A 57,671-nucleotide genomic window follows, 5' to 3' on the forward strand; every position below is an offset into this window, starting at 1 on the left:
ACCAGGTGTAATCGTCGTCGGGTTTATTCCAATTGACGGCTTTCATCGCTTTCTCTCCTTTGGATGGGGCGCGCTGCAAATGCGGCATCAGTCGCTGCCGTTCATAACCATAGGCAGCTTTATACGGGGCTGACAAGTTCCGGCCCTGCATAAAGCTGCTTATAGGGATAGCGCCATACGGATAATTTGCGGCCTGCGCGGAGCGTTTTTAAGCTCCAGTCGCGCAGCCGGCTTTTTTTAAAAAAAGAATCTATTCTTAACCCGGCCCTCTCTTAAACGGAGCAGCTCAGGCATTCTTCCATGGTCAACCGCTTTGTGCGGGTATAGTAGAGCGATTTCAGGCCTTTTTTGGCGGCGTACAGGTAGTTGCGGGCCAGCTCGCGGGTCGAGATGTCGCTGTTTACGTGCAGTACGGTTGAAATCCCCTGATCCACATGCTCCTGGATTTCCGCGATAAGATCAATGATCTTGAACGGGTCCATCCGGTAAGCCGACTTGTAGAAGAACATGTTCTCCTTGGACAGGTAAGGCATCGGATAGTAGGTAGTCGAGTTCGCATACGTGCGCGTCTCGATCTGATCGACGATCGGCATAACGCTGGAAGTCGCGTTTTGCACATACGAGATGCTCTGCGTCGGCGCGATGGCCAGGCGGTAGGCATGGTACAGGCCGTGCTTCATGACTTGCTCTTTCAGGGCTTTCCAGTCTTCCGGAGACGGAAGATCCATACCTTCGAAAAGAGCAGCGATTTTATCGGATTCCGGACGGTAATCCTTCTCTTCGTACTTGGCGAAATAGGTGCCTTTCGCGTATTCGGAGCGTTCGAAATCGGCGAAAGTGACAGCGCGGTCGCGTGCGATTTCCATGCTCTTCTCCAGCGAGTAGAAGTTGATGGCCATGAAGAAGGCGCGCGCAAACTCTTTCGCTTCCGGGCTTTCGTAGGCGATCCGGTTTTTGGACAGATAGCCGTGCAGGTTCATCGCGCCGAGCCCGACGGAATGAAGCTCCTTGTTCGCCTTCACAACGCCCGGCGCGTTCGCGACCGTCGTGTTGTCGCTGACGGAAGTCAGCGCTTCGATACCGCTGTGGACGGAATCGCGGATGCTTTTCGTTTCCATCACGTTCACGATGTTAAGCGAAGCGAGGTTGCAGGAAATGTCCCGGCGGATAATATCGCCTTGGCCGTAATCGCCGATTTCCGTCGTCTCCTGGAGCTGGAAAATTTCCGTGCACAGGTTGGACATTTTCACTTTGCCGATGTCTTTCAGGGCATGTCCGCGGTTCGCGTTGGAACGGTTCATGATGTATGGATAGCCGGATTCCAGCTGGATAACGGCAATTTTGGTCAGCATGTCGCGGGCGCTCATGACGACTTTCTTCTTCACGTTCGGGTTGGCGAGCAGTTCTTCGTACATGTCGTCGATATTCATATCGTCGAGGTGACGGCCGTACTCCTTGTAGACGGAGAACGGGGCGAACACGTGCAGCGGCTTGTTCTGCTCGGCCAGCTCGTAAAACTTCTGCGGCACGATCAGGCCGATGGAAAGCGTCTGGATGCGGGATTTCTCGTCCGCGTTGATCTTTTTGCAGTCGAGGAACTCGATGATGTCCCAGCCGAACACGGAGTAGTAGACCGCTCCGGAGCCCCGGCGCTGACCCATCTGGTCCGCATAGGAGAACGCATCCTCCAGAAGCTTCATGACGGGCATGATGCCTTTGGCGGCGCCTTCGACGCCTTTGATCGGCTCGCCGCGTCCGCGCAGCTTGGACATGTTCACGGCTACGCCGCCGCCGATTTTGGACAGCTGCATGCAGGTGCCGATGACGTACTGAATGGAGTTCAGGGAGTCGTCCATCTCCAGCAGGAAGCAGGAGACCATTTCGCCCCGGCGGCTGCGTCCGGCGTTCAGGAACGTCGGCGTTGCCGGCTGGACGCGCTGCTCGATGATCGCCTTGGCGATCCGCTGGGCTTTGCCGAAATCGCCTTCACCCAGGTGAAGGGCGACGATGGCGGCACGGTCCTCGTACGATTCGAGGACTTGCTTTTTATCGTTGGTACGCAGGGCGTAATCTTTATAAAATTTCGAAGCGGCCATATAGGACTGGAACTTAAAGCCGCTTTCGCGGATGGTTTCGTGGATGGCTTCGATCTGCTCCAGCGTGTAGTGTTCGTACACGTTCTCGTAGAAATCTTCGCCGATCAGATAATCGTAGCGTTCTTTGATGCTGCCGAAAGGAACGGTCTGCCCCTGCACTTCCTCAAGGAAAGCGTCCAGCGCTTCGCGGTCTTTCTCCAGACGGTAAAACCCGTCTTCCCCCGGTATCATGAGTTCGTTGTTCAGTTCAATATGCTTCAAGATGGCGCACCCCTTTATGGAATCGTTCCACGTCGCTAGACGTGCCGGAAAGTTCGAATTTGGCAAGCACCGGAACACCGTATGCCGATGAAATGCGGTCGGCGCTCAGGGCAAAGGATTGTCCCCAGTTCTGGTTGCCGCTTGCGGCTACACCGCGCAGAAGGGAAGAGTGATGTTTCAGAAAATCCAGCACTTTGCCGGGAATTTGACCGAATCCGGTCGTATAGGTAACAAGGACGAACGGCTCCTGGATCGTCAAATCCTCTTCGATCCGTACGGCCTTCAAATTCAGCTTGTTAATGAATCGTTGAACATTTCCCGTACGGGAATCGTAAACTACCAGCATGGAAGCATCTTCCTTTCCACTCTATCAAAAATACGAGGCGCGCCGACCACGGGAAGTAGTCGGCGCGCCCGGATGAAAGCCGCTCCTTGTGTGACAAAGAGCGGCTCTGAATTCACAGTCAGCTTCCAGCCCTTTCGCTCGCCGCTGACGGCTCTGCAAAAAGGCTGGCTGAAGCCGCGCGTTCAAGCCGTCTGCCCGGCTCCCCGCCCGAAGGCGGAAGAGGGGGGACAGCCAGGCTAGGCGGCTGTATGTGAAACGTCCGGACACCTCCCTATCTCCCGTAGGTTCAGCGGTGTCTTTCAGACAGGCAGGTCTCCTGGCTCCAGGTTCATTGCGCCCCTCCGCGGCCTTCCCGACGGCATTCGTCAGTGGCGGTATGGGTGGGGCGCTCCCCGTTGACAGTGGCGGGACCGCGCCGGATTCTCACCGGACTTCCCTTTTGATTCCCGCCTGGTAGGCGGGAAACCTGTCCAATCCATATATAGTCTATATATAGTGAATATGTAGGTGATAGATATGAATTTACCTCAATATATTGTGGTTTGTCAACTGTGCGTAAGGACTCAACAAGGGGAGGAAAAGCGAGATATAAGGCGAAAAAGGTGTGATAACCTGCCCATAAACGGGCGAGATTTTATTTCGGATTCTTTTTATTTCGACAAAATTTGCGGGCGGCGGAAGGATGTGCAGCCAAGCTGGTTTTCGATGTGCCGCGGGGGAGTTTTCATGTGCATCCAATAAAAAAGAATCAAACTCCTTGGGAATGGAGTCTGATCCCTTTTTACAGGTTTAGATTCTTTTTTGTTGTTTTTTATAGAGGATCATTATGCCTGCAAGTATCCACTCGATCATATGCAAAGCGACAGACAAAGTGAGAGCGGACAAAAGATCTTGGATATACACGCCGGGAATCAGATGAGCAAAGACATAGATCAGAAGACAGTCCGCGATAATCGTGATGACTTGTCTGCCGTAAACGGAAGGAGGTCTTTTGAGAACGTAGCGGATCAATGCATGAATGAGAGGATGAATAAAGGTCTCGAAGAACAGGAAGCTCAGCAAGATGACCAGGGAGAAAGTGAAGAGATTCGCTTTGCCGGTAAAACTGATCAGTGTGCCGGTATGCTCAATGCCCCGGAAGAAGAGCATATATAAGAATGCGAAACCGGTGACGGGGGCAAGGATAAGCAAAGAAAAAAGCGGGATCGCCCAAATTTTCGTCTTCCAGGATGGTCTTGGCTCCTTATCCCGGAATGACAAATAATTAAGCGCCCTGTTTAATCCGAAAAACAAAAGCAGCAGTATTCCGAGCAGCCATGCATAACTAACCATAAGATTATCCTCCGGGAGTAAAAGGCTGTGAATAGTATATGTAACTATTTTGCTTTCTTTGGACCTATTTAGTCAATTGAATTCGAGGCATCAAAATTAACTCCCAAGGAAAAAAAGCACCGGGAAATTTCCCTGTGCTTTTTTATAACGGCTGAGCTGCTCCTGTACCGCAAACGTATTGCAGGGGAACCGGAACCCTGACTGAGCTTGCGGGAGCGGCATAGAAGCCTCTTGAAGCCCCGGAAGCCGGTAGTAGGGGCTGCCTTCGAACCCGGCCCGTCAGATTCGGCGGCAGATGCCCACACCGTTCTGTCCGGCTGCCTCACTGGCCGCTGCCCTGCTTAACCAGCTCATCCACGGACCACGCCACGCACCAGGGAAACTGGTTTTTCGTTTCCTTCGGAATCCAGTAGCAGCGGTCCGTTTTATTTTTATCGGGGTAAAACACATACATAAGCAGCTTCACTTCGCTGATATCGTCCGATTCATCCGACCGCGGATTCGGGTAACGGACCGTGCAGCCCATTTGAGATGAAAATTGGGTGGATACGTTCACTTCATAGGTGTACATGAAGCTGGACCCTACACCGATCGAAAACACGTCGCCGGGCGCTTTGCCCGCAGGCTTGCATTCGACGGATACGCTGTTCGAGACGGAGGTGACGGTTTTGCTGATTTTAATAAAATTTTCTTCGATTTTCATGGACTCCGACCAGTTGACCGGCATGCTGAACGAAAGCCGCTTATCCGTATAATCGGGCAGTTCCGTAAACCGCCGCACATAGTTCTCGATGCGGTTCGGATCGGGCTGTTTCGGAAATGTGCTCAAGGCTTTGCCTTTGCGGGCTTCGATGCTAAGATCCGATACGGAGAAAAGACTGAGCTGCACAGCCAGGTCATTCTTTTGCCAATCCGCTAGTTTATAGGTATGCCTGGTTATGTTGGGCCGGATATACAAATGCGTAGCCGTTTTTTTGGTGGTAGACGGGTACAGTTCAATTGAAAATTCCTTGATGCTCTTCATTTCGGAAGTGACGGACCGCGCCCGCTCATAAGCGATCTTCAGCTCGCCGCCGAGACCTACGACCGGAACTTTGCCGCTAAAGTTGAGAGAAGCGCCGAATTTGTACTTCGCGGATACCGCCGCCTGCTCCTCCTTCGACCACTTGAACCGGAAGGAACAGATGGAATCTTTAAGTTCGGAGCCGTTAAGCACGTGGGGAGGGGGGCTTTCCACAACGCCCAGAAACGTAAGATGGTCATCGTTGGCCCAGTTCGTAAACGTGTCCGTCAAGATAAGCCGGTCGGAGCGGTATCGGCCTATTCCGAGATGTTTTGTCATACCGGAGCCGTCGAACGTCTGCGTAAACCAGATTTCCGACTGGATATGTCCCTCGTCCGCAGGTTTGAAAAACTGGAAAGCGTCCACATGGTGCCCGGAAGGCGTCGACATATGCCCCCAGTTCCGGGGAATGGGAGACGACCAGCGGCCCGAAGGGATGGAGTATTCGTATCTCCTCGCTTTGATGTCTTTGTCGGTTTTGCCGCTGACGAACAACTGAAGGACGCTGCCTGTGCAGCCGTTCTCGATAGAGCCCGGAACGACCGCGAAGTGGCTGACGTTGTCGCCTTCCGCTATGGACTGCGGTTCATTTACTTTCCGGGGCGGTGCATTCTCTTCGTGGAGCAGGAGCCACGTTTTTAGAACTTCTTTTTTGCGGAGAATGACCGACTTCGTATCCGGGCTTCTTTGAATGTAGCCGACCATGATCCGCACGTCGCCGCCGGGGTCCCGGTAGCTGCACGCCGCCGTATGAGTGACGTCCGCGATGCCGATTTCTTCCGGCCTGCCGTCTTTCCCCCGGCGTTGCTCACGGGCCTCGCTGCGCTCCCACGTCTGCCCTCCGTCATCCGTCCAGTTCTGCGCCAGCATGCCGTCCGCACCGGAGCCGATGAGATACAAGCGGGCTCCGGCGGACACGGCGGCGAACCGGACGCCGGGCCGAAGACGCATACGCTCGCTGAGGGTAAGGGCCGGCGACCAAACGGTTCCGTCCGTGGAGGTCATTTGATACAGCGTGCCCCGCTGGTCCGCGTAAAACAAATACAGGACGCCTTCGTGCGCGCACGCCGCCAGAGCGGGTATCGAGCCTCCGCCGGCCCCGTCGCCCCCATAGGCCACTTTGGTCAAATACTCGATCCCGAGCGGCCCTTTCTTCTTGTTGGGGCTGTTAACGGTTCTGACCTTTTCTTGTTTATCGTCATTGAGATAGGTTTCCATACAGACGAGATCCAGCAAATTCCCGTTACTGTAAAAAAGATAAGCTTTATCGTTGAAAAACGTGCCGGCAGCCGGCCCGAGATTGGATGCCCTCGTATAAAACTCCTCGAAAGCATCGTGTTTGGTTTTGGCAGACATGGTCTCACTCCAGTGGTTAATAAGATGGCGTTCTTTTCCATGGACCACTATACCAAACCGAAATTTTTAAGAAAATTAACGAAAGTTAACAGAAAGAAAACAATTTTTAAATTCCCGCAGACGGAAAAGCAAAAAAGATCCCTTCCCGGAGGAAAGGATCTTTTTAAGCTATTAATTGTTGGCGATAGTTTCCGGCGTCGTCAGCTTGTCGTAGAACTCGACGTACTTGTCCTTGTCCGGGGTGTTGCGGACAGCCATGGCTACGCGCGGGTGCTCGTTGAGCGTTCCGGCGACCATGTAAGGAATGATGTAGCCCCATTCCACTTTCTCGCGCATGGCGACCATGTGGCGTTCGATCAGGTCCAGGACGGGGCGCACGTCGTAACGCGGGTTTTTCAGGTAGCTGACGAGCAGCTCGGTGGTGCAGTTGCCTGCCGCGCGGCCCATGCCGAAGACGGAGGTGTCGAGGAACTCGACGCCTTTCTCGGCACCGATTACGGTGTTGGAGAACGCGAGCTGCATATTGTTATGCATATGAAGGCCCAGTTTCTTCTCGGGAAGAAGACGCTGGAATTTATTGACCATATAGTCGATATCCTTGTGGTTCATACTGCCGTACGAATCGACGACGTATACCACGTCGACCGGGCTTTTGTTGATGAGCTCGAACGCTTCGTTGAGTTCGTTTTCCATCACGTGGGAGAGCGCCATGATGTTCAGCGTCGTTTCGTACCCCATGTCGTGGAACTTCTGTACCAGCTGCAGACCCTTGTCCACATCTTTGATGTAAGAAGCTACGCGAATCAGATCCAGCTGGCTCTGCTCGCGGGGGAGAATGTCGTTCTCGTCGACGCGGCCGATATCCACGAGCGCGGAAAGCTTCGTATCGTTTTTGGTAGGGATCACCTCACGCAGGAAATCCTCATTCAGAAAACGCCAAGGGCCCGCATTGTCGCTTTTCAGGAGCTTAGCCGAGTTTTTGTAACCGATCTCCATATATTCAACGCCGGCTGCGTTTAAGCCGCGATACATATCCTGAACAAATTCCACGCTAAAATCCCAATTGTTGACGAGTCCTCCGTCGCGTATCGTACAATCGAGAATTTTATGCTGATCGTGTTTCATTTCGGTACCCTCCAAAAGCCGCATACCGGCTCAACTTTTTGCTATATTATCACGCATCTCATAAGGGTTGTCAATCAATCGGCGCAATTGTCGGACAAATGAAAGAACTGACAGACGGTCAATTAAAAAAGCGGTTCCCGTGAAGGGATTCCGCCTTTTCATACGTTCCGGCTCGCATATCGCCTTTTGTAAGTCCGGATTTACCGGACGAGAACAAATTTACCAATGAGCGGCAGCGGTTTCATTCTGCCGTCATGCGCGTTCCGTATCCCGATAAAAGCCAGCGCGAAGACGGAGATGTCCAGGGGAGGCATAAGCAGGTTCTCCACACCCGGAAGCAGCACGAGCAGCAGATGCGCGAAAACCGCGTAAAGCAGGAGCAGCAGCCCCTGGTTCGCATGATACATCGCGAATCTGGAATGCCTGGCAACCATCAGCGGCAGACAAAAAATCAGGTAAGCGGACATGGCGGCGGATTTGTTGCTGTCGATATCGGAGGAATTGTGATTGTGCATACGCGGACACCTCACACTCAGAATCGAAAACATGAAGCCGGATTAATTTCTGCTATACTTCTACTATAGAATATGCATACCCCGTTTGAAAAGGGATAGACACAGGCTGGATGCGGAAATGGAGGAATTTATTTGGAAAAAGCTTCGATTCATATAAAAAAGGCGGGATACGGCGATTCCGGGGCGATTTTGCGGGATATCGACTTCCGTATCCTGGAGGGGCAGCTGATCGGTCTGATCGGACCCAACGGCGCCGGCAAAAGCACGACCATCAAGAGTATGCTCGGCCTGTTGAAGGATGTCGAGGGGAACATTGAATTTGCCGACGGGCGGGCTTCGGTGGCTTATGTGCCGGAGCAGCCGGTGCTGTACGAGGAGCTCACGCTGTGGGAGCACATGGAGCTTGCGGCGGCGGCCTACGGGCTGGAGCGCCCGGTCTTCGAGGAACGGGCGGAGGCGCTGCTGGCCCAGTTTAAGCTGTCGGATGACCGGCACCGGCTGCCGGTGGCCTTCTCCAAGGGCATGCAGCAGAAGGTGATGCTCATCATCGGCTTCCTTAACCGGCCCTCCTTGTACATCGTCGACGAGCCGTTCATCGGACTGGACCCGAGAGCGACGAAAGACTTCCTGGAGCTGCTGCGGAAGGAGCGGGAGAGGGGAGCGGGCATTCTGATGAGCACCCACGTGCTCGATACCGCGGAGCGCATCTGCGACTCTTTCCTGCTGCTCAGCGAAGGACGGATCGTAGCGCAGGGGACGCTGGACGAAGTTCGGCAGGAATCGGGACTGCCGGACGGAACTCTCTTCGACTGCTTCCATGCGCTGGTCTGAGGAGGGGGAGAAGATGAACATGACACCGGCAAAATTATTCAAGCGGAGGCTGTTCGAGGACTGGACCTACCAGTACCGCATTCTGCGAACGGCGGTAGACTGGACGGTGGCCGTGTATCTAATCGTTCCGGCCCTGATTTTCGCCTTCATTTATTATTCGGCGTGGTGGCGGACGCCGCCCGAATGGTTCGGCTATATCCCGGCGTCGCTGGTCGCCGTTTTCTTGTATCTGTTCGCCTGGTCCGGCACCGTCCGCTTCTTCATCGAGGAAGCGGACCAGCTCTTCCTCGTCCGCAGCGAAGGTTGGATGCCCGCGATCAAGCGCCGCGGGCTTCTGTACTCGCTAGGGCTGCAGGCGCTGACGACGGCTCTGCTGGCCGGCGCTCTGCTGCCCCTGCTGCGCGCGGAAGGCTCGGGCGGCGCGCTGAGGCTTGCGGCCCTGTTCCTGGCCGTCTACGCGGCCAAGGTGAACCTGGGCCTGCTGCGCCAGCTTGCGGCGCTCGCCTGGGCGGGATGGAAGCGGGTGGCCGCTTCCATCGTGCTGTTCGCGGCGGGCCTTCTCATCTACTGGGCCTGCGTCCAGTTGATTCTGGCGGATACTGCCGCGGGCTATCTCGCCGGGCCGCTCCTGCTTGCGGCCGCGGTTCCGCTCGGCCGCCGCCGTCTGCGGGCGGCGGGAGCGTTCTACCCCGACGTTCAGCGGGAGCGGGAGGCGAGGCTGAAGCTAGCCTCTCTGATGCTCCGCGGCATCGTCGAGGGCAAGAAGCCGCGGCAGCGCCGGGCTCCGCTGGTGCTGGGCCGCTCGCAGCGGGTGGTCCGCGGGACGGGCGCTTCGGAGGTTCTGGCCGATTCGCTCGTCAAATCGGTCCTCCGCCGGCCCGGCCAGTGGAAGCTGTACGCCCAGCTGACGGCCGTGCTCGCGTTCGCCGCATGGCGGCTTCCCGGCCCGATGCACGTCGTTTTGTGGGCTGTCGCCGCTTTTGTGCTGGCCTACTGGATGAAGTCGGTCGCGCGAGAAACGCTGGGCGCTTCCTTCTTCCGCATGTTCGCGTGGAGCGAAGTCAGCAAGCAGGAGGCGCTCCGTAAAGCGTCGTTCGCTCTGGCCGTGCCAGGACTTGCGCTGATCGGTCTTGTAGCGGGCGGCAGCATTTCGCTGCCGCTGGGGATCGCCGCTCTTGTGCTTTCCGTGCCCGCCGCGTATGCGGCAGCCTTTCTGGTAACCATCTGGTATTAAACGCCAGGGTTTGGCGAACACTAAGGGCGACCGGCAAGCGTGCGAGCTTGGATACGAAGAGCGCACGGCGGATCTGACAGCACCGGAAAGGATGCCTTATGAGCGATACACCGATATTTTTCGAATTTCCGCAGGAACGGGATATGCGGCTTGCTTATGATACGTTGTTTGAGCTGGGTTACCGGCCGGGCGTCAGCGCTTCGGAAGGGAAGCCTGTGCTGCACATACATGTGGAAGGTCAAGACCTTGCCTCCGCCATGCAGATCGCCCAGGCCCATGCGGGAGAGCTGATCGACGCGCCGCCTGCCGCCGGAGTCAGCTACAGCGAACCGGAGGCTTACGCGGCGGCGTACGATCTCGACACGATCCGGATCCCCGCTCACTTGATCCAGGATCCGGAAGAAGACGCGCCGGAAGAGGACCTGGCTGCTGTGCATGATGGGGGCGGGCTCGGCAGCGTTCCGGGCGCTTATACCGGCGCGGAGGGAGCGGGTGCCGACGGCTCGTACGAGGAGCCGCAGCGGCAGTTTGACCCGTCCGACGACGACCTGGACCGGTTCTCGGCCGGGATTCATTTATAAGACGGAGCTGTCCTGCCGGGTCCCGGCCGTCCGCCGGTCGTCCCGCGAGTTCATGGCGCATAGCAGGGGCGGAGGGACCCATGAGTGGGGCCGGGCATGGTCTCTGTCATCATTAAGAGGCAGCGGATACTGGCAGGAACAAGTCTGATCCGCGGCAGCCGGAACTCCCTTCGCCAGAACGACAAAAAAACCAGCCTCTCCGGAAGGAGGAGTTGGTTTTTTTGGTTTAGACGGGGCGGGAATGTCCCGTTTGTTCAGCGCTTGGCCGTGCGATGGCATCCGGTCTGACGGGCGCTTCGAAGCACCCGCTTTGCGCGGAAACAGCCTGCATTTTACAGGGATAGCTTCCTGCTTCCATCGGCAGCCCGCTGCCAGAAGTCCTTACCGATTCCCGAGGGATCAATGGGTAACAACGGGACGGCATCGTACGTCCGATTCTCTCCGCCTTTCGTGCCGCATCGCAGCCGGTTAACGGCTCCTTTTTCCTTATGCCGCAGTCCCGTCCCTTAAACAGTCGCTTCCTCCGCCCGCATAGCCGCATGCTTGCCCGCCGTATAACCCGTGGCGAAAGCCGCCGTAATGTTGTAGCCGCCCGTGTACCCGTGAATATCCAGAACCTCGCCGCAAAAAAACAGGCCCTCCGTCAGCTTGGACTCCATCGTTTTGGGAGCGATTTCTTTCAAGTTCACGCCTCCGCCGGTGACGAAGGCTTCCTCGATCGACAAAGTTCCGTTAACGCGGAGAGGGAAAGCTTTCAGCAGCTTGCTCAGCTCCATCCAGTTCTGCTTGGGCAGATTGGCATGGGTGAGCGCCTCGTCCAGCTCCGCTTTACGGAGCAGCAGCGGAATGAGCCGCTCGGAAACGGCGCCCTTCAGCACGTTCTTGATCGCCCGTTTCGGTTCGGCCGCGGCGAGCGCCAAGGTCTGCTCGTACACTTCCTCCGTACTTTGGTTGGGAAACAGGTCGATGGTCAGCTCGACGCTGTCCTTCTGCGACTTGCGGAGTTCCTTGACGACGAACTGGCTGCAGCGCAGCGAGATGGGGCCCGAGATCCCGAAATGCGTAAAAATCATATCGCCTTGATGGGTAATCAGCTTCTTGCCCTTGGCGTTCCATACGGTAAGGGCCGCATTGCGCAGCGACAAGCCCTGCAGCTCCCGGCTTTTGATAAAAGGCTCAGCCGAAGTGAGCGGCACTTCCGTAGGAAAAAGCTCGGTAATGGTATGGCCGGCCGCCTCCGCCCAAGCGTAGCCGTCGCCCGTCGAACCCGTGTGAGGCACGGACTTGCCGCCGGAAGCGACGATCACGCATTTGCCGCGGAGCGTTTCTCCGGTTTGCAGCCGCACGCCGGTCGTCCGCCCGTCCTCGTAAAGCACGCGGTCTACGGAGCAGTGAGTCCGGATGGTTACGCCTTGACTGCGCACTTGGCGGATCAGCGTATTTACGACGGTTTTGGCTTTATCGGAAACGGGGAACATGCGCCCGTTGTCTTCCTCTTTCAGCCGGATGCCGAGATTTTCAAAAAAAGCGATAATGTCCTGGTTGTTGAAATGAGAGAAGGCGCTGTATAAAAAACGGCCGTTGCCGGGAATGTGCCGGATGAGCTCGTCCATTTCCTTATTATTGGTGACGTTGCAGCGTCCGCCGCCCGAAATTCCGAGCTTCCGGCCCAATTTGTCGCCTTTGTCCAACAGAAGCACGCTGGCTCCGTCCGCGCTTGCGGCGACGCCGGCCATAAGACCCGCCGAACCGCCGCCGATAATAATGACATCGTAAATCATGTAGTTGTAGACTCCCTGAACCTTCGGATTTTATTCGATCATATCACGGATCGTCCGCTTTTCAAACCGGTAGGGACCGCGCCTTGGAAGGGTTATGGAGGCAAAATTGGAAGGGAGCGGCGGACGATCAGGGAAGGGGCGAACCGCAGCAGTCTCCGAGGCGAGCCGGGGATCGAAAAGACCGCGCGGCTTTCTCTCTTTTCTTATTATATAGGTCAGCTTAAAACGGCAACGCAGAAACGGACACCTGCGTATAAAAGGTAAGGCGCCAAAGCCCGGCTGATTGTTCAGGACGGGTTCAGCTCGTGAACGTAGGTGCCGATCCACGACCGGCTGTAATGCTCCCGGACCCGGATGACCAGCTTGTCCGGATATATCTGTACAAGAAGACTCTCGCTCTTAGCCGGATTTACCGGCTTTTGATGGAAATCGAGCACTTTCCGTACCGAGGAGGACCCGACGGAGAGAAAGCCGTTCTGGACGGCCTGACCGCCAAGACTCCAGTCTAAATGGGAGTGGCCGGAGAAAAGAACGGCCTGCGGATACTCCGCCAATACGCGGCGGAACGCCTTATAGTCCGTTACGCCCCGCTCCTGCCCGGAGCCTTTCAGCGTATGGACAAGAGGCTGGTGCAGGAAGACGAAGACCGGCCTGCCGGGGTGCGTCCGGGAAGCCTCGGACAAGCGTCCGCCGAGCCAGTTCATCTGTTCCGCGGACAAGTAAGCGTCCTCCCGGGCATCTTTGACGACGTCCCGGTAGCCTTCTCCGCTGAGGAAGATGAACGTGTATCCGGCCATCTCCGCCGCATGGTAGGGCTTCTCGTAGCCGAAGCAGCGCGTGAACAAACCGACCGCCTCGCGTGTGGACCAGAACGGATTGAGCCGGCTCGTATCGATAGAGCCGAAGGGCGTACGCCACATCCGGTAATACTCGTGATTGCCCATTGTCGCATGAAGAGGCGGATGGGGCGTGGCGTTCAGCACCGCTGCCAGCGCGTTGTAATCCGCCGGATTGCCGTCGGTCAAGTCGCCGTTCAGCACCATCATGCCGCTGTCCGGCGCTAGCGCCGCATGATCCAGTAAAGCCGTCCGCAGGAGATCCTGCGAACGTTTGTCGTGCGCCTCGATGTGAATGTCGCTCAGCACGGAGAACGTCAGCAGCGCCCATGGCGTCTCTACCGGGGAAGCCGCCGGTGCGCCGTTCACGGCTCCGGCTTGCTGCCCGGAGTGCTGCGATGGCGCTGCGGCAAGCAGAGCTTCTGCCGCAGGGACCGTCTGCCGGTCCGACGGCATGAGGCAGACGGCTGTGCAGCAGGCCAGGAAAAGCGCGGCGGCACGCTGAAAATGTTTCACGGCACAACACCTCCGTCTCCATTGTCAGGGTCATTTGGGTTAGTGTTTCTTGCCGCCTGTTTTTTATGCGTACGACCCGGGCCGGAGCCCGGTTATCCTGAGGTCGGATATCGGCCCCGACTTAGGTCCAGGACCAAAAACCGCCGCGAGTCCGTTTTGGCGAATGCCGCTGTCGACTAGAATAAAGACATAAGACAACGACAACGAAAGGCGGTGACGCAAAAAGATGAAACGCAATCCTAACATGGGCCTCGCGATCGTGCTGATCGCATTCGGAGCCTGGCTGATTCTCAGCAAACTGGGCATTCACCTGGGTCCGATTATGAGCTACCTGATTCCGATCGGCATGATCGTGGTCGGCTACTTCGGGATTCAGAGAGGCAGCAAGCTGGGCTGGGTAATCGCCCTCCTCGGTATCTTCGCCCTTCTAGGCAAAATGACGACATTGTTCATTATCCTGATCGCTGTCGCCATGATCGCGTTCGGTGTATCGATGCTGAAAGGCACGTCCAATTCCTAAGCCCAAGACGCTGATAAAAGAAGGTGGTAAATACAATGAGCATTCTGAAACGAATTCGTGATATAACGGTAGCAACGCTGAACGAGCGGCTGGAAGAAAGCGAAGATCCCATCCGCCTGATCGACCAATATCTCTCGGCCAAGAGAGAACAGCTTATGCAAAGCGAGCGTTTGTATCAGCAGTGTACGGCGCATGCCTCCTCGCTGAGACAACAATACTTAAGCGCACTGGAAACGAAAGAGAAACGCGAGCAGCAGGCCGCACTCGCCCTGAAAGCGGGCGAAGAGAATATGGCCCGCCTGATCCTTCACGAGAAGCTTCAGGCCGAAGAGCGCAGCGACCAGTACCGCGGCCTCTACGAGCAGGCCGGACAGTCGGCCGCCGAGCTGGAAGAAGAGCTGCAGGCCATGCGCGCCGATTACCAGGAAGTACTCGACAAGCGGGGCTACTACATGGCCCGCATGGAGTCGGCCAGACTTCAGCAGCGGCTGAACTCACGCCTGGGTTACGGAGACGGTTCCTCGTCGCCCCGCATGTTTTACCGGATGGAAGAGCACGTATCCGATATGGAGATGCAGGCACACGTCCTTCGCGACCTGCGCCGTACAACCCGGGAGGGCGGCTCAGAGAACTCGAATCCGGCTTTAGAGAAGGAGCTTGAGGCGCTGCGCCGCAAGATTAACCGGGAGGAGTCATAATACATGAGAAAACTATACCGCTCGCGCACCGACAAGAAAGTAACGGGACTTTGCGGCGGACTTGCGGAAGTGTTGAACGTCGATGCAACCCTGCTGCGGCTGCTCACAGTCGTCGCGGTGTTCATCACCAGCGGTTCGCTGATCCTGCTTTACTTCATCGCCAGCTTTATCGTTCCGAAGGAACCGGGCTTCGACCCACCGCGCGGTCCTTACGGACCGGGCCCGTACGGCGGAGACTCCTACGGCCCTTACGGCAACGCGAGTAACAATAACTACGGCGGCTCTTACGGCGGCAACCAGGCTTACAACGGCTGGAACGGCAAAGAGGCTAAACACGGCAGACAGCAGTCCGCCGCAGGTTCCTCTTTCGGAGCGCCCAAGGCTGACAATATTGATGAAATGATGAAAGATATCGAGAAAAAAGCGATGCAGCGCGAAATCGAAGAGCTCCGCGGCAAACTCGACCGTCTGGAAAAGCAACAAAAACCAACTAATAACAATTCCAAAGGAGATGTATAAACATGGGAGTTTTTTCGAGAATTAAAGATATGACTAAGGCGTCTATTCACGAGGTATTGGATAAAGTCGAAGATCCGGTCGTTATGCTCAACCAGTATATCCGCGACATGGAAGAAGAAATCGCGAAAGCGGAAGTGACCGTGGCGAAGCAAATCGCCAACGAGCGCAAGCTGAAACAGCGCCTGGAAGAAAGCGTACGCCTGTCCGCCGACCGTGAAGGCAGAGCGGCAGCCGCGCTGAAAGACGGCGAGGAGCAAGCGGCACGCCAAGCGCTCGAGGAGAAATTGTACCACGACGAGAAAATCGCCGAGTATACCGATCTTCACGAAGCTTCCAAAGGTCATGCGTCTGAACTGACCCAACAGCTTCACGACATGAAAGACGAGTACTATAAGCTGCGCAACAAGCGCAATGAGCTTGTGGCCCGCACACAGCTGGCCAAAGCGAAAAAGCAAATGGCGCAAGTGAGCTATAACGGCGTGATCGAAAGCGGCAATGCCTCCAGAGGCTTCCAGCGTATCGAAGAGAAAATCATCCAGCTGGAAGTGGAAGCGGAAATCGCCCGCAAGCCTTACGTACCGGCATCCGGATACAGCAGCGCGTCGAGCTACAACCCGTCCGATTCCGCCAAGCAGGCTAAAGTCGACGAGCAGCTCCAGCAGTTGAAGAACAAAATCGGCGGTACGAAAGCCGAGAAGTAAGTAATCGGCTTCGCAGAAGCCTTATGACTGACCGGCAGGCGCCGGAATTCAGAGCAGGAATTCCGCGCCGCCTCCGGCCGGTTCTTGCCGCAATAAGCGGCACCTCTTGCACAGCTATACCTGACTTGCCTTCGGAGATCGGACTCCGGAGGCTTTTTTTCTGTCCGCTCCCTGGTTGATTGACCGATCATGCGACGCGGCTCCGCACAGGTGGTAGAGCGAATTGCCCTCCAATGCGGTGCGCATACTACGGAAAAGAAAGGAGATGAATCCGAATGGCTAAATCCAACAATTCCAAAGAGCAGGATATTCACGAAAAAGAAAATAAACAGCGCAAAAGCACCCCGTCCGAATCAGACGGCGTCGACAAAAAACTGAGCGGACCGAATTTTCCCGCGACGTAGCGGCATTTAGGCCTTGCGGCCGCGACGGATCTTGTTCGGCCCCTTTGCTTTCTTTTCCCCCGATTGTATAATAGAATTGGAAAAGAAAATGTCCATGACATTGATCACAGGGGAGTGAACCGATTATGGTGATGTCTTTTGACTCATATATGAGAGACATGGTACAACCAATGCGTGAGGATCTGACTCGCATCGGCGTGAAGGAACTTCTGACGCCGGAGCAGGTAGCGGAAACGCTTGACAATTCGGAAGGAACGCTGCTGCTCGTTATCAACTCCGTTTGCGGCTGCGCGGCGGGCCAATGCCGTCCCGGCGTTGCCAAAGCTCTGCAGAACGAAGTGAAGCCGGATCACCTGTACACCGTTTTCGCCGGTCAGGAGAAAGAAGCGACGGCTAAAGCCCGCGAATATCTGGCGCCTTATCCGCCTTCGTCGCCTTCGATCGCGCTGTTTAAAGACGGTCAGCTGGTGCACTTTATCCAGCGCCACCAGATCGAAGACCGTTCCGCCGACATGATTGCCGGCGATCTGACGGACGCCTTCGAAAAGTACTGCAAATAAGAACGAGACCGTTAACCGGTCCGTTCCGAATAAGCAAGCTCCTGCGGCCGTCTTTTGACGGAAGCGGGGGCTTTTTTCTTGTCGGCGGGAGGGCTTCGCGCGGCATACGGCTTAAATTAGTCATGTGGCCCTAACACGTTGAGCATATCAGACTATAGCCCGGCCCGGAGGAATTGGGTAAAGTTTTAATATAAAGAGAGCGTTTCCAAGATGTGGGGATCGGGAAACGTCCGTGGACGTGAGTGTAAAACGAACAGCTGAATCCGGAGGCAGCCATGATTTTTTTCATGCGGCCAGGAGGAGGTGATCGAGCGGATAAAAGCCGGGATGAGCGGCGCAAGTACAAACGACGGCAGGACGCTGATTACAAAGCGGCGGAATGAAGCAAGCAAAGGAGGTTTTTTGAAAGCGTTTACTAAAAGTCGGAAAGATCGTCCACTCAAACGAGAAAGAAGGGAAATAAATGAAAAGCAACAAAAAAATAAAAATGACCTGGTTGGGTTTCTTTGCGCTTCTGCTGGCGCTGCTCCCTCTGTTCAACACGGGCGCGGGAAGGGCTTCGGCGGCCGAACCGGCCAAAATCGTCGGTTATTTTACCTCCTGGGGGATTTACGGCCGCAATTATCAAGTTAAAGATATCGACGGCTCCAAATTGACTCATTTGAATTATGCCTTTGCGGACATTTGCTGGGGCGGGGTGCACGGCAACAATTCGACCGACAGCCCTAACAAGCAGACGTGGTCTTGTACGGATTCACATGTGCCCCTGCAATCCAAATCCGTTCCTAACGGAACGATTGTTCTTGGAGAGCCGTGGGCGGACGTAAATACGCCATATGCGGGCTATACCTATGAGGAGTGCGACCAGAAGGCGCTTTGCGGCAACTTTGCGGGTCTGCGCGACCTCAAGAAAAAGAACCCGTCGCTCAAAACGCTCATCTCCGTGGGCGGCTGGACTTGGTCCAACCGTTTCTCCGATGTGGCGGCGGGCGCGGCTACGCGCGAAACTTTTGCTAATTCCGCTGTCGAGTTTATCCGCACGTACGGTTTTGACGGTGTAGATCTGGACTGGGAGTATCCCGTAGCGGGCGGCCTGTCCGGCAACACCTACAGCCCTGCGGATAAGCAGAACTACACGCTTCTGCTCAAAAAAGTCCGCGAGAAACTGGACGCGGCCGGAACTGCCGACGGCAAGAAATACCTCTTGACCATCGCGTCCGGCGCCAGCCAGAAGTACGCGAACAACACGGAGCTTTCCGAAATCGCCAAAACGGTCGATTGGATCAACATCATGACGTACGATTTCCACGGCGGCTGGGAAAAGTCGACCAACCATAACGCGGCCCTCTATCCGGACCCGAACGATCCGTCCACGGGCGAAATCAAGAAGTTCAACACGAGCGACGCGATCGACATTTACTTCCAGTCGGGCGTTCCCGCCAACAAGCTGGTGCTCGGTCTTCCTTTCTACGGCAAGGGCTGGAAGGGCTGCCCTCCCGGACCGAACAATGACGGCCAGTACCAAACCTGCGTAGGAGGCTGGGACGGTAACGTTCTGCCGACCGGCACATGGGACGACTGGGCATCCGGCAACAGCGGTACGTTCGATTACGGCGATATTATGGCCAACTATGTGAACAAGAACGGCTTTACCCGCTACTGGAACGACACGACCAAAACGCCTTATCTGTTCAACCCGACGAGCGGCACGTTTATCTCCTATGAAGACACGCAATCCATTGCCGCCAAAACGGCTTATATCAAAAGCAAGGGTCTGGCCGGCGCGATGTTCTGGGAAACCAGCTCCGACTGCCGCACCAGCCCGAAATTCTCCTGCACCGTCAAGCTGCTCGATAAAGTGGCCGCCGACCTGCAGACACCGGCAATTCCGGATACCCAGGCTCCGACAGCGGTTACGAATCTGGTGTCCACCGGCAAAACGTCCACGAGCGTCACCTTGAGCTGGACGGCCGCGACGGATAACGTCGGCGTTGCCGGTTACGAAGTGTCCTACGGCTCGACGAAAGTCAACGTGACGGGAACCACCGCCACTATCACGGGGCTGACGGCCAATACCGCGTATACGTTCACCGTAAAAGCGAAAGACGCGGCAGGCAACGTATCCCCACCGGCTTCCGTAAACGTAACGACGGACGGCGGAACGACAACCCCGGATACGCAGGCTCCGACAGCGGTCACGAACCTCGTGTCCACGGGTAAAACATCGACCAGCGCAGCTCTCAGCTGGACAGCAGCGACGGATAACGTAGGCGTTACGGGCTATGACGTCACATACGGCACGAAAACCGTCTCCACGACGGCGACAAGCCTCAACGTGACCGATCTTACGCCGAACACAGCCTATACGTTCATGGTCAAAGCCAGGGATGCGGCGGGCAACGTATCCGCACCGGCTTCCGTCACGGTTACCACGGACGCGGCGACGAACCCGGGCTCCCCGGTTCAGCCGACCTTCACGGTTACGAGCGATTGGGGAACGGGCTACAACTTCAGCTTCTCCATCAAGAACACGGGAACGACCCCGATCACGAACTGGAAGCTGGAATTCGACTACACGGGAAGCATCACATCCGTCTGGGACGCTTCCATCGTCAGTTCCGCCAATAACCATTTCGTGATCAAAGGCGCAGGCTGGAACAACACGCTTCAGCCCGGAGCTACCGTTACTTTCGGAGGCGCGGGACTTGTCAAAGCCCAACCGACGAACATTGTGGTAACAGGCAGCTAATCCGCTGCGGATTTTGAAGTGAGGTAATCTGACATGGAAAACCGTCTCGGCCATCCTTTTGGTGGTTGGGGCGGTTTTCTTTGTGGTAAGATAAGTTCAAACCTAAAGTGTGGAGAAGGAGGATTTTTTTAATGAGCCTGCAGCAGGAAATTATCAAAGAACTTGGCGTTAAACCGCAGATCGACGTTCAGGAAGAAATCCGCAGACGCGTAGATTTCCTGAAGCAGTATGTAAAATCGGCCGGCGTATCCGGTCTGCTGATTGCCATCAGCGGGGGCATCGACAGCGCCGTGGCCGCCGGTCTGTGCAAAATAGCGACGGACGAGCTGACGGAAGAGAGCGGCAAAGAGTATAAGACAGTCGGCGTCTTCCAGCCGTACGGAACACAAGAGGATATTCATGACAGCTATGCGACGGCAGATGCTTTTAACCTCAAATACCGCATGGAAACCAACATCGAAGAAACGGTGAACGAAATCGCACTCGAAGTCGAATTCGGTCTGAAAAATGCGGGCGACTCCCGTCATATGAGCAAAGAGGGCAAGGGGAACGTGAAAGCGAGAACGCGGATGGTCGTCCAGTACGCCATCGCTTTCGAAATGAACTTGCTCGTCGTCGGTACGGATCATGCCTCCGAGGCGATTACGGGCTTCTTTACGAAGTGGGGCGACGGCGCCGTCGATATCACTCCTCTCAGCTCACTCAACAAGCGTCAAGTACGCGCTTTGGCGGCCGAGCTGGGCGTTCCGGACAGTGTGCTGCATAAAGCTCCGACTGCCGGACTGTGGGAAGGACAGACGGACGAGAAGGAGCTTGGAGTCAGCTACGAGGACAACAGCGACTATCTGGAAGGCAAAGCGATCGATCCGGCCGCCGCGGAAAAACTCGAGAAGCATTATATGAAAACGAGACATAAGCGCAACAGCATTCCCGGCATTTAAACCCGAGCGTTCAAGCGGAAACTTGCCTGCTATGTTAGTTCGGAAAAGAAGCGGAGGAGCCGAGCTCTTTCGCTTCTTTGGTGTATGCCGGTGCTGCGGCTTTACCGGAGGACGGCAGGCGGAAATTCCGTTTTCTCCTTGTCGGAGCGCGGCAAGCTGCCTACAGATCGGTCAGATCCGTAATGCATGCAGATCCTGCGCGTCCGAGGGCGCGGTCAGCCGAAGCGGAGCCGATGCCCGGTGCGGAAACAGTACGGTACGGCTGTATGTGCAGGCCGACTGTTTTAGCTTGTCATATAGAAGGCGGTGTCCCGGCTTGACCTCGCCGAATGGCCGTGCCACAATCAGGCAAGGTGAACGAAACGGAATAAAAGAATGATAAGGGAGGCGTACACATGATTGTCGGAGTCGGAATGGACATGGTTGACATCGCCCGTGTAGCGGGATTGCTGCGGGAAGAGAGCGGAGATCGGTTCATGCGGAGGATTTTAACCGAAGAAGAACAGCGGCTTGCAGCCGGAAAAAGAGGCAGGCTTGCCGAGTTTACGGCAGGGCGTTTTGCCGCGAAAGAGGCCGTGGTCAAAGCGTTGGGATGCGGAATCGGCAGACAGGCGGGGTTTCATGACGTCAGCGTCCTTCCGGACGAGTCGGGCAAACCCCATTGTTTCCTATCCGAGGGGGCAAGGCAGAGGCTGGGGCTCGGACAGGACGTTGTCGTTCATTTGAGCATTACGCACACGGATACGATGGCGGCGGCCTACGCGGTTGTCGAGCGGCCTTAGCCGGGAAAGGCCGGAAGGCGGATACACTGCCGGTTACGGGCGTTGTGAAGGCGCACCAGAAGTTGAGCGGGCCTGCTTAACAGCGCTTGTCAGGTATGCGGTGAATCGCCATCAAGCGGAAGCCCCGAGAAGGCGCAAGTGTAAGCCGGCATTAGGAGGATAATACGCGAAGCGAAAGTGAACGTAGTCGCGGTCACCCCCCTTCCCGACGCAAAAAAAGACAGCCCGTTTCCGAAGCTGTCCGTGCTGCCTGATTCTGTGCCCAAAGGGCCGTGCGGTTGGCTGCCGTAAGCGAGGCGAGCGCCGCACCACAACGTCCGGGAGCCGCGGCTCAAAGATCGTCTGAGCCGGGCCTGCGGCCAAGCGGAGAGCTTGGCACGTGAGGCAGAGCCTGCGAGACAGGCGGCCGCAAAAAAACTTGCGGCGCTATCCCGTCACAGGCGCCAGCGGCCTCGTCAGGGACCAGGCGCAAACGAGCAGGCCGAGGCCGCTCATTCCCTGCAAAATGACGCCGGAGTAGCCCAAATACCAGAGGGCCATCACGATCGTAAGCGCGAATAGCCATAGTCCGAGCCAGAAAAGCCGGCGGTCGGCGGCCGCTCCGAGCAGGACGAAAACGACCGAGAGCAGGAACGCCCTCAGAAGCGCGACGAAATAAGGGCCGACCGCCTGCACATATTCAAGCACGGCTACGGCGCCGATCAGCATAACGGCGGGAAAGGCGAGCATAACGAGGGAAATGGAACCTTCGCGCGCGGCGCCGGCTTTGCGGCGCATTTTTACCCAGATCACGATGCTGGCAAGCACGGCCGCCGCGAATATTCCCTGCGCGAGCCAGTCTAAATCGATCCATTCCTGAAAGAAATCGACCGCCGCCGCGACGACTCCCTGAATGCCCCATACAGCCAGATAAGGCGCGAGCCAGCGAAAGCCGGGCGGAATCGCGGCCGGTCTGCCGGGTGCCGTTCGGGCTTCTTTCATTTTGTACAACCTCCGTTCCCGAATCCAATCATCCGAAAAAGTCCGAATACGACAAGAATACCCAATTCGGCCCGCAAAAACAAGCAAAGGCCGGACAGTTCCATCCTCCCCTCTTTTGCTTTATAATAAAAGGTTGTGGGTGTTCAAAACGTGAGCCCCGGAGAGGAGAGGGAATCCAGGTGGCAGAGCTTGAACGGCAGCAGGAACGCAGTGAGCCGGTACCGGCTGAAGAAAGACAAGTTCCGGAAAAGCCGAAGAAAACAAAATCGGCATCCAAAACGGATAAAACACCGCCGGTGGAATACCCGACGGAACAAAAACGATTTTTCTCCGCCAATTTGTTGGCGTGGTATTTGATACATCGCCGCGATCTCCCGTGGAGACGCAGCCGCAACCCTTATTATATCTGGATTTCGGAAGTTATGCTCCAGCAGACGAGAGTGGACACGGTGATTCCGTATTTCCACCGGTTCGTCGATTTGTTCCCGACGGTAGAGGCTTTGGCCGAAGCCCCGGAGGATGAGGTTCTGAAAGCGTGGGAAGGGCTCGGGTACTATTCCCGCGCGAGAAACCTCCAGCAGGCCGTACGCGAGGTTCACGAGCGTTACGGGGGCATCGTGCCGGACACGAAGGAGGACATCTCTTCCCTCAGAGGGGTAGGCCCGTATACGTCGGGCGCGATTCTCAGCATCGCGTACAACAAGCCGGAGCCCGCCGTCGACGGCAACGTCATGCGGGTGCTTTCGCGCTACTTCCTCATCGAGGACGATATCGCGAAGCCCGCCGCAAGAGTGGGGATGGAGCGGCTGGCCCGCGATCTCATCCCCGAAGGCTCCGCGGGGGACTTCAACCAGGCGCTGATGGAACTCGGCGCCATGGTCTGCACCCCGCGCTCGCCGCAGTGCCTGACCTGCCCGGTCATGGACCACTGCTCGGGCAGGCTGGCCGGCAGGGAAGAGACCCTGCCGGTGAAGAGCAAGGCCAAGCCGCCGAAGCCGGAGCGGCGGCTTGTGGCCCTGATCGAGGGCGAGGGCGAGAACGCAGGGCGGATACTCATCCGCCAGCGGCCCCAGGAGGGCCTCCTCGCCCGCATGTGGGAGCTGCCGCACGTAGAGCTGCGGGCGTCCGCCTCCGGCGGCGCCCGCGGCTCTCTCGCGGCAGCGGAACCTCCCGGCCCTGGGGGCGGGCCGGGGCTGCTTCTCGCGGCGGCGGATGAAGCCGCCGCAGCTGACGCCGGCGCGGACGGGCCGGCGCAGGCACAGCCTGCCGTCGGCAGCGCGGCCGACGGGACGGAAGCGCCGGCGAAGCGGGGCCGCCGCGGCAAAGCCGCCGCTGCGGGCAGCGAGGCTCCCGCAGCCTGGCCGGGCGATGCGCACAGCATGGAGCAGCTGCGCATCGCGCTGGCCGAGGAGGAGCACGTGGACGTGCTCCCGCAGGGCTGGATCGCCGACACGAACCACACCTTCAGCCATCTCTACTGGGACATGAAGGTATACCGGTGTCGGCTCGGCGGCCAGGGAGGCGCTCCCGCGGGGCAGCTGCCTTACCGCTACCGCTGGATGTCGCCGGAGGAGCTGGAGCGCTACGCGTTCCCGAACGTGTTCCTGCGCGTCTTGAAGATGTACGCGGAGGAACAGGGCGTATGGGCGGGGAAGTAGACCCTGCCGCCCCGGCTGCCGTCTAAACGCGCATGACCGGGACGTAAAGCGCGGCACCGGCTCTAAACCGTTCCTTCGCAGCCCCTTCAGCGCCTCGGTCGTTAGCTAGGCATCGCATTCGCTGGTGGATCTGTTCGGAAGGATCACGCTCGCCGGCAGCGGGTTCTCCGCTGCGCCGTATGTCCCGTTCCCACGGCGAACGTGCACCGCAACGGAAAGAGCAGGCATCCTTACTGCCTTATAAACAAATTTCCATAAACACATTCTTCTAGACACGTTCAGTCCCCTATAAAAAAGACGCCCTCCCAGGCTTATCGCCTGAGGAGGGCGTCTTGCACGTACCGGAATTATTTCTTAGCGGCTTCGTAACGCTTGTTAACGGCATCCCAGTTAACAACGTTCCAGAAAGCGGAGATGTAATCCGGACGTTTGTTTTGGTATTTCAGGTAGTAAGCGTGCTCCCAAACGTCAAGTCCGAGAAGCGGAGTGTCGCCTTCGAAGAGCGGGCTGTCCTGGTTAGGAAGGCTGTATACTTTCAGCTGGCCGTCTTTACCGAGCGCAAGCCATGCCCAGCCGCTGCCGAAACGGGTAGTAGCCGCTTTGGCGAAATCTTCTTTGAATTTATCGAAACCGCCCAGCTCGCTGTCGATAGCTTGAGCCAAAGCGCCGGTAGGCTGACCGCCGGCGTTAGGAGCGATGGTTTCCCAGAAGAGGGAGTGGTTGGCGTGTCCGCCGCCGTTGTTGCGTACTGCAGTGCGGATCGCTTCCGGAATGCTGTTCAGATCGCTGATCAGGTCTTCCAGGGATTTGTTCTGAAGGTCGGCATGGCCTTCAAGTGCCGCGTTCAGGTTCGTTACGTATGTGTTGTGGTGACGGTCGTGGTGAATTTCCATCGTTGTTGCGTCGATGTGCGGTTCCAGTGCGTTATTCGGATAAGGTAGAGCCGGTAATTGATGTGCCATGATTTGAATACCTCCTAAGCGATATGTTAACACTTACCTGTTTATTATAAGACGATTTTTGATAGTAAATCAACATTTATGTATATTAAGTCGGTTAGACCGTATTCTCCCGCCTTCTTTCGATCTCCCGGATGACCTGCGCATGTATAGCCGTACCTTGTGCGTTAAGCCAGGGAGACAGCTCGCTCATCACCGAATGGTGATAAGATAATTCTTCTTCATCCCAGGCGGAAGCGTCCAGTGAACTCAGTTCGTGCAGATGCCGTCTTTCCTGCTGTGCCATTTTTTCACCTCCTTTATTAAGAATGACCGGAAACCGCAGTTATTATCAGAAATTTTCTGCAAGAAGGCGCCGGGAAGAGATGAAGAAGACAGGGGGTGAGATATAGAAGAACCGGAAAGGACGACGGTTTCATTAAAATACGATTTGTAAGCGCTGTATATTTTTGCTTGCAAAAGCAAATAAGGGATTGACACCCGGCATGAAAGCGTTTATCTTAAATCTATAAAAGTTAAACCCTTTTAATTTTGGAGAACAAGCTGACACGGATGACAGAAGAGGAATTTGAAGTGGTTTGCAAGGTTTTAGGCTGAAAAATGGGCATAATATCCAGAAATCCGAATCGGTTTACATGGAAATCATGCCTTTTATTTTTAGACTAAAATTAAAGCGTTTTAACTTTCGAAAGGAAGGATGCCATGAGAACCAAAACGGCAAGGCACCAAACGCTCTGGTTTTACATCTTCATTTCACCCTGGCTGATCGGAGCTGTTCTGTTTGCCCTGTATCCCATCGTATCATCAGCTTACTACAGTTTTACCGAGTATGACATCGTAAATCCCCCGAAATGGGTCGGCTTCCAGAACTACGTCGATTTGTTCCACGATGATATCTTCTGGATTTCCATCTGGGCTACCGTGAGGTATACGTTGCTGAGCGTTCCGATCCAGCTCGGGCTTTCGCTTCTTTTCGCGCTCCTGCTTAATCAGAAAATCCCGTTCAAAGGTTTTTTCCGGACGGTCATGTATTTCCCGAGCATGATTTCGGGTGTGGCCATGGCTCTGATCTGGATGTGGATTTTCAATCCGCAGAGCGGGCTTCTCAATCAGGGGCTCAGCCTGCTGGGACTGCCCGGGCCGCTTTGGCTGTTCGACGAGAAATGGGCCATCTTCGCTCTTGTGCTCATGTCGCTGTGGACGGTAGGCGGGGGGATGGTCATTTTCCTGGCGGGTCTGCAAAGCGTGCCGCCAAGTCTGTACGAAGCGGCCGAACTGGACGGCGTAACGCGCCTCCGCTCCTTCTGGCACATTACGCTGCCGATGATCTCGCCCGTGTTCCTTTTTCAGCTGATCATGGGTCTGATCGAGTCTTTCCAGGTCTTTACCCAAGCGTTCATCATGACCAAGGGCGGACCGAACTACTCGACGATGTTCTATGTATATTACCTGTATCAGAACGCCTTCAAAAATTTCAAAATGGGCTATGCTTCCGCGATGGCCTGGCTGCTGCTGATCGTCGTCATGGTTCTTGCCCTGCTGATTATGAAAGGCTCTAAACGATTCGTTCATTACGAAGGGGGAGACGGAGTTTGAGCGGCACGGTTCCTACACAGCCCGCAAGGGCCTATAAACCTTCCAGACTGAAGGCCGGACGCAGAACATGGTTCGACTGGTTCGTGTTCGCCATGCTGATCGTCCTGTCGGTTCTGATGATTCTGCCGTCGGTTCACATGCTGTCCACGGCTTTCAAGACGCGGGCGGAATCGCTGAGATTCCCGCCGACGATCCTGCCGGATAAATTCGTAACGGAAAACTTCAAGAAATTGTTCGAGCTCGATTTTCTCACCTGGTACCAGAACAGCCTGCTCATCGGCATTATGACGGTGATCGGCACGGTGCTTTCCTCCGCTCTGGTCGCCTACGGTTTTTCGCGGTACCGGGCGAAGGGCAAGGACGCCCTGTTCGCTTTTCTGCTGGCCACGATGATGCTGCCTTACCCGGCCGTCATGATCCCGCAGTTCATCCTGTTCAAGGAACTCGGCTGGATCGATACGTTCCTGCCGCTGATCGTCCCGGCCTTTCTGGGCTCCGCCTATTTTATATTCCTGCTCAGGCAGTTCTATACCTCCCTGAGCAACGAGCTTTTCGAAGCGGCTAAAGTCGACGGCTGCTCGGAACTCCGCCAGTGGTGGAGCATCGCCCTGCCGCTGTCGGGCCCGGCCCTGGCGACCGTCGCCATCTTCTCCTTCATCTGGAGCTGGAACGACCTGCTCGGGCAGGTGCTTTATCTGAACTCGACCGAGAAGTTCACTCTGCCGATCGGCATGGCCGGCATGGTGTCCTCGACCACGCGCCCTCCTTCCTGGAACGTCGTTATGGCCGCATCTCTGCTGGCGCTGGTACCGATTCTGGTTTTATTCTCCGTCGCGCAGCGCTATTTCGTACAGAGCATCGTGCTGACGGGTGTGAAATAAGAGAGGGAAACAATAAGGAGGTCTACCTTTAATGTGGATGACTAGAAAACCGTATCATATGACGCTCGCGGCCGTATTGGCGGCGTCGGTAACGCTGGCGGGCTGTTCCGGGGGAGACAAGAAGACCGAGGGAACGGGCGGTTCCGGCAAGTCGGGAGAAACCGTAACGATTACCCACTACACCCAGGACGCGCCGGACAAAGCCTACGTAGAGCAGCTCATTCCGGAATTCGAGAAGAAGTTCCCCAACATCAAGGTCAAGGTGGTAAAAGCGCCTTACGAGCAATTCGAATCGAAGCTGCAGAGCATGGTAGCCGCCGGCAATTCGCCGGACGTCACTTCCCATTGGGGCGATGCGGGCTTCGCGGAATATTACAACAAAGGCCTGGTACGTGAAATAACGGATCTTCTTAAAGAAGACAATTTCAAACCGTCGGACTACGGCATCTCGGATCATTTGATGGATATCTATAAAGTCAATGGCAAAACTTATGGAATTCCTGTCTATAGTTACGTATCCGTTCTCGTATATAATAAGGATATGTTTGACAAGGCAGGAATTCCGTACCCTCCGTCCGATTATGAAGACAAATCGTGGACGTTCGAGAAGATGCAGGAATATGCCAAGAAGCTGACCAAAATATCCAAAAACCTGAACGATACCCAGTACGGCATCGATTGGGGCTGGTCCGAGAGAGATATGAGACCGCTTTATTTCGGCGCCAGCACGTATCCGGAAGAAACGTTTACGAAGAACGGGGGCAACCCGGAGGTTTCCAAATTCAATTCGCCCGAAGTGAAAGACGCTTACCGGACGCTGTTCGATATGATGCACAAAGACAAAAGCATGATCGATCCCGTTACGACCAAGGCTGTCGCGGGCGAAGGCGGAGACCCGTTTGCCGCAGGCAAAGTCGCGATGTCCGTGGGCGGCGCCTGGCTTCTCGCCGGTTCCAACGATTTCGGCTTTAAAGTCGGCGTAGCCGCCGTCCCGGCCGGGAAGAACGAGAAGGCGAGAGACGTGCTGTTCGTCGATCCCCTGTTCATCCTCAAAGACTCCAAGCATCCGAAAGAAGCGCTGGAGTGGATTAAATTCCAGCTTTCCAAGGACACGCAGGAGAAAGCGGTCGAACTTAGCGGAGGCACGCCGCCGTCGAATTCGCAAGCAGGCGAGAAGTATTTCAGCTACTTCCAGAATATCGATCCGAAAGACCTCAAGAACGTGTACGAAGGCGGCCTGAAGTACGGCGTGGAATCGTGGAACCATATGATCCCGGGCTACGCGGAGCTTAACACGATCATCAAAAACGAAATGGAGCCGATCGAGAACGGCAAAAAATCGGTCGACGAAGTCATGCCGGATCTTGAGAAGCACATCAACGACGTTTTGGCGAAAAGGCAGAAAAAATAACACAGTCGGACTCTTGACCAGCCCCGCTGCATGGTGGGATTCCGACGTTGGGAGTTCGATTGGATGAAAATAAGCATATTTGATGTTGCAAAAAGAGCGGGAGTATCGGTGGTCACCGTCTCCCGCGTTCTGAACGACTCGCCTACGGTGAGGGAAAACAACCGGCAGAAAGTGCGCCAGGCCATCAAGGAGCTCGACTACCGGCCCAATTCGGCCGCAAGGAGCCTGGCCAGAGGGAAGACGGGCGTAATCGGCCTTACGCTTACGACTTTGCAGGATTCCTTGTTCGACGGAATCGTCAAGTGCGTGAACGATGCACTTAAGGAGCACGGCTATTTCCTGGCCCTGTCCATCGGACCGGACACGAGCGATTCCGACTGGGGAGAAGGCAGCAACTTTCTGTACCAGGAAGACAGGGTGGACGGAATTATCGTACTTTCCCCTCTTAAGGAGGAAAACGACGTCCTGGAGTTGAAAAGGAAAAAGATCCCATTTGTACTGGTGGATAACCAGCAGGAAGACATGAGCGCCTCGGTCGTTAACGTCGATAACTATATGGGCGGCTTGGAGGCGACGCGTCACCTGCTGAGTCTCGGGCATACCAAAATCGCGCATATCGCGGGTCCCGAGCTCTACCGGAGCGCCAGGGAGCGGAAACGGGGCTATATCGATGCCATGGCGGAAGCGGGGCATCCCCCGTTTCTTTTGGTGGATTCGGATTTCGATATCCGAAGCGGCTTTGACATCGCCAAGAGCTGGCTGGCGGAGGGCGAGAGGCCGACGGCCGTATTCGCCGCCGACGATTTCATCGCGCTGGGCGTGATCGAGGCCTTCCGCGATGCGGGACTTCACGTGCCGCGCGATCTTTCCGTCATCGGTTACGATGACCAAGCCTTCTCGTCGGCGATTCATCCCCGGCTGACGACAGTCCGTCAGCCTTCCGAGGGGATGGCGCAAGAAGCGGTGAAGCTGCTGCTGAAGATCGTGAACGGCACGCAGAAACGGAATGCTTCGGTGAAGCTGGAGCCGAAATTGATCATGCGCGAATCCACGGCGTCTCCGGGCGGTGAACACTCGAAATAGACAGATAAAACAGGAGCTGTGAAATAGAAGAACAATTGCATGAAACGGGAGATGGAGAACTGTGAATTATTATTTGGGTATGGATGCCGGGGGAAGCAAAACCTACGCGGTTATCGCCGATGAAACCGGCCGGGTGGTCGGCACCGGCAGAAGCGGCATGGGGAATCATCAAATTCATCACGACCGGGCGGCTGCGAGCATCGGCGGCGCCGTGGACGAGGCGCTTCGCGAGGCGGGCCTGACGAAAGCGGATATCGCTTTCGCTTACTTCGGGCTGGCGGGAGCGGACCGCGAGATCGACTTCCGCATTCTGCGGAAGCTCCTGGAGCCGATCGGCTTCGCGAACTGGGATCTCGCCTGCGATACCATCGTCGCCATGCGGGCGGGCACCACGAAGCCTTACGGCGTCGTCGCCATCTGCGGCAGCGGCGTGAACTGCTCGGGCATGAACCGGCAGGGCGAAGCCTACCAGTGCGGCGGCTTCACCTACACGTTCGGCGACTTCGGCGGCGGGGGCGGCCTTGCCGTCGAAGCGTTCCGCTCGGTCGTCCGCGCCTGGGACGGACGGGGAGAGCAGACCCTGCTGACGGGACTGGTTCTGGAGCAGCTCGGCTACGAGACGGTCGGAGACATGTTCCACGATTTTCTCGACCATAACAAGTCCGTTCCGCTGGAGCTCGCGAAGCTGCTCTTCACGGCCGCGGGCGAGGGAGATCAGGTTGCCCGCGATATTCTGAAGGAGCAGGGCGAGGAAATCGGCCTCTCGGTCAAGGCGATCGTGAACAAGCTCGGCATGGCCGAAGAAGAATTCGATGTCGTGCTCGCCGGCAGCGTGCTGATGCGCGGAAACGGCGACTACGTCGAGAAGTACATCGTAGACGCGGCGAAGAAAGCGGCTCCGGCAAGCACGATCCGCCGGCTGGACGCCGAGCCTGTAGTGGGCTCCGTGCTGCTTGCGATGGAACGCGGCGGCTTGACGGTCAGCGAAGAAGTGAGCGAGAAACTGAAGCAGTTAAAGATGTAAACCAAATCGGGGAGTGAGAGAGATGGACAAAAGCTTGAAAATCGTTGTCATCGGTGGAGGTTCCTCTTATACACCGGAAATCGTGGAAGGATTTATTCTGAATTACGACAAGCTGCCGATTCGCGAAATTTGGCTTGTCGACATTCCGCAGGGCGAATGGAAGCTGAACATCGTCGGCAGCCTGGCGAAGCGCATGGTCGAGAAATCCGGTCTGCCGATCCAGGTTCATCTGACGCTGGACCGCCGGGAAGCTCTGCCGGGCGCAGACTTTGTCTCCACGCAAATGCGTGTCGGTATGCTCGAAGCCCGCGCCTGGGACGAGTCGATCCCGCTTAAATACGGCGTCATCGGCCAGGAAACGACGGGACCCGGAGGCATGATGAAGGCGTTCCGGACGATACCGGTCCTGCTCGACATCTGCCGCGACATGGAGGAACTGTGCCCGGACGCTTGGCTGCTTAACTTTACGAATCCGGCCGGCATGGTAACGGAAGCTATCTCCAAGCACAGCTCCATCAAATCGATCGGCCTGTGCAACGCTCCGATCGGCATGCACAAATGGCTGATGAAAGAATACGACGTTCCGGCGTCGAGCATTTATACCGAGTTCGTCGGTCTCAACCACCTTCACTGGATCACGCAGATCACCGTGGACGGGGAGTCGAAGCTGGAAGAGCTCGTCGGCAGCGGCAGCGGATATTCCGCCAAGAACGTGCCCCAGATGGAGTGGAACGCAAGCTTTATCCGCGGTCTGGGCGCGGTGCCCTCCTACTATCTCAAGTATTTCTACCTGAAGGATGAAATGCTGGAGGAACAGATCGAGGCATCGAAGAAGGACGGCACGCGCGCCGAGGTCGTCAAGCGGGTTGAAGACGAGCTTTTCGAGCTCTATAAGGACCCGGATCTGGCGGAGAAGCCGAAGCAGCTGGAGAAGCGCGGCGGAGCTTACTATTCCGAAGCGGCGGTTAACCTGATGTGCTCCCTTTACAACGACTCAAGGGATATTCAGACCTTGAACGTGCGCAACAACGGCATTCTGGATTTCCTTCCGAACGAGTCGAGTATCGAGGTGAACTGTGTCGTGACCCGGCAGGGACCGATCCCGCTTTTGGTGACACGCGTGCCGGAGGCCGTCAAAGGCCTGATCCATGCCGTGAAAACGTATGAAATCCTCGCGATCGAGGCGGCCGTTACGGGAGACAGGAGCATCGCCCTTCAGGCGCTTGCCCATCATCCGCTCATTTCCTCGGTCAATACGGCCGAGAAGATGCTGGACGAAATGCTGGAGCAGAACCGCGCGTATCTGCCTAATTTCTTTCCCGCCGCCGAACATTCGAACGTTTAACGGTTTACGGCCCTAATCATTATCGGCAAAAGAAAATCGACAATCGAACAGACGATTTAGCTGTTGGAACAGAACGAAAGACAGCCGGGATTACCCGGCTGTTTTTTTTGTGCGCGGAAGCCGGCCTTCTAAAAGATTCAAATGAGGAAGAACCCGAAAACGGATTCTTCCAGGTCCGTGATCCTATGAAACTGCTGGAAGAAGAAGGACTTTTTAGGCGAAAAAAAGCACAAAAACATATGTAAACGCTTCCTATTAAGCGCTTTCAAGAGATTTATTAAGAAAAGCTAGTGTTTTTTGAAAAAAAGGGAGGATTTTCGGCGTTTTTTGTCGTAAAATTATTTTTACACCGAAAAATTGATATTGTGGGAGTGGACCTCATGCGTGTTCGTTCTTTTCGATTGTCTGATTACAGCTCGATCTCCGGTCTGCTTCAGGAAGCGCTCAGCGATCCTTGTTACAAGGAAACGATGCAGGCGTTTGCCAAGCAGCTGTCGTGGGACGGCGAATTAGTGTTGGTTGCGGAAGAGCAGGATGAGCTGGTTGGTATGGTAATCGGGACCATCGATGATAACAAAGGGTACTATTACCGCCTGGCAGTTGCACCCGGGCATCGCCGCAAGGGAATCGGCAAGGCTTTGATTGAAGGAATGAAGCAGCGTTTTATGCAGCGTAAGGTTAAACGCATTCTTGTCACAGTCGATCATCACAATGAATTGGTGCTGCCTGTTTATGAGTCGGCGGGATACAATCACTCCGATTTTACGAGAACGGCAAACCGGCTCAGCATTGTAAAGAAAGCAAGCATGTAGGGGTCAATTATAGTATAATGAAGGCATATCTTTTTGTCGCTGGCGGACAGGCTCCGCTCCCGGGAGGAAGGTATGCTTTTATTGTAACCACTTCTTTTATGCCGGGAAGAACGGGCTCCGTAGGGAGCTTTTTTAGTCGCTGCGTATTTGTTTTTCTACGCGGGTTCCGGTCATTTCGTTTCAACTTGTTCGAATTTCAAATTAACCGCAGTCAACAATGAAGTCATGAGCATAAGCTGCATTAGCCGGATGAGACGGTTTATTATAGAGGGGCAATTTCAATGGAATCTTTCGAGCATTTTGTCATTAAGAGCTTTAAGCACGACGGTCATCTGCACCGCATGTGGCTGGAGAACTGGAAAGTGCCCCAGCACGAGCTCCATCCCGAACATCAGAGAGAAAACATGAACGTGTTTATCAACAACCAGACGAAAATCCAGGAAGCGGACGGGAAGGAATGGACAAGCCGGATTCCGGGTGTCTCTTTTTTTATACCGGGGGAATGGTACAATATCGTCGCTCTTCTCGAAGAGGGGGGCGTGCGCTACTACTGCAACGTAGCCTCTCCGTTTTACCGGGCGGGCAACGTTATCACCTACATCGACTACGATCTGGATGTGATCCGGATGGCCGGAGGCGACGTTCATGTCGTGGACCGGGAGGAATACGAACAGCATAAGGCGCTGTACCGGTATCCCCCGCTGGTCGAGTCGAAAGTAAAGGCGGGGCTGGACGCCCTGCTGAAGCGAATCGGCAAACAGGGCGCCCCGTTCGGGGACGAAAGCGTCCGCCGATACTATCAGCTGTGGAAGGACAGGGAAACGGAGGCGTGAGGTGACGGATTCCGGGCGGGAACCCCGGTCTTCTTCCGCGCCCGCACCGGAGACGGGCGGAGTGCAGGGAGACGGCCGCATTTCCGGGAGAAGAAACTGGAGCAGGCTGGGAACTTTCTTAGTAATCATACTGGCTGCTGCCGTTATTCAGCGGTACGGATTCAACATTTCCGCCGTCCGCGGAATATCGATGGAGCCGACCCTGCATGAAGGGCAGCGGCTTTTTGTGAATAAAACGGCCGCTTGGACCGGGAGTTTCAGCCGGGGAGACGTCGTGGTCCTGAAAGAACCGGATGGAACGGGAACGGAGAAGACCCGCCCCTATCTGGTCAAAAGGATCGTGGCTGCGGCCGGTGACCGGCTTGAAATTACGGACGGCCGGGTATTTGTAAACGGCGAAGAACTGAAAGAGCCCTATACGGACGCAAGGATCGGGGACGGCGATTACGGTCCTTTTACCGTAGGAAAAGGTTACTGCTTCGTCATGGGCGACAACCGGCGCAGCGGAGCGAGCCTGGACAGCCGGAGTTTCGGTCCGGCAGCCGTTAGTTTGCTGGTCGGCCGGGCAGAATGGATAGTATGGCCGCCAGACGCTCTGAAAGGTCTCTAGAGAGGCTTTAGGGTCACGAATAAGACTAGAGAAGCAGCAAGCCACTTAAAGGGCGCACACGCGGGAAGAAAGGCCCCGGATACGCCGTCCGTTAGCGGAGCCGACTTGGACGGTTCAACTCAGAGGATACGGAAGGAGGGATAGAGCATGCGGATAACACTTGCGGATGCTTCCGAAAGGGACCTGCTCCTGCTTAAGCAGGAAATCATCCAGGCGGCGCCGTCGCTCGGAATCGATAAAATCGGATTCGCTTCGGCGGAGCCTTTTCACGATTTGAAGGATATTCTTCTTCGGCACCGCGAGAAGGGCTACGAATCCGGCTTTGAAGAGCCGGATATCGAGAAGCGCGTCAACCCGGACCGCAGCTTCGAAGGGGTCAAATCTATCATCGCTATCGCGGTCGCCTATCCCTCCAAGCTGATTAACCCTCCGCGCTCGGAAGCGGGAGCGTACCGGGGGATGCTGGCCCGGGCCGCCTGGGGCGACGATTACCATCTCGTTCTGCGGGACCGGCTGAAGCGGCTGGGATCGTTTCTGGAAGAGCGCGTCGACGGTGTCCGGTTTATGGACATGGTCGATACCGGCGCTCTTGCGGATCGCGCCGTGGCCGAGCGTGCGGGAATCGGCTGGATCGGCAAAAACTGCGCCGTCATAACCCCCGAGTGGGGTTCCTGGGTTTACCTCGGCGAATTGCTTACAAATCTTCCGTTCCCGGCCGATACTCCTATTATGGACCAGTGCGGGGAATGCCGGATCTGCATCGACGCCTGCCCGACGGGAGCGCTTGTCGGGCCCGGGCAGCTGAACTCCAGCCGGTGCATCTCCTTCGTGACACAGACGAAGGGAACGATTCCGGACGAGTTCAAGGAGAAGATCGGCAACCGGCTGTACGGATGCGATACGTGCCAGATCGTCTGCCCGGTGAACAAGGGCAAGAACTGGACGCACCACGAGGATCTCCAGCCGGATCACGAGGTCGTGAAGCCGCTGCTGATCCCGCTGCTCACCATGGGCAACCGGGAATTCAAGGAGCGCTTCGGAAGAAGCTCGGCGGCCTGGAGGGGGCGCAAACCCATCCAGCGCAATGCGGTGCTCGCGCTGGGCAATTTCAAGGACCGGTCGGCCGTTCCGGTGCTCGCTTCCCTGCTCAAGGACGATCCGCGTCCGGAGCTTCGGGCCACGGCGGCCTGGTCGCTCGGCAAGATCGGTGGCGAGGCGGCGCTGGACGCCGTGCTCCGGGCGCAGCGCAGCGAACGCGACGAAGCAGTGCTTGCCGAGCTGGGCAACGCGGCGCGGAAGCTCGGCGGGCTTCCGCCAAGCGGCGGCGATCCGGCCGCGCCAGAAACCGGCGGGCCGCGGGCGGACGCCGCCGGAACGGCACCGGCTGCGGAGTAGCCGCCGCCCGTTAAGCCCGGGGCGTGCTGCCGGAAGTGCCGACAGCCAACTACCAGAAACGGAGGGATGCGTAATGGACGACAGCGGCAGAGGAACGGTCACAAAGGCAGGGAAATCTGTCTATATAGAAACCGATACGCTGGATTCTCCAATCGGCCCTCTGCTTCTCGCCGGGACGGAGACGGGGCTCTGCGCGATCGAATTCGGGAGCGGGCCGGAAGCGGTCCGCAAGCTGGAGCAATGGACGGACCGCTGGATTCCGGGCGGCACCGTTGTTCCGAGTCCCGGAGGACTCCGGGAAATCAGAGAACAACTTGAAGAGTATTTCAGCGGACAGAGACGCTCGTTCGACCTCGCATTCGATCTGCGGGGGACGGAGTTTCAGCTCAGGGTCTGGAAGGCGCTGCTGTCCGTTCCGTACGGAGCTACCGCTTCTTATAAAGACATCGCCGCCGCCATCGGATCGCCTCAGGCGGTCAGGGCGGTCGGCGGGGCCAACAACCGCAATCCGGTTCCGATCGTCATCCCGTGCCACCGCATTATAGGCGCAGGCGGGCAGCTGGTAGGATACGGGGGCGGACTTCCCGTCAAGACGGCCCTGCTTGAGCTAGAGGGCCGGTCGCCGGCGGATGTCCGGCATACATCGAAGAATCGGGAGTGGAAAGCATGAAATATGTTCCTATTGATTCCATAGAACCGGGACAATATCTGGGAAAGACGATTTTTACGGCGTCCGGGGCGGTTATGCTGGCCGAGGGGGTTCAGCTTACCGTTTATATGATTAATACGCTGAGGCGCATCGGGGTTTCCATGCTCTATATCCAGGATCAGGAGACGGACGATATCGAAATTCCCGAAGTCGTCAGCGAGGAAACGAAGCGGATCGTCATCCGGCAGATGCTGGACACCTTCGATTCCATCCGGTCCGGTAAAGACTTCAATACACGCCACATGAGCAAAAACGTGGATACGCTGCTGGATGAAATTTTAAAAAACAAGGACGTTCTGATCCAGCTGACGGATATCCGTACGAAAGACAATGACATGTACCTGCATGCGCTCAACGTCTGCATGATTTCCACGCTGATCGGAATCAATATGAATCTGAATGGGCAGCAGCTCAAAGAGCTTGCTATCGGAGCGCTGCTTCACGACGTGGGCAAGCTGGACCGGATTACGGACGACGAATCCAAGGACGACCGGCTTCATCATACGTGGAGAGGCTTCGAGCTGCTTAAAGCCAAGCGGGAATACAGCCTGCTTATCGCGCATGTCGCGTTCCAGCACCACGAAACGCCCGACGGGCTGGGCAAGCCGCGCAGACTCCTGGGTGAGCAGATTCATCTGTACGCGAAGATCGTCAGTGCGGCCAATACCTACGACAATCTCCTTCAAGGCGGCGGCCTGGACACGGGGCTGCTCCCCCATGTGGCGATCGAGCACATGATGGCTATGGCGGGCACGAAGCTGGACAGGGACGTCCTGATTCACTTCCTGCGCACCGTATCGGTCTATCCGACGGGGATTTCCGTCCGTCTGTCCACCCGCGAAACGGGTGTTGTGGTCGGCCAGCACCGGGGCCTGCCGGGCCGTCCGGTGGTCCGCATCATCAAACAGGACGGCGGCAAAGAGTACGATGTGAAGGAAATGGATCTGGCGAAGCACACCACGCTTTTTATCGAACACGTGTTGGCCTGAGAAGCTTGGATTTTCGGTTTTATAATGCTATGATGAGTTTGACTGAAAACAATTTTTGAACGCAGGGGGAAAAGCAGGATGTGGCAAATTATCATTCCGATTCTGACCTTGATAGCGGGACTGGTCGGAGGCTTTTTTATCGGAGTGTTCTATCTCCGTAAGCAGCTCGAATCGATGCAGAACAATCCGGAAATGATCCAGAAGATGGCTAAGCAGATGGGCTACAACATGAACAAGCAGCAAATGAACAAAGTGCAGACCATGATGAAGAACCAGAACCTGACCAGCAAGAAGCCGAATAAAAATGCAAGATCCAAATAAAAAATCCGCATGAAAGCGGCCGGGAATCCTGTTTCACAGGCTGCTCGGCCCTTTGAGTAGAACGGACCAGTATTATCCAGAGGTGGTTGGCTTATGCCCAGCAACAAAGACAAGATTATCGCTGCTGCCATGGAACTTTTTCACGAGCAAGGCTTTCAGGCTACGGGACTGGAAGAAATTCTCTCCCGGTGCGGCGTGGTGAAAAGCAACTTTTATTACCATTTTAAGAGTAAGGAAGAGCTTGGCCGGCAAGTCATTCAGCAGAAGATCGCGCTGATGGAGGAGCAGATATTCGGGCCGTCGCTGGACAACCGGGCGCTGGGTCCGAAGGAGAGGCTGGGACGATTGTTCCGTCTCATGCAGGTTGCTGCGGAAGAGCATGACTGCCGCAGGGGCTGCTACATCGGCAACCTGGTGCTTGAACTCGGGGACCGGTACGAAGAACTGCGCCGCTTGCTGGTGGATTTTCTCGAAGACATAGAGAATAGAATCGAAGCCTGCCTGCAGGAAGGGGCAGTTAATCAAGAGATCAACCTTCATGGCATGAAAGCCAGGGAAACGGCCGTTGCGCTGACCGCACTGCTGCAGGGCGGCATGCTTCTCGGCAAAGCGCACCGCAGCAGTTTCGCGCTGCAGTACGGCGGCAAGCTGGTGAAACATATCATAGGGAACGGATTGGAAGGAGAGCAACATGCCGGCTAAAGAGTACAAAAACACGAAAGTCGCGGATAACCGCGAACAGATTGAAGGACATATCAGGGAAATACTTCGTCTGATCGGAGAGAACCCGGAACGCGAGGGGCTGCTGGATACTCCGGCGCGTGTAACCCGCATGTACGAGGAGATTTTCGCCGGATATGAGGCGGATTTTCGCGACGTACTCGGCGTAACCTTCGATGAGCAGCACGAGGAACTCGTCATCATCAAAGATATCGTCTATTACAGCCAGTGCGAGCACCATATGGCGCCGTTTTTCGGCAAGATCCATGTGGGCTACATTCCGAGCGGGAAAATCGCGGGCCTCAGCAAATTCGCCCGGCTGGTGGAAGCCATCACCCGTAAATTGCAGGTGCAGGAGCGGATTACTTCCCAGATCGCCAACACGTTGGACGAGGTGCTGGAGCCGCACGGCGTTATGGTCGTCGTGGAAGGCGAGCATCTGTGCATGTGCTCCCGCGGCGTGAAGAAGCCCGGCAGCAAGACTGTCACGTCGGCCGTACGCGGCTCGTTCCGGACGGATTCCGCTTTGCGGGCGGAGTTTTTGTCGCTGATTAAGTAAGGGGCGGATAAATGCGGGCTAACCCGCCGGGCCGCTGCGGGAAACTCAGGCGAACGTCAGATCCAAGCAATCGCAGGCAAAACAAAGTAAATAAGAACTTCGGCCCAACCGAAAGTCAAATAGCAAGAAGGACAGTCTTAAAAAGGCTGTCCTTTTTTGTTATGTGTATAGTCTAAAATACAACTAAAAACAACTAAATAAAATTAAACACGCAATCTTTACTTGTATTTAATCGTGAGTTTACAAATCTTCTATACCATAACAACTGTAAGAGTAATGAATCCAAACGCAGCTTATTCCATTTTGCAAATTCGAGAGGATGAACGACGGTCATGAAAAAAACAGCTTCATTTTGCCTGACTCTTCTTATGGCGATTTCCCTGCTGGCAGGCTGCGGTAAAAGCGGCAGCGAAGCGGGCGCCGCGACCAAACCCCCGGAAAAGGCGGGAGGCAAGGAGGGCACTTCCCAAAACGCTGCCCTGAAAGGCGACCTGACGGTGTACACCGCACTGGAAGACGATCAGATTAAAGCTTACCTCGAATCGTTCAAAAAAACGAACCCGGATATAAAGGTCAATATTGTGCGGGATTCGACGGGCATCATTACGGCCAAGCTGCTGGCCGAGAAGGATAACCCTCAAGCGGACGTGGTCTGGGGCGTTGCGGCGACAAGCCTGCTTGTGCTCGATCAGAACGGCATGGTGGAGGGCTACTCGCCCAAAGGGATCGAACGGATATCTCCGATGTTCAAAAGCACCGGCACTCCGGCGAAATGGGTCGGCATCGACGCGTGGGAAACGGCTTTTATCGTCAACACGAAGGAACTCGAGAAAAAGAAACTTCCGGTTCCGAAGACTTACCAGGATCTGATCAAGCCCGAATACAAAGGCATGATCGTGATGCCTAATCCGGCTTCCTCGGGGACGGGATTTTTCGATGTGACGGGCTGGCAGCAGCTTTACGGCAAAGGGCCGTCTTGGGAGTACATGGACAAGCTTCATGACAATATCGCCGTTTACACGCACTCGGGTTCCAAACCGGCCAAAATGGCGGCTGCGGGCGAATACCCGATCGGCATCTCGTTCGGTTACCGCGGCATTCAGGAGAAGAAGAAAGGCGCGCCGGTTGAGGTTGTATTCCCGCAGGAAGGCTCCGGCTGGGATGTGGAAGCGAACGCCTTGATGAAGAAAGCGGCGATCAAGCCCGAAGCGAAGGCGTTCCTGGATTGGGCGATCGGCGACGAGGCAATGAAAGCCTACAACAAGAACTATGCGATCATCAGTGTGAACGACGGCTCCGGCACGATTCCGGAGGGTTACTCCAAAGACCCGCTCAGCCAGCTCATCAAATACGACCTGAACGATGCGGCGAAGAATAGAGACGGCATTTTGAAAGAGTGGGAGAAACGCTACAACGCCAAGAGCGAGCCCAAATCCTAAAATAAAGCGGTACTCCCGCTTGCGGCAAACAGTCAGAACCGTAAACCGGCAGCCGGAAGGAGAGAAACACATGAATCAGGCGCACTTATCGATCCGGGGCATCCGCAAAACATTCGGTTCGTTCACGGCCTTGGACAGCATCCACCTGGATGTCCGCAAAAATGAATTCGTCTGCCTGCTCGGCCCCAGCGGCTGCGGCAAAACGACGCTGCTCCGCATTATCGCCGGACTGGAGCACCCGGACACGGGCACGGTATCGGCAGGAGGCAAAGACATCACCGCTCTTCCTCCGGCTCAACGGAATTTCGGCATGATGTTCCAGTCCTATGCCTTGTTCCCGAACATGACGGCAGCGCAGAACATCGCCTTCGGCTTGAAGAGCCGGAAGCTCGGCAAACGCGATATCGCCGAGAAGGTGAGAGAATCGCTGGACCTGGTGGACCTCTGGGAGATGAGGGACAAGTATCCGTCCCAGCTCTCGGGAGGCCAGCAGCAGCGTATCGCGCTGGCGCGCGCCGTAGCGCTCTCCCCGGACTTCCTGCTGCTGGACGAGCCGCTGTCGGCGCTGGACGCCAAGGTGCGGCACAAGCTCCGTGGAGAAATCCGCGCGCTGCAGGAGAAGATCGGCGTCACGACCATCATGGTGACGCACGACCAGGAGGAGGCGCTGACGATGGCGGACCGCATTGTGGTGATGAACAATGCGGAGGTCGCACAGATCGGTACGCCGAGAGAGGTTTACGAACGGCCGTCTTCGCCGTTCGTAGCCGATTTCATCGGCGCGATCAACTTCCTGGACGGAGCCGAGCTCCGGGAAAGGGGCGTGCGCGGCTCCGGCGGCATGATGGCGGTCCGGCCCGAGCATATCGGCGCCGAAGAGCCCGGCTCGCGCGGCGGCATACCGGCCGTTGTCCGCGGCATCGAATTCCGCGGACCTTTCTATCACGTCATGCTGGATGTGTTGGGCAGCGGCGGGGAGCCGCTCGGACGCCCGATGACGATTCACGTGTCCGCCCAGCATTATCAGCAGCTGGGCCTCGAGAAGAATAAGAAGCTGACGCTCCGCCTGCCGGAAGAACGGCTGATCGCCTTCGAGCCCCAGGCCGCAGCGAAGTAAGAGAAAGGAGTCCTTGTCATGATGATCGTACGCAGGGTGCAGGGCGCCGCCAGAGACCTTCGTTCCAGCCTTAAGGGAACGGGAAGGATCAGGCGCCGGCACGGCAAAGAGGAGCGGATCCAGCAGGCTCTTATCGCCCTCATGATCGCGGTGCTGGCCGTTACGGTGCTGCTGCCCCTGATCGGGTTGTTTTCCAAAGCGTTTTACGATAAAACGGGGCAGTTTACGGGTCTGGAAAACTTCGTCGTGTACTTCACGACGCCGGCCCTTCTCCGTTCCCTCCTCCATACCTTGAACGTGTCTTTACTCACTACAGTCATCTCAGTCGGTCTCGCGTTCTTGTATGCGTATGCGCTGACCCGCACGGATATCAAAGGCAGGACGCTTTTCCGCTATATCGCGCTGCTTCCGCTTTTCGCCCCGACGATGATGCACGGCATCGGCCTTATTTATTTGTTCGGCAACCAGGGGCTGGTAACGACCGGTTTGTTCGGTCTTCTGCCCGCCGGTCTGGATATCGGCCTGTACGGCCCGGTCGGAATCGTACTGGCGGAAGTGGCGTACACCTTTCCCCAGGCGATGATGATCATGCTCGTGTCGCTGGCTGTCACCGACAACCGGCTGTACGAAGCGGCCGAAACGCTTGGCGCGGGGAAGTGGAGAACCTTCCTGAGCGTGACGCTGCCCAGCGTGAAGTACGGCGTTATCAGCGCTTTGTTCGTCTGCTTTACGATGAGCTTTACGGATTTCGGCGCCCCGAAAATCGTCGGTGGCAACTACAATGTGCTTGCTACGGATATTTACAAGCAGGTGATCGGCCAGCAGAACATGACGATGGGGGCGGCCGTAGGCATTCTGCTTACACTTCCGGCTATTCTGGCCTTTGCGGTGGACCGTTTCGTGGAACGGAGGCAGAAGGCGCTCGTTTCGTCCAAATCGGTTCCCTATCGGATTCAGAAAGGAAACTGGCGCAACGCCGTATTTTACGTGATTTGCAGCTTGATCGGGGGTGCCATCCTGCTCCTGCTCGGCGCCGTAATTTTCGCTTCCGTGATTAAGGTATGGCCCTATGATTTATCGTTTACGTGGAATCATTTCGATTTCACATCCGTGGCCGGCGAAGGTCTGGCTCCTTTCTGGAACAGCATGCAGGCGGCTCTCTATACCGCTTTGATCGGTACGGCGGTTACGTTCGTTTTCGCTTATCTTATTGAAAAAGTGCGCCACTGGCACGCTCTGCGGCAGTTTGCTTATTTCTTGTCCATTCTGCCGCTTGCGCTGCCGGGAATGGTGATCGGGCTGGCCTTTATTTTCTTCTTCAACCGGCCGGACAATCCGCTGAGCGGAATTTACGGCACCATCTGGATCGTCGTTCTGGCCAACATCGTGCATTTCTACGCCGTTCCTTTTATTACGGCGACAGCCGCGCTCAAGAAGCTGGACAAAGAATTCGAGACGGTTTCGGAATCGATGCGGGTCCCGTTCTACCGGACATTCGCACGGGTAACGGTTCCCATGTCCCTGCCGGCTGTGCTGGAAATGTTCGTTTATTACTTTGTGAATTCCATGGTAACCGTGTCGGCAGTCGTGTTTCTGTACTCCGCCGATTTCAAGCTGGCTTCGGTAGCCATTGTCAATATGGACGATGCGGGGGATACCGCCCCGGCCGCCGCCATGTCCGTCCTTATTTTACTGACCAACATCGTCGTGAGGATCGGCTATGAGCAGCTTACGAAAGTGATGAGCAGCCGGGCTTCCGCCTGGCAGCGGAAATAATTGTTAACAGGCTTGACCGTTAACGCGCTCTACTGTAAACGTCCTTACTTCTACTTCATCAAACCGAAAACGGAGCCGGATAGGCGGATGAGCCGCCACGGCCCGTTACCAGGAGGAGACTCGACATGATCAAAGCCGTCATTATGGACTGGGCAGGCACGACTGTAGATTACGGCTGCTTTGCTCCCTTGAACGTTTTTATAGAAATTTTCCGCCGCAAAGGCATTGAAATTACGCAGAAGGAAGCGCGGGAGCCGATGGGACTCCTGAAGTGGGATCACATTCGTGAAATTACGAAAATGCCTCGCGTGGCCGACCTTTGGGAACAAAAATTCGGCAGCCTGCCGGACGATCGCGACGTGGATGCCCTGTATGCGGATTTCGAGCCGCTTCTGTTCGCCTCACTGTGCAATCACTGCGAGCCGGTTCCGGGCGTGCTGGAACTTATGGAAAGACTGCGTCAACGGGGGATCAAAATCGGGTCCACAACCGGGTATACCGAGGAAATGATGGACATCGTTGTGGAGGAGGCCGGCAAAAGAGGCTACCGTCCCGATGTGCTCGTGACGCCTACGGAGATGCCGGCGGGCCGTCCGTATCCCTGGATGATCTTTGAGAACTGCATCCGACTGGGCGTCTACCCGCTGCATCATGTCGTGAAAGTCGGAGATACCTTGAGCGACATCCGGGAAGGTCTGAATGCAGGTGTCTGGACGGTCGGGATTGTGCTCGGCAGCAGCGAGCTCGGAATGAGCGAAGCGGAGGTATCCGCCTGCCCGCCGGAAGAATTGAAGCGCAGATGCGAGGAAGTGCGCGGGAGATTTTATGAAGCAGGAGCCCACTATGTGATTGAATCCGTCGGCAAGCTGGATGCGGTGCTGGAATTGATTGAAGCGCGCTTGAAGGCCAGTGCAGGCGTATCTGCGGAGGCGGCTGACTCTGTAGAGCCGGAAGGTGTGCGGCATGCGTAAGGAGGAAGCGGAAATGATGCAGACGGACACCATGTACTCGGCGATGCCGGACAACGAATACCTGCTGCTGACTCCGGGGCCGTTGACGACATCGAAACGCGTCAAAGCGGCCATGCTGCGGGACTGGTGCACCTGGGACCGGGATTATAACGGACTGGTCCAGGATATACGCGCCCGCCTTGTCGCTTTGGGTGCAGGAGATGCGGAAGGCTACACCTGCGTGCTTATGCAGGGCAGCGGAACGTTCTGCGTGGAGTCCGTCATCGGCTCCGTTATCCCGCAGGGAGGCAAGCTGGCCGTGCTGACGAACGGGGCCTACGGCGACCGTATCGTCCAGATGGCACGCGTACTCGGCATCGAGACGGCCGTTCTCGATTCGGGAGAGCTCAGCCCGGTCAGTCCCGCTGCCCTAGAGGAGCTGCTGCTGCAGGATGAGGCGGTTACCCACGTGGCGGTCGTTCATTCGGAAACGACGACAGGCATGCTGAACCCGATAGCCGAAGTAGGCGCCGCAGCCAAGAAATACGGCAAAACCTTTATCGTCGATGCCATGAGTTCGTTCGGCGGCATTGAAATGGACATGAGCGAGCTCAACATCGATTTTCTGATCAGCAGTGCCAACAAGTGCATTCAGGGCGTTCCGGGCTTCGGCTTCGTGCTGGCCCGCACGGAGGAACTCAAGCGCTGCGAAGGACAGGCAAGGTCCCTGTCTCTGGATCTGTATGACCAGTGGAACACGATGGAACGGCAGTCGGGCAAGTGGAGATTTACATCTCCCACGCACGTGGTCAGAGCCTTTCACGAGGCGCTGAAAGAGCTGGAGGACGAGGGCGGCATCGGGGCCCGCTGCGAACGTTACACCGAGAACCAGCGCACGCTGGCCGAAGGGATGGAAGCGATCGGATTCCGGCCGCTGCTGGATCCGTCCGTGCAGTCTCCTTTTATCACTTCTTTTTATTATCCCGATTCGCCGGACTTCACGTTCCTTGCCTTTTACGAGGAATTGAAAAAGAACGGGTTCGTCATTTATCCGGGCAAAATATCCGCCGCCCAGACTTTCCGCATCGGCTCGATCGGCGATATTCATCCGGCCGATATGCGGCGTCTTGTCGGCACGATAGCGGACGTCGCGGGAGGCGCTGCGGTAACGGCGGCTGGGGACCGGAACCGAGGCGGGGGACGCGGCATTTAAAGCGAACGGGACAAGCAATGATCACTTGCCGAGGAGGATATCATCATGAAAGTATTTTGTCTGGGCGGAGCGGGCCGGATTTGCAGGGAAGCGATCCTGGATCTTGTCCGGTATTCCGCTTTCGAGCAAATTACGGTTGCCGATTTCAATGAAGAAGAAGGGCGCAAGGTCGTGCGGGAGCTGAACGATCCGCGCGTGGATTTCATAAAAGTGAACGTTTATGATCAAGAAGCGACCGTCGCGCAGATGCGGGGCTACGATATCGTCATGGACGGTACGGCGATCACGCTTAACGGCTTGTCTACGGCATGTATAGCGGAAGCGGGCTGCCACGGCATCAATCTGAACGGCTTCGGGGACGAAGACGCTTCGGCGTCTCTGTTCGAGCGGCATGGCAAAACCTGCGTACCCGGCTTCGGCATGACCCCGGGCGTAACTCAGATGATGGCGATGCATGCCGCTTCTCAGCTCGATACGGTGGATACCGTCCGGGTCAGCCACGGCTCCTACCGGCCGATCGCCTTTTCCAGATCCATTACGGAAACGACGACCTACGAGTACGATCCGAATCTTCCGGGCCGCGTCGTGTACGAAAACGGGGAATTCGTTCAGGTGCCGCCGTTTGCGCGTCCCCGTGAAATCCGGCTCCCCGAGCCTTACGGCACGTCGGTTCAATACATTATCCCGCATGCCGAAACGAAGACGCTGGCGAAGGCTCTGGCCGGCAAAGGCGTGCGTCTGATCGAAGTCCGCGGTACGTGGCCGCAGCCGAATATGAGACTCGTCCAGGCGCTCTATGAGTACGGCTTTATGCGCAACGACAAGATCCGGGTCAACGGGACGGAGATCGGCATCATGGACTGCGTCAGCGAATATTTGTACCACTCCCGCGAAGGCGCGGAGACGGAGCTGTACGGCTACGCGCTGCATATCGAAGTCACCGGCGTCCGGAACGGCGTGCCGATGCGGCTGACGCTTACACATACGCATCCGGCTTCCGACGGCTCCGTACCGGGCTGGGAAGGGCTTCGCGCTTACACCCGCAATGTGGGCATCCCGATGGCCATTGCGGCCGTCATGATCGCGGAAGGCCGGGTCAACGGCGCGGGCATCCTGACGCCGGAAGAAGCTTTCGAGCCGCAGGCGGTCTTCGCCGAGCTGGAGAAGCGGGGCATCCGCATCCATCAGGACACGGAAGTGTTGATGGAACGGGAGCCGGTCCAGGCGTGAGCGCGGCCCTATCTTTCCACTCCGTTCTGCTCGGCTGAGCAGTTGATTTTGTACGAAGGCACTGAATAAAATACGAACGGCCGATCATCAAGCGGCTGACCGTATGGATTGAACCGTCCGGAACTCATCATGGGTGCCTTATCCATAAAAGGCTGTCGCCCTTCCGCAAGGTTGGGTATAATGAATCCGGAAACTATCACAGAACCGAAAGAACGGAGGCGGGCATGTGTCTCTAGTAGGGGAAGAACGCAAGGAACACATCCTCCACTTGCTCAATCTTCACAATAAAGTCCGGACACACGAACTGGTGGAGCATTTCGAAGTTTCCTCGGAAACGATCCGGCGCTATCTGGAGGAGCTGGAGCAGGAAAATAAGCTCAAACGCGTGTACGGCGGAGCCGTCAAGTTTGACTTGATGAGGGAAGAACCGTCCCCCTTTAACCGGGAAGTCACGAAAGCGGAGGAGAAGAAGCGGATCGGCCGGGCGGCGGCCGCAATGGTCCGGGACAACGACGTGATCGTCATCGACGACGGAACGACGACCCTGCAGATGATCAATTATTTGGCGAATACGCGGAATTTGACCGTTCTGACGCCGTCGGTGCCTGCCTTGTCTCTGCTTATCGAATACAAGAACAAAGATATGTTCTCCGGGGACATTTATTTTATCGGGGGCAAAATCAATGCGAAGCATTACCGTGCATCCGGATCGGTAGCCGAGAGTATGATGGAATCCTTCTACGTGGACAAAGCGTTTGTGGCCGTCGACGGGCTTCATCCGCAAAGCGGGTTAACGAGCTACGATGCCGAGCGGGGGCTCCTCGTCCGGAAGTTTATGGAACATGCGGCCCAGACAGTCGCGCTGATGGATCATACGAAGAACGGCAAGACGCACTTCTACAAAGTTTCGGACCTGAAGGAAATCCACGCGGTTATTTGCGACACGGAGCATCCGCCCGAGTGGAACGAGGATTTCGAGGCGATAGATACGAAATGGATCGTGGCGGAATAACCCGCCGGGACGGCGCGCGGCGTTAGGCGTCGCATGACGGGAGTTAACCTCAGGCAGGATAAAGGGGAGCGGGCTCTGTCAGGCGTATCCCTTCTCAGAGAGGTGCTGCCCCAAAAAGCGTCCGCATGGCAGAGCAGTATCTCCAATGGAAAGCGAAAAGACCTCAAATCCGCCCCTAGGCGGAGATGAGGTCTTTTTTTGATTCGAAGCGGGATATGCAAAATCAAAATTGAATGGATGTGTAACTGCCTTCGCTTTAATAAGGAAGCCAGGTGAGCTTGCTGGCGGGCTCGAATCGTTCATTGACATGATCCCAGTTGACGACTTTCCACCAGTCTTCGATGTATTTGGCACGGTTGCTTTTATGTTTGAGGTAATAAGCGTGTTCCCACACGTCAAGCACCAGCAAGGGAATAACGTCCCATTGGGACAGGTTCTGGTGTTTTTCCGCCTGCAAAATTTCAAGCCGGTGACTGCGCGGGCTCCAGACCAGAATAGCCCATCCGCCGCCTTCCACTTTCTTGGCGGCTTCGGTGAACTGCTTCTTGAACCGGTCGAAGCTGCCGAACGATTTGTTGATTTCAGCGGCAATGGGACCGTAGGCTTTCCCGCCGCCGTTCGGCTTCATGATGTTCCAGAAAATCGTGTGCAGGTAATGGCCCGCGCCGTTGAAAGCAAGCTCCCGCTCCCAATGCTTGACGAGATCAAAGTCTCCGCTGTCGCGGGCTTTCGCAAGCATCTGCTCGGCTTTGTTGAGATCATCGACATAGGCTTTGTGATGCTTGTCGTGGTGCTCGCGCATGGTCGCCTCGTCGATATGAGGCTCCAGAGCGTTGTAGGCGTACGGCAGGGGAGGCAGCTTATGCCCGCCTATCGGCACGGGCTTGTAAGGCGACAGAGCCGGAACGGTCTGCCCCTGCCCCGACGTATATGCCGGAGGCGGCGCTGCGCCGCTCTGCGCCGCCATATCGCTTAGGGGCGGACGGTCGCCTTCCGTGCGCGTGTCCCAGGGGCCTCCCGGCCCGACAGGTCCGATCCCCGCGCCGGGATAAGCGGACGGTCCCGGCGTGTAGCTCGCCGGAGGACCGGGCGTCCCGACGCCGAAGCCGGGAGGCACACCCGTTCCGGGTGTGGGGCCCACGCCCTGCGGGACGGGGAAGCCCGGGCTGCCGGGCGAGTAGCCCGGAGGGGGATACCCGGGGTATCCGACGGGATCGGGACCGTCCGAATCGTGGCCGGGAACGGGCACGCTGTAGATCCCGTACTGTCCCGGACCGGTCCCGGGACCGACTCCTCCGCCAGCCGTCCCCGGCGTGCTGACGCCTTCCAGCGAGCTGCCGGCTCCGCCGATGGAGGTCCCGGGCAAGTCATGGCCGTCCGGTTTGTTCTCGGACCTGCCGAAGCCCGCCCCGGGCAAGATTACGCCGCCCGGCCCGTAATAGCCGGGAGCGCCCCATGCTCCGGGCGCTCCCCACGCTCCGGGAGCGCCGCCCGGACTCCCGGGCGCCCCGAAAGCACCCGGACCGTCCCCGGCTTGGACTGCGTAGCCGCCAAGCCCCGAATGAGCGCCCGGCGGCCATTGGCCCGGTACGCCGAAGCCCCAGCTCCCCGTACCGTAGGGGCCTCCCTTCTGGGCGGTTTCAAGGCCTTTGAGCGTGCCGAGGAAATACTCCGACTCGCGGATAATATGCTCAATGACCGTTTTGACAACCGGATTCGAGCTGACGGGTCTGCTTTCTTTTTCTACAATCTGCAAAAATTCGATGAATTGAACCGACTGCTTGGTGGAGACATCAATGAGCTGCCGCAGCTGCTGCTGAAGGAAGGGATCGGTGGGATTTTGAGTGCGGATCGCCCATTCTACCCATTGTACGGCTGCCGCCTCCGTCTTGGCGAAAACTTCCTCCCACTCCTTAAGCGCCTGCACATAGGCGGGCTCCAGAGCAGGGACCAGTTCGCGGATAACGACGGTATGTTCCTTCTCCTGGGTTTTCCAGAATCGGATTTCTTCTAAAATCCTAAGCGGCATCAAGCTGCCGTAGACCGAAAGCATCAGGACTAACCTCCCCGGAATCAACGTTATTCCTATCTTTATTCAAGGGAGGGATTGGCCTATTCTACTTACATTTCAACAAAACCCGATTCCGAAAGCTGGGGACGGGAGATTGTTTTCAGGAACCCGAAGGTGCGGGTGATGTATTCGTCGGGTTTCGCCGAGTAGATCAGTTCGTGTTTGCCGGTAGGAAGCACCCAGTAGTTGCTGAACACGTTGTGCTGATTTTTATAAACCTGTTCGGCAATTTCATGCGGGGCCCGTTCATCTTCATCGCCGTGAATGAAATAAATCGGCATCGGATATTCATGAGTAGTGACGGCTTGATACGGAATCTGATTCATGTTAACCCCGTTAAGAAGCGGGAAAAATACACGGACAAGAGGGAGCGAAGGGAATTTAGGAATATTAACATACTGTTTCATATTATGATAAAGCGTATCGGGATTGAGCAGGAACGTGCTGTCCAGAATCATGCCGTCGATATCTTTAGTCTGCAGGGCGGCCTGGAGGGCTGTGCCCGCTCCCATAGAGAAGCCCCATACATAGACGCGCTCGGAGCCTTTTTCTTTAATATAATTAACGGCCCCAAGAAGCTCTTTGGATTCCTGGATACCGGCCGTAACGATCCGGTCGTTCCCGGGATGGACGTAGCCGTAATCGAACATCAGCACGTTGTATCCGCTGTCATGAAGCTTTTTGGCAAGAGAATAGATGGGGACCCACAGTTCTTCGCGGTTGCCGCCGTACCCGTGCGAGAAAATGACCGTCCGGGAGGAAGCTTGTGCCGTCGGAATGTACCAGCCGCTCAGCGTGCTGCTGCCGTTCGAGCTGGGAAACGTAACGTTCTGATAAGGCAGACCGACCGCTTTCGCAGGGTTCGAGCTTAACGGCGCAATGGTAGGCCGGGCCAGTGTCCAGGCGATAAAACCGTGGAAGCCGAGGATCAGACTGGAACAGAGCACGAAGAAGCAGAGAAGTGAAAGCAGGACAGCCTTCTTGCGTCGCGAAAACGATTTAACCGGAATATGCTCCAGCGGTGCGGGTTGAAGGGGAGTCGAGTTAACGGGATGCATGCTCATATAGGTTCCCTCCTTTGGAGAATGGGTCTTTGTAGGAGAATTTAGTTAGTAGGAACCTGAATAATTAGAAGGTTTATAATTAACTAAATATTCTGAAAAGGACCTCGTGGTACTCTTATATTATGTCAACTTACACACTTCGTCAATATGTGCAACACAATGTTAATTGTCTTGTAATCTCGCTGTAATACAAGGCTTTCGGGCGGTTTTTTCCTTTGCCTTTCGAGGGTTCATCAAGTATAATAAAAGAAACAGAGTTTCACTATGTGAAACAAAAATAGGCGGTGGTGAAACCCGATGGAGGAAGCGAAATCGACCGTCCGCGCCGTGGAACGGGCACTGGATGTACTCCTGTGTTATACCGACGCAACCGAACTGACGTTAACGGAGATTTCATCCAAAGTCTCTTTGCATAAAAGCACGGTTTACCGTCTCCTTGCGTCCCTGGAGGCGAAGGGATTCCTTGTGAGGGAATCCGACGGTGACAAATACAGGCTCGGCTTCAGCATCTGGGAACTTGCCGCGCACATGTCCCAGAGCGACGATCCCGGCATGATTCTGCTGCCGGAGATGGAACGCCTGCGCGATCAGGTGAACGAGACGATCTCGCTGTACGTGCGAGACGGCCGGGAACGCGTACGCGTCCAGGCCGTGCAGAGCAACCACGCGATCCGGCGGGTCGCGCCGGTCGGTGCGAGAATGCCCCTGTTCGTCGGGGCATCGAGCAAAATCCTTCTCGCCTTCGGCGAGGCGGAGGTGCAGGAACAGGCGATGCTGGAGGCCGAGCTTGCGGGCATCCTGCGGGAACCGTTCCTGCAGCAGCTTCACGAGACGCGGAAGGCGGGCTACGCCACCAGCGTCGAGGAGCGCGAACCGGGAGCGGCGGCGCTTGCCGCTCCGGTGTTTAACCGCGCGGGCAAGCTCGTGGCCGCGCTGGCGGTGTCGGGGCCGTCCAACCGGCTCACGCTGGAGGCCATGCTGGAGCAGGCTCCGGTCGTGATGGAGGCGGCCCGGCGGATGGGCACCATGCTGAGATAGCGCGGCATGGGGGTTGCGTATCAATAGATAAGGCCAGCTGAGCCCTCGCCAGCTGGCCTTCGCTTGCCCGGGCGGGCAAGGGAGGAAAAGCATGCTCCCTTTCCGCGCGGCCTTTTTCCCCAATATTCGGTTGAGGAAGACGTGTGCAGGCATTTTTTACCACCCTGGGGGCAATACTAGATCGGAACATACGGAAGGGGACGGGTTGATGGAACAGCGCAAGTCGATGATTGCGATCTGGATCAGCCTGATTAGCAATGTCGTCCTAACGGGCATCAAGCTGGTCGTCGGCTGGTTGTTCGGCAGCCAGGTTCTGATTGCAGACGGAATACATAATGCCGGAGACGTGATTGCCACGGCAACGGCTTACAGCTCCATGCGGATTTCCAACCGCCCGGCCGACCACGATCATCCTTACGGGCACGGTAAAGCGGAGGTGCTCGGCTCGGGGGCCGTCGCGCTTCTGTTGGGCGCCGCGGCAATCTATATGGGGTATCATGCGGTAATGGCGCTTTTAGAGCCGCCGGGCGAAGCTCATGTCCTCGCTCTGATCGCGGCGGTTATTTCCCTGGTCTGGAAGCAATGGCTGTACGTATATACGATGAGGCTCGGCAGGGCCGCGAACAGCAAAGGCCTTATTGCCACGGCTTACGATCATCTGGCTGACGTTTATGCTTCCATTGCCGCTTCTGCGGGGATCGCACTGGCGTTGGCCGGGGATTACTTTGATATTCCTTTCTTGGCCTACGGCGATCCGGCAGCCGGAATTATCGTCTCTTTTCTCGTCATCAAGCTCGCTTATACGATGGGGACGGAAGCGGTCAATATTCTAATGGAAACGAACGTCGAGGACGCCAAGCTGCAGCAGTATAAAGAGATCATTGAGTCGTTCCCCGACGTCAAGCGCATCGACCGGCTGCGTGCCCGCGAACACGGCCATTACATACTCGTTGATGCGCGGATCGGTATTATGGGCACGTTAACGATTCAGCAGGGGCACGATATCGGACGCGGCATCAAGGAAGCGATCCGGGCCAAACATCCCGAAGTGGACGAGGTGCTTGTCCATCTGAATCCTTGGTACCCGGATGAGGAGCATAACCCGGATGCCGGCCGGGATCACTCATTCAAAAGCAGCAGCTAACCCGGTTAACGGAAAAAAAGTAAAAAATAACGAAGACGGCATTCCTGCGGAAGGAAGGGCCGTCTTTTTTTCTGTGCCATACAAAGCGGTTTTTATGAACGGCGCAGCCTGATTTTAAAATTTAAGTTTTGCACGGCCTTTTACTAAAATTTATAGGATCGCTGCACCCCTAAAGGTTTAGAAGATGTCTGTATACGGCGGCTTTTCTTTTATACACTGAAGTCAGATCAAAGCATCGAGGATCGAATTCACGTTAAAGGGGATACGGGTATGAGTCTTGCCATGAAAACGGATTGCCAGATTTGCGGGCACAAGCTTGACGCTCAGTCTGAAGCTTACATTTGCGTGCATGAATGCACATTCTGCAAAAATTGCACGGAAGAGAGAGGTCACATCTGCCCTAACTGTTCGGGAGAACTGGTTCGAAGACCGCGTACGCCGTTAACTGCAGCAGCTTGTCCGCTGGGCTAAGAAGTCACTTCTAACGCAAAAAAAGAGAGCCCGAGGGCTCTCTTTTTGGTTTACCGGTTATTAAGCGTTGGTTTTTTCGTACATCATTTGACGAAGTACGGTTTGCAGGATACCGCCGTTACGGTAGTAATCCACATCCACCATGCTGTCCAGACGGACGATAGCTTTGAATTCGAACGACGTGCCGTCTTCACGGGTAGCCGTTACGGTTACTTGCTCGCCCGGCTGCACATCGTTGGACAAGCCGGAAATTTCGATGGTTTCGCGGCCTGTCAGACCAAGCGTTTTCCATCCTTGACCTTCAAGGAATTGAAGCGGAAGTACGCCCATACCTACCAGGTTGCTGCGGTGAATACGTTCGAAGCTCTCTGCGATAACGGCTTTGACGCCCAGCAGAAGCGTACCTTTGGCCGCCCAGTCACGGGAGCTTCCGGTTCCGTACTCTTTACCCGCGATAACGACGAGGGAAGTATTTTTATCCTGATAGTTCATCGAAGCATCGTAAATCGACATCACTTCGCCTGTCGGCAGGTAAGTCGTTACGCCGCCCTCGGTGCCCGGAGCCACTTGGTTACGGATGCGGATGTTCGCGAACGTACCGCGCATCATGACTTCGTGGTTACCGCGGCGGGAACCGTAGGAGTTAAAGTCTTTTTTGTCCACGCCATGCTCGATCAGGTATTTGCCCGCAGGGCTGTCTACCTTGATGTTACCGGCAGGAGAGATGTGGTCCGTCGTAACGGAGTCGGCAAGAAGTGCAAGCGTTTTGGCGCCGCGGACGTCTTTGATGTCGTCCAGGGACTGGCCAAGGTGTTGGAAGAACGGAGGCTCTTGAATATAAGTGGAGTTTTTGTCCCACTCGTACAGTTCGCCTTCCGGTACCGCGATTTGGTTCCAGCGCTCGTTGGCACGGAACACGTCTTTATATTTCTCGCGGAAAGCTTCGGCCGTAACGGCTGTCGCGACAGCTTCCTCGATTTCTTTGTTGCTCGGCCAGATGTCTTTCAGGTAGACAGGCTCGTTGTTCGTGCCGTAGCCGATCGGATCTTTCGTCAGGTCGATGTTCACGTTGCCTGCCAGCGCGTAAGCGACAACAAGCGGCGGGGAAGCGAGATAGTTCGCTTTAACCTGTGCATGAACGCGGCCTTCGAAGTTACGGTTACCGGACAGAACGGCAGCGACCGTCATGTCGTTGTCGGCAACGGCTTGGCTCACCTCGTCCGGAAGCGGACCGGAGTTACCGATACAAGTTGCGCAGCCGTAACCCGCTACGAAGAAACCGAGATCTTCAAGCGGTTTAAGCAGGCCTGCTTTCTCCAGATAGTCGGTAACGACCAGGGAACCCGGAGTCAGGGAAGTTTTCACGTAAGCCGGCGTTTTCAGGCCGCGCTCTACGGCTTTCTTCGCGAGAAGGCCCGCACCGAGCATAACGTTCGGGTTGGATGTATTTGTACAGCTCGTGATCGCTGCAATTACAACGGCGCCCGTGCTCATTTTGGCTGTTCTGCCGTCCGCGTATTTCACTTCGACTTCTTCGGCGATTTTCTCGTCGGACAGGCCGTATCCGCCTTTGTCTACAGGCGTACGCAGGATGTCGTTGAAAGATTCTTTCATCGCCGTCAGCTCGACGCGGTCTTGAGGACGTTTAGGACCTGCAAGGCTCGGTACGACGGTGGACAGGTCGATTTCGATTACATCGGAGTAGATCGGATCTTCCATGTCTTTCGTGCGGAACATGCCTTGCGCTTTATAGTAAGCTTCAACGAGAGCGATCTGCTCTTCGCTGCGGCCTGTGTTTCTCAGGTATTCCAGCGTGCTGTTGTCAACCGGGAAGAAACCTACGGTTGCGCCGTACTCGGGAGCCATGTTGGCAACCGTCGCACGGTCGGACAGGACGAGGTCCTCAAGGCCGGGACCGAAGAACTCGACAAATTTACCGACAACGCCCTTCTTGCGAAGAGTTTGAGTGACGGTGAGGGCAAGGTCGGTCGCCGTTGCGCCTTCGGCAAGACGTCCGGTCAGTTTGAAGCCGATAACTTCAGGCGTTACGAAGTACAGCGGCTGTCCGAGCATACCGGCTTCGGCTTCGATACCGCCAACGCCCCAGCCTACGATACCGAGACCGTTGATCATGGTGGTGTGGGAGTCGGTACCTACCAGGGAATCCGGATATACGGTCGTTTCGCCGTCTACCGTTTTGGTAGCCGCAACGGAAGCGAGATACTCCAGGTTTACCTGGTGAACGATACCGGTTGCCGGAGGTACGGCACGGAAGTTATCGAATGCGGTTTGCGCCCAGCGCAGGAAGCGGTAGCGCTCTTCGTTACGCTCGAACTCAAGCTCCATGTTGGTTTCAAGCGCCATACCGTTACCGAAAGCGTCGACCATAACGGAGTGGTCGATTACCAGGTCAACCGGAACGAGCGGGTTAATGCGTTTAGGGTCTCCGCCTGCGCGTGCAACGGTGTCTCTCATTGCCGCGAGGTCAACTACAACCGGTACGCCGGTAAAATCCTGCAGGACGATACGGGCAGGAATGAAAGGAATTTCTTTATTGTGGTCGGCGTTCTCGTCGCCCCAAGTTGCGATTTGCTTCACGTGTTCGTCCGTGATGGCGCGGCCGTCGTATTGGCGGATCGCGGCTTCAAGCAGAACTTTAATGGAGAAAGGCAGTTTGGAAATTCCGGCGAACTGCTGCTGGAGATCCTGCAGGCTGTAGTAGTGGTAAGATTTACCGCCTACCGTCAGCTGCTTGCGTACGTTAAAAGCGTCTTTTTGCGGCATTGCAAAGCCTCCCTTATGATCTTTGAAATGGCGAATTGAAATTTGTCAGGGTCTTACGTTTGGTTGGTTGATGATGTTTCATCTGATGAAACTCAATTTCATATTTCGCTATATCCTTAGTATACCGTGTTCCCCCTGCCGCGTAAAGAATAAAATGACTCATTTTTATTTGAAATTTTTCATATATTTAAGCGAATATCCACGCGTATTATCGATGCGTATAAGGCCGGTCCACGCAGCGGACTCTTGGCTCTTGGGAGGGAAAGGCATGTCCTGGAAAACAGCGCTGTACGATTATCTGCACGCACGCAATACGGCGGAAACGGAAGCGTCGGCCGGAGTGCTGGCAAACGTTGTGGAAGACGAACGGTTCAGCCGGGAAACCGACGCCAGGTATCACAGGCTGATCGAAAGCCGTAAAGAACGCGGAGTCAAGGCGCTGCGTGGAGAAATGCGGCTTAAGCTTCAGCATGTGCACGAACACGAGGAAGGCGTTACCGCGGACGTCGAGTGCCAGCAGCAGTTTTTTTACGAACAAGGGGGCAGGGAGCGGAAGGAATGCATCGTCATCCGGGAACGGGTCGGCTTGATCCGTAAGGGATCGCGCTGGATCATCGCGCAGATTTCGGCCCGGGAGAGTGAGCGGGAAAAAACGAGACAATCGTACTCCTGGCTGGCGGAGGAAGGAATTTACACGCCCGAAGGTGAAATCTCCTCGTCGCAGCCCTA

53 protein-coding genes, 2 pseudogenes and 1 riboswitch (2 of these 56 only partly in view) are annotated in these 57,671 nt (G+C 56.2%); of the genes and pseudogenes, 40 read left to right on the top strand and 15 right to left on the bottom strand.

The window, feature by feature from the left end; all coding sequences use genetic code 11:
- The 7 genes from nrdF to ACI48J_RS02980 form a co-directional block, all read right to left on the bottom strand.
- Positions 1–46, bottom strand: partial view of a class 1b ribonucleoside-diphosphate reductase subunit beta gene (gene nrdF / locus ACI48J_RS02950; protein WP_016423626.1) — the start only. Its footprint begins 914 nt before the window's first position; 46 of the gene's 960 nt are visible here — the first part of the coding sequence; its start codon is at positions 44–46; its stop codon lies off the left edge, out of view.
- A 226-nt stretch (positions 47–272) separates the two neighbouring features.
- Positions 273–2,357 (bottom strand): class 1b ribonucleoside-diphosphate reductase subunit alpha, encoded by a 2,085-nt coding sequence (nrdE, locus tag ACI48J_RS02955; protein ID WP_405081585.1) that lies wholly within the window; start codon positions 2,355–2,357, stop codon positions 273–275.
- A complete protein-coding gene (gene nrdI / locus ACI48J_RS02960) occupies positions 2,344–2,703 on the bottom strand; it encodes a class Ib ribonucleoside-diphosphate reductase assembly flavoprotein NrdI (protein WP_009676335.1) in 360 nt (119 codons plus the stop codon). Before nrdI ends, nrdE begins: the two co-directional genes overlap by 14 nt.
- Before the next feature lie 288 nt (positions 2,704–2,991).
- Positions 2,992–3,188: riboswitch (cobalamin riboswitch) on the bottom strand.
- Positions 3,189–3,492: 304 nt separating this feature from the next.
- Positions 3,493–4,035: a hypothetical protein gene (locus ACI48J_RS02965; RefSeq protein WP_405081587.1), complete on the bottom strand. Its 543-nt coding sequence runs from the start codon at positions 4,033–4,035 to the stop codon at positions 3,493–3,495.
- Positions 4,036–4,357: 322 nt separating this feature from the next.
- Positions 4,358–6,454, bottom strand: a complete 2,097-nt coding sequence (locus ACI48J_RS02970) for a hypothetical protein (RefSeq protein ID WP_405081589.1) — start codon at positions 6,452–6,454, stop codon at positions 4,358–4,360.
- A 171-nt stretch (positions 6,455–6,625) separates the two neighbouring features.
- Positions 6,626–7,579, bottom strand: coding sequence for an aldolase catalytic domain-containing protein (locus ACI48J_RS02975; protein WP_326053782.1), 954 nt, complete (start codon positions 7,577–7,579; stop codon positions 6,626–6,628).
- Between the two features lie 200 nt (positions 7,580–7,779).
- Positions 7,780–8,094, bottom strand: coding sequence for a hypothetical protein (locus ACI48J_RS02980; RefSeq protein ID WP_217561302.1), 315 nt, complete (start codon positions 8,092–8,094; stop codon positions 7,780–7,782).
- A gap of 132 nt (positions 8,095–8,226) precedes the next feature.
- Between ACI48J_RS02980 and ACI48J_RS02985 the strand changes: the two genes are divergently transcribed.
- The 3 genes from ACI48J_RS02985 (at position 8,227) to ACI48J_RS02995 (ending at position 10,740) form a co-directional block, all read left to right on the top strand.
- Positions 8,227–8,925 (top strand): ABC transporter ATP-binding protein, encoded by a 699-nt coding sequence (locus tag ACI48J_RS02985; RefSeq protein WP_405081591.1) that lies wholly within the window; start codon positions 8,227–8,229, stop codon positions 8,923–8,925.
- Positions 8,926–8,938: 13 nt separating this feature from the next.
- Positions 8,939–10,159, top strand: coding sequence for an ABC transporter permease (locus tag ACI48J_RS02990; protein WP_405081593.1), 1,221 nt, complete (start codon positions 8,939–8,941; stop codon positions 10,157–10,159).
- A gap of 98 nt (positions 10,160–10,257) precedes the next feature.
- The gene (locus ACI48J_RS02995; RefSeq protein WP_405081595.1) at positions 10,258–10,740 is read left to right on the top strand and encodes a hypothetical protein; all 483 of its coding nucleotides are present in this window, start codon (positions 10,258–10,260) and stop codon (positions 10,738–10,740) included.
- A 506-nt stretch (positions 10,741–11,246) separates the two neighbouring features.
- On the opposite strand, the gene ACI48J_RS03000 is transcribed toward ACI48J_RS02995, so the two are convergent.
- Both ACI48J_RS03000 and ACI48J_RS03005 read right to left on the bottom strand, forming a co-directional pair.
- The gene (locus ACI48J_RS03000) at positions 11,247–12,521 is read right to left on the bottom strand and encodes an NAD(P)/FAD-dependent oxidoreductase (RefSeq protein ID WP_405081597.1); all 1,275 of its coding nucleotides are present in this window, start codon (positions 12,519–12,521) and stop codon (positions 11,247–11,249) included.
- 287 nt (positions 12,522–12,808) lie between these two features.
- Positions 12,809–13,873 carry a metallophosphoesterase family protein gene (locus ACI48J_RS03005; RefSeq protein WP_405081599.1) on the bottom strand — a complete coding sequence of 355 codons (1,065 nt, stop codon included), beginning with the start codon at positions 13,871–13,873 and terminating at the stop codon, positions 12,809–12,811.
- Positions 13,874–14,099: 226 nt separating this feature from the next.
- Here ACI48J_RS03005 and ACI48J_RS03010 point away from each other — a divergent pair, with 226 nt between their 5' ends.
- The 10 genes and pseudogenes from ACI48J_RS03010 to acpS all read left to right on the top strand — a co-directional run bounded on the left by ACI48J_RS03010 (position 14,100) and on the right by acpS (position 21,747).
- The gene (locus ACI48J_RS03010; RefSeq protein WP_326052709.1) at positions 14,100–14,393 is read left to right on the top strand and encodes a LiaF transmembrane domain-containing protein; all 294 of its coding nucleotides are present in this window, start codon (positions 14,100–14,102) and stop codon (positions 14,391–14,393) included.
- A gap of 35 nt (positions 14,394–14,428) precedes the next feature.
- Positions 14,429–15,091 carry a PspA/IM30 family protein gene (locus tag ACI48J_RS03015; protein WP_405081601.1) on the top strand — a complete coding sequence of 221 codons (663 nt, stop codon included), beginning with the start codon at positions 14,429–14,431 and terminating at the stop codon, positions 15,089–15,091.
- A gap of 3 nt (positions 15,092–15,094) precedes the next feature.
- Complete coding sequence (locus tag ACI48J_RS03020; RefSeq protein WP_405081602.1) at positions 15,095–15,610, top strand: PspC domain-containing protein; 516 nt, start codon at positions 15,095–15,097, stop codon at positions 15,608–15,610.
- A gap of 2 nt (positions 15,611–15,612) precedes the next feature.
- On the top strand, positions 15,613–16,311 hold the full coding sequence (locus ACI48J_RS03025) for a PspA/IM30 family protein (protein ID WP_326052706.1): 699 nt from the start codon (positions 15,613–15,615) through the stop codon (positions 16,309–16,311).
- A gap of 275 nt (positions 16,312–16,586) precedes the next feature.
- Positions 16,587–16,715 (top strand): hypothetical protein, encoded by a 129-nt coding sequence (locus tag ACI48J_RS03030; RefSeq protein ID WP_405081604.1) that lies wholly within the window; start codon positions 16,587–16,589, stop codon positions 16,713–16,715.
- Between the two features lie 125 nt (positions 16,716–16,840).
- The gene (locus ACI48J_RS03035) at positions 16,841–17,275 is read left to right on the top strand and encodes a BrxA/BrxB family bacilliredoxin (protein WP_405081606.1); all 435 of its coding nucleotides are present in this window, start codon (positions 16,841–16,843) and stop codon (positions 17,273–17,275) included.
- 487 nt (positions 17,276–17,762) lie between these two features.
- Positions 17,763–19,736, top strand: a pseudogene (locus ACI48J_RS03040) (glycosyl hydrolase family 18 protein); the annotation flags it as partial.
- 9 nt (positions 19,737–19,745) lie between these two features.
- Positions 19,746–20,024: pseudogene (locus ACI48J_RS03045) on the top strand (cellulose binding domain-containing protein); the annotation flags it as partial.
- A 131-nt stretch (positions 20,025–20,155) separates the two neighbouring features.
- Positions 20,156–20,965: an ammonia-dependent NAD(+) synthetase gene (nadE, locus tag ACI48J_RS03050; RefSeq protein ID WP_405081608.1), complete on the top strand. Its 810-nt coding sequence runs from the start codon at positions 20,156–20,158 to the stop codon at positions 20,963–20,965.
- Positions 20,966–21,360: 395 nt separating this feature from the next.
- On the top strand, positions 21,361–21,747 hold the full coding sequence (gene acpS / locus ACI48J_RS03055; protein WP_326057168.1) for a holo-ACP synthase: 387 nt from the start codon (positions 21,361–21,363) through the stop codon (positions 21,745–21,747).
- Positions 21,748–22,173: 426 nt separating this feature from the next.
- Here acpS and ACI48J_RS03060 read toward each other — a convergent pair whose 3' ends face one another.
- On the bottom strand, positions 22,174–22,728 hold the full coding sequence (locus ACI48J_RS03060) for a hypothetical protein (RefSeq protein ID WP_326057165.1): 555 nt from the start codon (positions 22,726–22,728) through the stop codon (positions 22,174–22,176).
- A 296-nt stretch (positions 22,729–23,024) separates the two neighbouring features.
- Here ACI48J_RS03060 and mutY point away from each other — a divergent pair, with 296 nt between their 5' ends.
- On the top strand, positions 23,025–24,386 hold the full coding sequence (mutY, locus tag ACI48J_RS03065; protein WP_405083171.1) for an A/G-specific adenine glycosylase: 1,362 nt from the start codon (positions 23,025–23,027) through the stop codon (positions 24,384–24,386).
- Positions 24,387–24,733: 347 nt separating this feature from the next.
- Here mutY and ACI48J_RS03070 read toward each other — a convergent pair whose 3' ends face one another.
- Complete coding sequence (locus ACI48J_RS03070; RefSeq protein ID WP_009676925.1) at positions 24,734–25,348, bottom strand: superoxide dismutase; 615 nt, start codon at positions 25,346–25,348, stop codon at positions 24,734–24,736.
- 94 nt (positions 25,349–25,442) lie between these two features.
- Positions 25,443–25,631 carry a hypothetical protein gene (locus ACI48J_RS03075; protein ID WP_326054579.1) on the bottom strand — a complete coding sequence of 63 codons (189 nt, stop codon included), beginning with the start codon at positions 25,629–25,631 and terminating at the stop codon, positions 25,443–25,445.
- 416 nt (positions 25,632–26,047) lie between these two features.
- Here ACI48J_RS03075 and ACI48J_RS03080 point away from each other — a divergent pair, with 416 nt between their 5' ends.
- The 22 genes from ACI48J_RS03080 (at position 26,048) to ACI48J_RS03185 (ending at position 48,370) form a co-directional block, all read left to right on the top strand.
- A complete protein-coding gene (locus tag ACI48J_RS03080) occupies positions 26,048–26,941 on the top strand; it encodes a carbohydrate ABC transporter permease (protein ID WP_009676921.1) in 894 nt (297 codons plus the stop codon).
- Entirely contained in the window at positions 26,938–27,822 is an 885-nt protein-coding gene (locus tag ACI48J_RS03085) for a carbohydrate ABC transporter permease (RefSeq protein ID WP_326054576.1), read from the top strand. The genes ACI48J_RS03080 and ACI48J_RS03085 overlap by 4 nt, the downstream gene beginning before the upstream one ends.
- Positions 27,823–27,853: 31 nt before the next feature.
- A complete protein-coding gene (locus ACI48J_RS03090) occupies positions 27,854–29,233 on the top strand; it encodes an ABC transporter substrate-binding protein (protein ID WP_405081610.1) in 1,380 nt (459 codons plus the stop codon).
- Positions 29,234–29,296: 63 nt separating this feature from the next.
- Entirely contained in the window at positions 29,297–30,316 is a 1,020-nt protein-coding gene (locus ACI48J_RS03095) for a LacI family DNA-binding transcriptional regulator (protein ID WP_326054573.1), read from the top strand.
- A 61-nt stretch (positions 30,317–30,377) separates the two neighbouring features.
- Entirely contained in the window at positions 30,378–31,340 is a 963-nt protein-coding gene (locus tag ACI48J_RS03100) for an N-acetylglucosamine kinase (protein ID WP_405081612.1), read from the top strand.
- A 22-nt stretch (positions 31,341–31,362) separates the two neighbouring features.
- A complete protein-coding gene (locus ACI48J_RS03105) occupies positions 31,363–32,685 on the top strand; it encodes a 6-phospho-beta-glucosidase (protein ID WP_405081614.1) in 1,323 nt (440 codons plus the stop codon).
- A 380-nt stretch (positions 32,686–33,065) separates the two neighbouring features.
- The gene (locus ACI48J_RS03110) at positions 33,066–33,497 is read left to right on the top strand and encodes a GNAT family N-acetyltransferase (protein WP_016423621.1); all 432 of its coding nucleotides are present in this window, start codon (positions 33,066–33,068) and stop codon (positions 33,495–33,497) included.
- A gap of 281 nt (positions 33,498–33,778) precedes the next feature.
- Complete coding sequence (locus ACI48J_RS03115) at positions 33,779–34,330, top strand: DUF402 domain-containing protein (protein ID WP_009676910.1); 552 nt, start codon at positions 33,779–33,781, stop codon at positions 34,328–34,330.
- A 1-nt stretch (position 34,331) separates the two neighbouring features.
- Complete coding sequence (gene lepB, locus ACI48J_RS03120) at positions 34,332–34,940, top strand: signal peptidase I (protein WP_405081616.1); 609 nt, start codon at positions 34,332–34,334, stop codon at positions 34,938–34,940.
- Positions 34,941–35,087: 147 nt separating this feature from the next.
- The gene (gene queG, locus ACI48J_RS03125; RefSeq protein ID WP_405081618.1) at positions 35,088–36,335 is read left to right on the top strand and encodes a tRNA epoxyqueuosine(34) reductase QueG; all 1,248 of its coding nucleotides are present in this window, start codon (positions 35,088–35,090) and stop codon (positions 36,333–36,335) included.
- 73 nt (positions 36,336–36,408) lie between these two features.
- A complete protein-coding gene (locus ACI48J_RS03130; RefSeq protein ID WP_405081619.1) occupies positions 36,409–37,005 on the top strand; it encodes a methylated-DNA--[protein]-cysteine S-methyltransferase in 597 nt (198 codons plus the stop codon).
- Positions 37,002–38,033, top strand: a complete 1,032-nt coding sequence (locus tag ACI48J_RS03135) for an HD domain-containing phosphohydrolase (RefSeq protein WP_326055863.1) — start codon at positions 37,002–37,004, stop codon at positions 38,031–38,033. The genes ACI48J_RS03130 and ACI48J_RS03135 overlap by 4 nt, the downstream gene beginning before the upstream one ends.
- Before the next feature lie 78 nt (positions 38,034–38,111).
- A complete protein-coding gene (locus ACI48J_RS03140; RefSeq protein WP_009676878.1) occupies positions 38,112–38,354 on the top strand; it encodes a YneF family protein in 243 nt (80 codons plus the stop codon).
- Positions 38,355–38,447: 93 nt separating this feature from the next.
- The gene (locus tag ACI48J_RS03145) at positions 38,448–39,056 is read left to right on the top strand and encodes a TetR/AcrR family transcriptional regulator (RefSeq protein ID WP_405081621.1); all 609 of its coding nucleotides are present in this window, start codon (positions 38,448–38,450) and stop codon (positions 39,054–39,056) included.
- The gene (gene folE / locus ACI48J_RS03150; RefSeq protein ID WP_326055868.1) at positions 39,046–39,633 is read left to right on the top strand and encodes a GTP cyclohydrolase I FolE; all 588 of its coding nucleotides are present in this window, start codon (positions 39,046–39,048) and stop codon (positions 39,631–39,633) included. The genes ACI48J_RS03145 and folE overlap by 11 nt, the downstream gene beginning before the upstream one ends.
- Positions 39,634–39,965: 332 nt before the next feature.
- Positions 39,966–41,072 carry a putative 2-aminoethylphosphonate ABC transporter substrate-binding protein gene (locus ACI48J_RS03155; protein ID WP_405081623.1) on the top strand — a complete coding sequence of 369 codons (1,107 nt, stop codon included), beginning with the start codon at positions 39,966–39,968 and terminating at the stop codon, positions 41,070–41,072.
- A gap of 70 nt (positions 41,073–41,142) precedes the next feature.
- On the top strand, positions 41,143–42,189 hold the full coding sequence (locus ACI48J_RS03160; protein WP_405081624.1) for a putative 2-aminoethylphosphonate ABC transporter ATP-binding protein: 1,047 nt from the start codon (positions 41,143–41,145) through the stop codon (positions 42,187–42,189).
- 141 nt (positions 42,190–42,330) lie between these two features.
- A complete protein-coding gene (locus ACI48J_RS03165; protein ID WP_405083172.1) occupies positions 42,331–43,965 on the top strand; it encodes a putative 2-aminoethylphosphonate ABC transporter permease subunit in 1,635 nt (544 codons plus the stop codon).
- A gap of 125 nt (positions 43,966–44,090) precedes the next feature.
- The gene (gene phnX, locus ACI48J_RS03170; RefSeq protein ID WP_405081626.1) at positions 44,091–44,936 is read left to right on the top strand and encodes a phosphonoacetaldehyde hydrolase; all 846 of its coding nucleotides are present in this window, start codon (positions 44,091–44,093) and stop codon (positions 44,934–44,936) included.
- Positions 44,937–44,979: 43 nt separating this feature from the next.
- Entirely contained in the window at positions 44,980–46,128 is a 1,149-nt protein-coding gene (gene phnW, locus ACI48J_RS03175; protein ID WP_405083173.1) for a 2-aminoethylphosphonate--pyruvate transaminase, read from the top strand.
- A 45-nt stretch (positions 46,129–46,173) separates the two neighbouring features.
- Complete coding sequence (locus ACI48J_RS03180; RefSeq protein ID WP_405081628.1) at positions 46,174–47,358, top strand: saccharopine dehydrogenase family protein; 1,185 nt, start codon at positions 46,174–46,176, stop codon at positions 47,356–47,358.
- Positions 47,359–47,584: 226 nt separating this feature from the next.
- Positions 47,585–48,370 carry a DeoR/GlpR family DNA-binding transcription regulator gene (locus ACI48J_RS03185; protein WP_405081630.1) on the top strand — a complete coding sequence of 262 codons (786 nt, stop codon included), beginning with the start codon at positions 47,585–47,587 and terminating at the stop codon, positions 48,368–48,370.
- 256 nt (positions 48,371–48,626) lie between these two features.
- On the opposite strand, the gene ACI48J_RS03190 is transcribed toward ACI48J_RS03185, so the two are convergent.
- Both ACI48J_RS03190 and ACI48J_RS03195 read right to left on the bottom strand, forming a co-directional pair.
- The gene (locus tag ACI48J_RS03190) at positions 48,627–50,423 is read right to left on the bottom strand and encodes a Fe-Mn family superoxide dismutase (RefSeq protein ID WP_405081632.1); all 1,797 of its coding nucleotides are present in this window, start codon (positions 50,421–50,423) and stop codon (positions 48,627–48,629) included.
- A gap of 68 nt (positions 50,424–50,491) precedes the next feature.
- The gene (locus tag ACI48J_RS03195) at positions 50,492–51,505 is read right to left on the bottom strand and encodes an alpha/beta hydrolase (RefSeq protein WP_405081634.1); all 1,014 of its coding nucleotides are present in this window, start codon (positions 51,503–51,505) and stop codon (positions 50,492–50,494) included.
- A 297-nt stretch (positions 51,506–51,802) separates the two neighbouring features.
- Here ACI48J_RS03195 and ACI48J_RS03200 point away from each other — a divergent pair, with 297 nt between their 5' ends.
- The 3 genes from ACI48J_RS03200 to ACI48J_RS03210 all read left to right on the top strand — a co-directional run bounded on the left by ACI48J_RS03200 (position 51,803) and on the right by ACI48J_RS03210 (position 54,158).
- Complete coding sequence (locus ACI48J_RS03200) at positions 51,803–52,543, top strand: IclR family transcriptional regulator (RefSeq protein ID WP_326052435.1); 741 nt, start codon at positions 51,803–51,805, stop codon at positions 52,541–52,543.
- A gap of 208 nt (positions 52,544–52,751) precedes the next feature.
- Positions 52,752–53,687, top strand: a complete 936-nt coding sequence (locus ACI48J_RS03205; RefSeq protein ID WP_405081636.1) for a cation diffusion facilitator family transporter — start codon at positions 52,752–52,754, stop codon at positions 53,685–53,687.
- 270 nt (positions 53,688–53,957) lie between these two features.
- Complete coding sequence (locus ACI48J_RS03210) at positions 53,958–54,158, top strand: DUF1272 domain-containing protein (RefSeq protein WP_326052433.1); 201 nt, start codon at positions 53,958–53,960, stop codon at positions 54,156–54,158.
- 60 nt (positions 54,159–54,218) lie between these two features.
- On the opposite strand, the gene acnA is transcribed toward ACI48J_RS03210, so the two are convergent.
- Positions 54,219–56,942, bottom strand: coding sequence for an aconitate hydratase AcnA (gene acnA, locus ACI48J_RS03215; protein ID WP_405081638.1), 2,724 nt, complete (start codon positions 56,940–56,942; stop codon positions 54,219–54,221).
- A 268-nt stretch (positions 56,943–57,210) separates the two neighbouring features.
- On the opposite strand from acnA, the gene ACI48J_RS03220 reads away from it, so the two are divergent.
- A protein-coding gene (locus ACI48J_RS03220) for an amidase domain-containing protein (RefSeq protein ID WP_405081640.1) crosses the window boundary here: on the top strand, positions 57,211–57,671 show its start. 562 nt of this gene lie beyond the right edge of the window; 461 of the gene's 1,023 nt are visible here — the first part of the coding sequence; its start codon is at positions 57,211–57,213; its stop codon lies beyond the right edge, outside the window.

This window comes from Paenibacillus chitinolyticus, from assembly GCF_045038035.1.
Lineage (GTDB): Bacteria > Bacillota > Bacilli > Paenibacillales > NBRC-103111 > Paenibacillus_F > Paenibacillus_F chitinolyticus_A.

Bases quoted from the DNA above. Each gene is read 5' to 3' on its own strand.
- ACI48J_RS03135 (WP_326055863.1), top strand. From the start codon at position 37,002: ATGAAATATGTTCCTATTGATTCCATAGAACCGGGACAATATCTGGGA.
- ACI48J_RS03010 (WP_326052709.1), top strand. From the start codon at position 14,100: ATGAAACGCAATCCTAACATGGGCCTCGCGATCGTGCTGATCGCATTC.
- ACI48J_RS03190 (WP_405081632.1), bottom strand. From the start codon at position 50,423: ATGCTTTCGGTCTACGGCAGCTTGATGCCGCTTAGGATTTTAGAAGAA.
- ACI48J_RS02980 (WP_217561302.1), bottom strand. From the start codon at position 8,094: ATGCACAATCACAATTCCTCCGATATCGACAGCAACAAATCCGCCGCC.
- ACI48J_RS03110 (WP_016423621.1), top strand. From the start codon at position 33,066: ATGCGTGTTCGTTCTTTTCGATTGTCTGATTACAGCTCGATCTCCGGT.
- ACI48J_RS02970 (WP_405081589.1), bottom strand. From the start codon at position 6,454: ATGTCTGCCAAAACCAAACACGATGCTTTCGAGGAGTTTTATACGAGG.
- ACI48J_RS03000 (WP_405081597.1), bottom strand. From the start codon at position 12,521: ATGATTTACGATGTCATTATTATCGGCGGCGGTTCGGCGGGTCTTATG.
- ACI48J_RS03165 (WP_405083172.1), top strand. From the start codon at position 42,331: ATGATCGCGGTGCTGGCCGTTACGGTGCTGCTGCCCCTGATCGGGTTG.
- ACI48J_RS03205 (WP_405081636.1), top strand. From the start codon at position 52,752: ATGGAACAGCGCAAGTCGATGATTGCGATCTGGATCAGCCTGATTAGC.
- ACI48J_RS03155 (WP_405081623.1), top strand. From the start codon at position 39,966: ATGAAAAAAACAGCTTCATTTTGCCTGACTCTTCTTATGGCGATTTCC.
- nadE (WP_405081608.1), top strand. From the start codon at position 20,156: ATGAGCCTGCAGCAGGAAATTATCAAAGAACTTGGCGTTAAACCGCAG.
- ACI48J_RS03020 (WP_405081602.1), top strand. From the start codon at position 15,095: ATGAGAAAACTATACCGCTCGCGCACCGACAAGAAAGTAACGGGACTT.
- acpS (WP_326057168.1), top strand. From the start codon at position 21,361: ATGATTGTCGGAGTCGGAATGGACATGGTTGACATCGCCCGTGTAGCG.
- ACI48J_RS03075 (WP_326054579.1), bottom strand. From the start codon at position 25,631: ATGGCACAGCAGGAAAGACGGCATCTGCACGAACTGAGTTCACTGGAC.
- acnA (WP_405081638.1), bottom strand. From the start codon at position 56,942: ATGCCGCAAAAAGACGCTTTTAACGTACGCAAGCAGCTGACGGTAGGC.
- ACI48J_RS03025 (WP_326052706.1), top strand. From the start codon at position 15,613: ATGGGAGTTTTTTCGAGAATTAAAGATATGACTAAGGCGTCTATTCAC.
- ACI48J_RS03030 (WP_405081604.1), top strand. From the start codon at position 16,587: ATGGCTAAATCCAACAATTCCAAAGAGCAGGATATTCACGAAAAAGAA.
- ACI48J_RS02965 (WP_405081587.1), bottom strand. From the start codon at position 4,035: ATGGTTAGTTATGCATGGCTGCTCGGAATACTGCTGCTTTTGTTTTTC.
- phnX (WP_405081626.1), top strand. From the start codon at position 44,091: ATGATCAAAGCCGTCATTATGGACTGGGCAGGCACGACTGTAGATTAC.
- ACI48J_RS03115 (WP_009676910.1), top strand. From the start codon at position 33,779: ATGGAATCTTTCGAGCATTTTGTCATTAAGAGCTTTAAGCACGACGGT.
- ACI48J_RS03130 (WP_405081619.1), top strand. From the start codon at position 36,409: ATGGACGACAGCGGCAGAGGAACGGTCACAAAGGCAGGGAAATCTGTC.
- ACI48J_RS03140 (WP_009676878.1), top strand. From the start codon at position 38,112: ATGTGGCAAATTATCATTCCGATTCTGACCTTGATAGCGGGACTGGTC.
- ACI48J_RS03015 (WP_405081601.1), top strand. From the start codon at position 14,429: ATGAGCATTCTGAAACGAATTCGTGATATAACGGTAGCAACGCTGAAC.
- folE (WP_326055868.1), top strand. From the start codon at position 39,046: ATGCCGGCTAAAGAGTACAAAAACACGAAAGTCGCGGATAACCGCGAA.
- ACI48J_RS03160 (WP_405081624.1), top strand. From the start codon at position 41,143: ATGAATCAGGCGCACTTATCGATCCGGGGCATCCGCAAAACATTCGGT.
- ACI48J_RS03035 (WP_405081606.1), top strand. From the start codon at position 16,841: ATGGTGATGTCTTTTGACTCATATATGAGAGACATGGTACAACCAATG.
- ACI48J_RS02990 (WP_405081593.1), top strand. From the start codon at position 8,939: ATGAACATGACACCGGCAAAATTATTCAAGCGGAGGCTGTTCGAGGAC.
- ACI48J_RS03200 (WP_326052435.1), top strand. From the start codon at position 51,803: ATGGAGGAAGCGAAATCGACCGTCCGCGCCGTGGAACGGGCACTGGAT.
- ACI48J_RS03180 (WP_405081628.1), top strand. From the start codon at position 46,174: ATGAAAGTATTTTGTCTGGGCGGAGCGGGCCGGATTTGCAGGGAAGCG.
- ACI48J_RS03095 (WP_326054573.1), top strand. From the start codon at position 29,297: ATGAAAATAAGCATATTTGATGTTGCAAAAAGAGCGGGAGTATCGGTG.
- phnW (WP_405083173.1), top strand. From the start codon at position 44,980: ATGCCGGACAACGAATACCTGCTGCTGACTCCGGGGCCGTTGACGACA.
- queG (WP_405081618.1), top strand. From the start codon at position 35,088: ATGCGGATAACACTTGCGGATGCTTCCGAAAGGGACCTGCTCCTGCTT.
- ACI48J_RS03210 (WP_326052433.1), top strand. From the start codon at position 53,958: ATGAGTCTTGCCATGAAAACGGATTGCCAGATTTGCGGGCACAAGCTT.
- ACI48J_RS03145 (WP_405081621.1), top strand. From the start codon at position 38,448: ATGCCCAGCAACAAAGACAAGATTATCGCTGCTGCCATGGAACTTTTT.
- ACI48J_RS03060 (WP_326057165.1), bottom strand. From the start codon at position 22,728: ATGAAAGAAGCCCGAACGGCACCCGGCAGACCGGCCGCGATTCCGCCC.
- ACI48J_RS03195 (WP_405081634.1), bottom strand. From the start codon at position 51,505: ATGAGCATGCATCCCGTTAACTCGACTCCCCTTCAACCCGCACCGCTG.
- ACI48J_RS03080 (WP_009676921.1), top strand. From the start codon at position 26,048: ATGAGAACCAAAACGGCAAGGCACCAAACGCTCTGGTTTTACATCTTC.
- ACI48J_RS03070 (WP_009676925.1), bottom strand. From the start codon at position 25,348: ATGGCACATCAATTACCGGCTCTACCTTATCCGAATAACGCACTGGAA.
- ACI48J_RS03105 (WP_405081614.1), top strand. From the start codon at position 31,363: ATGGACAAAAGCTTGAAAATCGTTGTCATCGGTGGAGGTTCCTCTTAT.
- ACI48J_RS02995 (WP_405081595.1), top strand. From the start codon at position 10,258: ATGAGCGATACACCGATATTTTTCGAATTTCCGCAGGAACGGGATATG.
- ACI48J_RS03090 (WP_405081610.1), top strand. From the start codon at position 27,854: ATGTGGATGACTAGAAAACCGTATCATATGACGCTCGCGGCCGTATTG.
- ACI48J_RS02975 (WP_326053782.1), bottom strand. From the start codon at position 7,579: ATGAAACACGATCAGCATAAAATTCTCGATTGTACGATACGCGACGGA.
- nrdI (WP_009676335.1), bottom strand. From the start codon at position 2,703: ATGCTGGTAGTTTACGATTCCCGTACGGGAAATGTTCAACGATTCATT.